At 62.7% G+C, this 56,352-nt stretch carries 56 protein-coding genes, 1 tRNA gene and 2 pseudogenes (2 of these 59 running past the window's edge); 39 read left to right on the top strand and 20 right to left on the bottom strand.

Annotation, left to right across the window (positions count from 1 at the left end; genetic code table 11):
- The 3 genes in view from E4P09_RS17365 to E4P09_RS17375 are tightly spaced (at most 45 nt apart) and all read left to right on the top strand, a layout consistent with a single transcriptional unit that may run on beyond the window.
- Positions 1–383 carry the 3' end of an ABC transporter permease gene (locus E4P09_RS17365; protein ID WP_239025272.1) on the top strand. The gene continues 697 nt to the left of window position 1, outside the view, so 383 of the gene's 1,080 nt are visible here — the last part of the coding sequence; its start codon lies beyond the left edge, outside the window; it ends in the stop codon at positions 381–383.
- A 33-nt stretch (positions 384–416) separates the two neighbouring features.
- Positions 417–2,051, top strand: a complete 1,635-nt coding sequence (locus E4P09_RS17370) for an ABC transporter ATP-binding protein (RefSeq protein WP_137390895.1) — start codon at positions 417–419, stop codon at positions 2,049–2,051.
- Between the two features lie 45 nt (positions 2,052–2,096).
- Positions 2,097–3,041, top strand: coding sequence for a 2-hydroxyacid dehydrogenase (locus E4P09_RS17375; RefSeq protein ID WP_137390896.1), 945 nt, complete (start codon positions 2,097–2,099; stop codon positions 3,039–3,041).
- 5 nt (positions 3,042–3,046) lie between these two features.
- On the opposite strand, the gene E4P09_RS17380 is transcribed toward E4P09_RS17375, so the two are convergent.
- Both E4P09_RS17380 and E4P09_RS17385 read right to left on the bottom strand, forming a co-directional pair.
- Positions 3,047–4,231, bottom strand: coding sequence for an MFS transporter (locus E4P09_RS17380; protein WP_137390897.1), 1,185 nt, complete (start codon positions 4,229–4,231; stop codon positions 3,047–3,049).
- The gene (locus E4P09_RS17385) at positions 4,228–4,773 is read right to left on the bottom strand and encodes a GNAT family N-acetyltransferase (RefSeq protein ID WP_137390898.1); all 546 of its coding nucleotides are present in this window, start codon (positions 4,771–4,773) and stop codon (positions 4,228–4,230) included. Before E4P09_RS17385 ends, E4P09_RS17380 begins: the two co-directional genes overlap by 4 nt.
- A gap of 652 nt (positions 4,774–5,425) precedes the next feature.
- On the opposite strand from E4P09_RS17385, the gene E4P09_RS17390 reads away from it, so the two are divergent.
- Positions 5,426–5,824, top strand: coding sequence for a hypothetical protein (locus E4P09_RS17390; RefSeq protein ID WP_137390899.1), 399 nt, complete (start codon positions 5,426–5,428; stop codon positions 5,822–5,824).
- 136 nt (positions 5,825–5,960) lie between these two features.
- On the opposite strand, the gene E4P09_RS17395 is transcribed toward E4P09_RS17390, so the two are convergent.
- From E4P09_RS17395 to E4P09_RS17405, 3 genes are all read right to left on the bottom strand, one after another.
- Positions 5,961–7,229, bottom strand: a complete 1,269-nt coding sequence (locus tag E4P09_RS17395; RefSeq protein ID WP_137390900.1) for a lytic murein transglycosylase — start codon at positions 7,227–7,229, stop codon at positions 5,961–5,963.
- A gap of 95 nt (positions 7,230–7,324) precedes the next feature.
- Complete coding sequence (locus E4P09_RS17400; protein WP_137390901.1) at positions 7,325–8,755, bottom strand: NAD-dependent succinate-semialdehyde dehydrogenase; 1,431 nt, start codon at positions 8,753–8,755, stop codon at positions 7,325–7,327.
- A 39-nt stretch (positions 8,756–8,794) separates the two neighbouring features.
- Complete coding sequence (locus E4P09_RS17405) at positions 8,795–10,045, bottom strand: CaiB/BaiF CoA transferase family protein (protein ID WP_239025253.1); 1,251 nt, start codon at positions 10,043–10,045, stop codon at positions 8,795–8,797.
- Positions 10,046–10,164: 119 nt separating this feature from the next.
- Between E4P09_RS17405 and E4P09_RS17410 the strand changes: the two genes are divergently transcribed.
- From E4P09_RS17410 to E4P09_RS17475, 14 genes are all read left to right on the top strand, one after another.
- A complete protein-coding gene (locus E4P09_RS17410) occupies positions 10,165–10,983 on the top strand; it encodes an IclR family transcriptional regulator (RefSeq protein ID WP_137390902.1) in 819 nt (272 codons plus the stop codon).
- 83 nt (positions 10,984–11,066) lie between these two features.
- Complete coding sequence (locus tag E4P09_RS17415; protein ID WP_137390903.1) at positions 11,067–11,999, top strand: DnaJ C-terminal domain-containing protein; 933 nt, start codon at positions 11,067–11,069, stop codon at positions 11,997–11,999.
- Positions 12,000–12,335, top strand: coding sequence for a chaperone modulator CbpM (locus tag E4P09_RS17420; RefSeq protein ID WP_137390904.1), 336 nt, complete (start codon positions 12,000–12,002; stop codon positions 12,333–12,335). It begins immediately after the preceding gene.
- Positions 12,336–12,375: 40 nt separating this feature from the next.
- Positions 12,376–13,020: an MBL fold metallo-hydrolase gene (locus E4P09_RS17425; protein ID WP_137390905.1), complete on the top strand. Its 645-nt coding sequence runs from the start codon at positions 12,376–12,378 to the stop codon at positions 13,018–13,020.
- Positions 13,021–13,028: 8 nt separating this feature from the next.
- Positions 13,029–13,793, top strand: coding sequence for a precorrin-6A synthase (deacetylating) (gene cobF, locus E4P09_RS17430; protein ID WP_137390906.1), 765 nt, complete (start codon positions 13,029–13,031; stop codon positions 13,791–13,793).
- 175 nt (positions 13,794–13,968) lie between these two features.
- Positions 13,969–14,328 (top strand): LapA family protein, encoded by a 360-nt coding sequence (locus E4P09_RS17435; protein WP_239025254.1) that lies wholly within the window; start codon positions 13,969–13,971, stop codon positions 14,326–14,328.
- Positions 14,329–14,341: 13 nt separating this feature from the next.
- The gene (locus tag E4P09_RS17440; RefSeq protein WP_137390908.1) at positions 14,342–15,160 is read left to right on the top strand and encodes a hypothetical protein; all 819 of its coding nucleotides are present in this window, start codon (positions 14,342–14,344) and stop codon (positions 15,158–15,160) included.
- A gap of 110 nt (positions 15,161–15,270) precedes the next feature.
- The gene (gene pyrF, locus E4P09_RS17445; RefSeq protein WP_137390909.1) at positions 15,271–16,014 is read left to right on the top strand and encodes an orotidine-5'-phosphate decarboxylase; all 744 of its coding nucleotides are present in this window, start codon (positions 15,271–15,273) and stop codon (positions 16,012–16,014) included.
- Positions 16,011–16,658, top strand: coding sequence for a phosphoribosylanthranilate isomerase (locus E4P09_RS17450; protein ID WP_137390910.1), 648 nt, complete (start codon positions 16,011–16,013; stop codon positions 16,656–16,658). The genes pyrF and E4P09_RS17450 overlap by 4 nt, the downstream gene beginning before the upstream one ends.
- Positions 16,659–16,708: 50 nt before the next feature.
- Complete coding sequence (gene trpB, locus E4P09_RS17455; protein WP_137390911.1) at positions 16,709–17,932, top strand: tryptophan synthase subunit beta; 1,224 nt, start codon at positions 16,709–16,711, stop codon at positions 17,930–17,932.
- Between the two features lie 4 nt (positions 17,933–17,936).
- On the top strand, positions 17,937–18,785 hold the full coding sequence (gene trpA, locus E4P09_RS17460; RefSeq protein ID WP_137390912.1) for a tryptophan synthase subunit alpha: 849 nt from the start codon (positions 17,937–17,939) through the stop codon (positions 18,783–18,785).
- An 88-nt stretch (positions 18,786–18,873) separates the two neighbouring features.
- A complete protein-coding gene (accD, locus tag E4P09_RS17465; RefSeq protein WP_137390913.1) occupies positions 18,874–19,824 on the top strand; it encodes an acetyl-CoA carboxylase, carboxyltransferase subunit beta in 951 nt (316 codons plus the stop codon).
- 30 nt (positions 19,825–19,854) lie between these two features.
- Positions 19,855–21,186: a bifunctional folylpolyglutamate synthase/dihydrofolate synthase gene (locus E4P09_RS17470; RefSeq protein ID WP_137390914.1), complete on the top strand. Its 1,332-nt coding sequence runs from the start codon at positions 19,855–19,857 to the stop codon at positions 21,184–21,186.
- Positions 21,187–21,434: 248 nt separating this feature from the next.
- Complete coding sequence (locus E4P09_RS17475; RefSeq protein WP_137390915.1) at positions 21,435–21,722, top strand: hypothetical protein; 288 nt, start codon at positions 21,435–21,437, stop codon at positions 21,720–21,722.
- Positions 21,723–21,830: 108 nt separating this feature from the next.
- On the opposite strand, the gene E4P09_RS17480 is transcribed toward E4P09_RS17475, so the two are convergent.
- Complete coding sequence (locus E4P09_RS17480; protein WP_137390916.1) at positions 21,831–24,761, bottom strand: SEL1-like repeat protein; 2,931 nt, start codon at positions 24,759–24,761, stop codon at positions 21,831–21,833.
- A gap of 224 nt (positions 24,762–24,985) precedes the next feature.
- On the opposite strand from E4P09_RS17480, the gene E4P09_RS17485 reads away from it, so the two are divergent.
- The 6 genes and pseudogenes from E4P09_RS17485 (at position 24,986) to E4P09_RS17510 (ending at position 28,451) form a co-directional block, all read left to right on the top strand.
- A complete protein-coding gene (locus E4P09_RS17485; protein ID WP_137390917.1) occupies positions 24,986–25,417 on the top strand; it encodes a MerR family transcriptional regulator in 432 nt (143 codons plus the stop codon).
- A gap of 108 nt (positions 25,418–25,525) precedes the next feature.
- Positions 25,526–25,715, top strand: a pseudogene (locus E4P09_RS17490) (acyl-CoA dehydrogenase family protein); the annotation flags it as partial.
- Between the two features lie 8 nt (positions 25,716–25,723).
- Complete coding sequence (locus tag E4P09_RS17495) at positions 25,724–26,167, top strand: hypothetical protein (RefSeq protein ID WP_137390918.1); 444 nt, start codon at positions 25,724–25,726, stop codon at positions 26,165–26,167.
- Positions 26,164–26,607, top strand: a complete 444-nt coding sequence (locus E4P09_RS17500; RefSeq protein WP_137390919.1) for a secondary thiamine-phosphate synthase enzyme YjbQ — start codon at positions 26,164–26,166, stop codon at positions 26,605–26,607. The genes E4P09_RS17495 and E4P09_RS17500 overlap by 4 nt, the downstream gene beginning before the upstream one ends.
- Before the next feature lie 26 nt (positions 26,608–26,633).
- Complete coding sequence (locus tag E4P09_RS17505) at positions 26,634–27,296, top strand: response regulator transcription factor (RefSeq protein ID WP_137390920.1); 663 nt, start codon at positions 26,634–26,636, stop codon at positions 27,294–27,296.
- Positions 27,297–27,440: 144 nt separating this feature from the next.
- Positions 27,441–28,451: a DMT family transporter gene (locus E4P09_RS17510; protein WP_137390921.1), complete on the top strand. Its 1,011-nt coding sequence runs from the start codon at positions 27,441–27,443 to the stop codon at positions 28,449–28,451.
- A gap of 26 nt (positions 28,452–28,477) precedes the next feature.
- On the opposite strand, the gene E4P09_RS17515 is transcribed toward E4P09_RS17510, so the two are convergent.
- The 3 genes and pseudogenes from E4P09_RS17515 to E4P09_RS17525 all read right to left on the bottom strand — a co-directional run bounded on the left by E4P09_RS17515 (position 28,478) and on the right by E4P09_RS17525 (position 30,979).
- Complete coding sequence (locus E4P09_RS17515) at positions 28,478–29,260, bottom strand: MetQ/NlpA family ABC transporter substrate-binding protein (protein WP_137390922.1); 783 nt, start codon at positions 29,258–29,260, stop codon at positions 28,478–28,480.
- Between the two features lie 20 nt (positions 29,261–29,280).
- Positions 29,281–29,949, bottom strand: coding sequence for a methionine ABC transporter permease (locus E4P09_RS17520; RefSeq protein WP_137390923.1), 669 nt, complete (start codon positions 29,947–29,949; stop codon positions 29,281–29,283).
- Positions 29,939–30,979 (bottom strand): annotated as a pseudogene (locus tag E4P09_RS17525) (methionine ABC transporter ATP-binding protein). Before E4P09_RS17525 ends, E4P09_RS17520 begins: the two are co-directional and overlap by 11 nt.
- Positions 30,980–31,560: 581 nt before the next feature.
- On the opposite strand from E4P09_RS17525, the gene hisD reads away from it, so the two are divergent.
- The 6 genes from hisD (at position 31,561) to E4P09_RS17555 (ending at position 35,008) form a co-directional block, all read left to right on the top strand.
- Positions 31,561–32,862, top strand: a complete 1,302-nt coding sequence (gene hisD / locus E4P09_RS17530) for a histidinol dehydrogenase (RefSeq protein WP_137390924.1) — start codon at positions 31,561–31,563, stop codon at positions 32,860–32,862.
- A 16-nt stretch (positions 32,863–32,878) separates the two neighbouring features.
- The gene (locus E4P09_RS17535) at positions 32,879–33,385 is read left to right on the top strand and encodes a UPF0262 family protein (protein ID WP_205042167.1); all 507 of its coding nucleotides are present in this window, start codon (positions 32,879–32,881) and stop codon (positions 33,383–33,385) included.
- Between the two features lie 11 nt (positions 33,386–33,396).
- Positions 33,397–33,843, top strand: coding sequence for an arsenate reductase ArsC (locus E4P09_RS17540; protein ID WP_137390926.1), 447 nt, complete (start codon positions 33,397–33,399; stop codon positions 33,841–33,843).
- Between the two features lie 97 nt (positions 33,844–33,940).
- Positions 33,941–34,576 (top strand): Maf family nucleotide pyrophosphatase, encoded by a 636-nt coding sequence (locus E4P09_RS17545; protein ID WP_137390927.1) that lies wholly within the window; start codon positions 33,941–33,943, stop codon positions 34,574–34,576.
- Between the two features lie 6 nt (positions 34,577–34,582).
- Entirely contained in the window at positions 34,583–34,801 is a 219-nt protein-coding gene (gene yacG / locus E4P09_RS17550) for a DNA gyrase inhibitor YacG (protein WP_137390928.1), read from the top strand.
- 131 nt (positions 34,802–34,932) lie between these two features.
- Positions 34,933–35,008, top strand: a tRNA-Phe gene (locus E4P09_RS17555).
- Positions 35,009–35,136: 128 nt separating this feature from the next.
- On the opposite strand, the gene E4P09_RS17560 is transcribed toward E4P09_RS17555, so the two are convergent.
- Complete coding sequence (locus tag E4P09_RS17560; RefSeq protein WP_137390929.1) at positions 35,137–36,426, bottom strand: DNA cytosine methyltransferase; 1,290 nt, start codon at positions 36,424–36,426, stop codon at positions 35,137–35,139.
- A 33-nt stretch (positions 36,427–36,459) separates the two neighbouring features.
- Between E4P09_RS17560 and E4P09_RS17565 the strand changes: the two genes are divergently transcribed.
- Positions 36,460–37,743 (top strand): Eco57I restriction-modification methylase domain-containing protein, encoded by a 1,284-nt coding sequence (locus tag E4P09_RS17565; protein ID WP_137390930.1) that lies wholly within the window; start codon positions 36,460–36,462, stop codon positions 37,741–37,743.
- Positions 37,744–38,441: 698 nt separating this feature from the next.
- Here E4P09_RS17565 and E4P09_RS17570 read toward each other — a convergent pair.
- Positions 38,442–39,692 carry a hypothetical protein gene (locus tag E4P09_RS17570; protein WP_137390931.1) on the bottom strand — a complete coding sequence of 417 codons (1,251 nt, stop codon included), beginning with the start codon at positions 39,690–39,692 and terminating at the stop codon, positions 38,442–38,444.
- 3 nt (positions 39,693–39,695) lie between these two features.
- Complete coding sequence (locus E4P09_RS17575; protein ID WP_137390932.1) at positions 39,696–41,912, bottom strand: ATP-binding protein; 2,217 nt, start codon at positions 41,910–41,912, stop codon at positions 39,696–39,698.
- A gap of 57 nt (positions 41,913–41,969) precedes the next feature.
- Between E4P09_RS17575 and E4P09_RS17580 the strand changes: the two genes are divergently transcribed.
- Positions 41,970–42,416 (top strand): very short patch repair endonuclease, encoded by a 447-nt coding sequence (locus tag E4P09_RS17580; protein WP_137391214.1) that lies wholly within the window; start codon positions 41,970–41,972, stop codon positions 42,414–42,416.
- Positions 42,417–42,421: 5 nt separating this feature from the next.
- On the opposite strand, the gene E4P09_RS17585 is transcribed toward E4P09_RS17580, so the two are convergent.
- Complete coding sequence (locus E4P09_RS17585; protein WP_137390933.1) at positions 42,422–43,363, bottom strand: HNH endonuclease; 942 nt, start codon at positions 43,361–43,363, stop codon at positions 42,422–42,424.
- A 252-nt stretch (positions 43,364–43,615) separates the two neighbouring features.
- On the opposite strand from E4P09_RS17585, the gene E4P09_RS17590 reads away from it, so the two are divergent.
- Positions 43,616–43,846 (top strand): hypothetical protein, encoded by a 231-nt coding sequence (locus E4P09_RS17590; protein WP_137390934.1) that lies wholly within the window; start codon positions 43,616–43,618, stop codon positions 43,844–43,846.
- Between the two features lie 16 nt (positions 43,847–43,862).
- The gene (locus E4P09_RS17595) at positions 43,863–45,698 is read left to right on the top strand and encodes an ATP-binding protein (protein ID WP_137390935.1); all 1,836 of its coding nucleotides are present in this window, start codon (positions 43,863–43,865) and stop codon (positions 45,696–45,698) included.
- Between the two features lie 74 nt (positions 45,699–45,772).
- On the opposite strand, the gene E4P09_RS17600 is transcribed toward E4P09_RS17595, so the two are convergent.
- Together E4P09_RS17600 and E4P09_RS17605 are read right to left on the bottom strand one after the other, a co-directional pair.
- Positions 45,773–45,991, bottom strand: coding sequence for a hypothetical protein (locus tag E4P09_RS17600; protein ID WP_137390936.1), 219 nt, complete (start codon positions 45,989–45,991; stop codon positions 45,773–45,775).
- Positions 45,992–46,068: 77 nt separating this feature from the next.
- A complete protein-coding gene (locus E4P09_RS17605) occupies positions 46,069–46,458 on the bottom strand; it encodes a helix-turn-helix domain-containing protein (RefSeq protein WP_239025255.1) in 390 nt (129 codons plus the stop codon).
- A 26-nt stretch (positions 46,459–46,484) separates the two neighbouring features.
- Here E4P09_RS17605 and E4P09_RS17610 point away from each other — a divergent pair, with 26 nt between their 5' ends.
- Positions 46,485–46,784 (top strand): hypothetical protein, encoded by a 300-nt coding sequence (locus E4P09_RS17610; RefSeq protein WP_137390938.1) that lies wholly within the window; start codon positions 46,485–46,487, stop codon positions 46,782–46,784.
- Positions 46,785–47,210: 426 nt separating this feature from the next.
- Here E4P09_RS17610 and E4P09_RS17615 read toward each other — a convergent pair whose 3' ends face one another.
- On the bottom strand, positions 47,211–47,777 hold the full coding sequence (locus E4P09_RS17615; protein ID WP_137390939.1) for a hypothetical protein: 567 nt from the start codon (positions 47,775–47,777) through the stop codon (positions 47,211–47,213).
- Positions 47,778–48,054: 277 nt separating this feature from the next.
- Between E4P09_RS17615 and E4P09_RS17620 the strand changes: the two genes are divergently transcribed.
- Both E4P09_RS17620 and E4P09_RS17625 read left to right on the top strand, forming a co-directional pair.
- Positions 48,055–48,306 (top strand): helix-turn-helix domain-containing protein, encoded by a 252-nt coding sequence (locus E4P09_RS17620; protein ID WP_137390940.1) that lies wholly within the window; start codon positions 48,055–48,057, stop codon positions 48,304–48,306.
- On the top strand, positions 48,306–49,613 hold the full coding sequence (locus tag E4P09_RS17625) for a type II toxin-antitoxin system HipA family toxin (RefSeq protein ID WP_137390941.1): 1,308 nt from the start codon (positions 48,306–48,308) through the stop codon (positions 49,611–49,613). The genes E4P09_RS17620 and E4P09_RS17625 overlap by 1 nt, the downstream gene beginning before the upstream one ends.
- A gap of 151 nt (positions 49,614–49,764) precedes the next feature.
- On the opposite strand, the gene E4P09_RS17630 is transcribed toward E4P09_RS17625, so the two are convergent.
- The 3 genes from E4P09_RS17630 to E4P09_RS17640 form a co-directional block, all read right to left on the bottom strand.
- Positions 49,765–51,576 carry an AAA family ATPase gene (locus tag E4P09_RS17630; RefSeq protein WP_137390942.1) on the bottom strand — a complete coding sequence of 604 codons (1,812 nt, stop codon included), beginning with the start codon at positions 51,574–51,576 and terminating at the stop codon, positions 49,765–49,767.
- A 51-nt stretch (positions 51,577–51,627) separates the two neighbouring features.
- Complete coding sequence (locus E4P09_RS17635; RefSeq protein ID WP_205042169.1) at positions 51,628–51,840, bottom strand: helix-turn-helix transcriptional regulator; 213 nt, start codon at positions 51,838–51,840, stop codon at positions 51,628–51,630.
- A gap of 164 nt (positions 51,841–52,004) precedes the next feature.
- Positions 52,005–52,736: a hypothetical protein gene (locus tag E4P09_RS17640; protein WP_137390943.1), complete on the bottom strand. Its 732-nt coding sequence runs from the start codon at positions 52,734–52,736 to the stop codon at positions 52,005–52,007.
- A gap of 203 nt (positions 52,737–52,939) precedes the next feature.
- Here E4P09_RS17640 and E4P09_RS17645 point away from each other — a divergent pair, with 203 nt between their 5' ends.
- Complete coding sequence (locus tag E4P09_RS17645) at positions 52,940–53,215, top strand: addiction module antidote protein (protein WP_137390944.1); 276 nt, start codon at positions 52,940–52,942, stop codon at positions 53,213–53,215.
- A gap of 15 nt (positions 53,216–53,230) precedes the next feature.
- Here E4P09_RS17645 and E4P09_RS17650 read toward each other — a convergent pair whose 3' ends face one another.
- Positions 53,231–54,472 (bottom strand): tyrosine-type recombinase/integrase, encoded by a 1,242-nt coding sequence (locus tag E4P09_RS17650; RefSeq protein WP_137390945.1) that lies wholly within the window; start codon positions 54,470–54,472, stop codon positions 53,231–53,233.
- Between the two features lie 1,704 nt (positions 54,473–56,176).
- Here E4P09_RS17650 and E4P09_RS17655 point away from each other — a divergent pair.
- Positions 56,177–56,352, top strand: the beginning of a protein-coding gene (locus tag E4P09_RS17655) for an ABC transporter ATP-binding protein (protein WP_137390946.1). It continues 619 nt past the right edge of the window; the window shows 176 of its 795 coding nt (coding positions 1–176); its start codon is at positions 56,177–56,179; the stop codon falls past the right edge of the window.

The raw sequence follows: 56,352 nt of genomic DNA on the forward strand, positions 1-56,352 counted from the left end.
TGGCCCTGGTCGGGGTGGTGCGGGCCGAATTCCTGCGCGGCCGCAATCTGGAATTCGTCATGGCGGCGCGGGCCATGGGCCATTCGAACCTCTTCATCATGTTCCGCCACGTGCTGCCGAACGCCATGGTGGCCACGCTCACCTTCATGCCCTTCATCCTCAACGGCTCGATCACCACGCTCACCTCCCTCGACTTCCTGGGCCTCGGGTTGCCGCCGGGCTCGCCGTCGCTCGGCGAGCTGCTCGCCCAGGGCAAGAACAACCTGCAGGCGCCATGGCTCGGCATCTCGGGCTTCATGGTCATTGCCATCATGCTGAGCCTGCTGGTGTTCGTAGGCGAGGCGGTTCGCGATGCCTTCGATCCACGCAAGACCTTCCGGTGACGTGCATGGCCCGCTCCAAGGTGAACCCGCGCGATGACTGAACCCACCCCGTTGCTTTCGGTCGAGGAGCTGTCGGTCGCCTTCACCCAGGGCGGCGCGGCCACCCTCGCGGTCGACCGCATATCCTTCGATGTGCAGCCGGGCGAGACGGTGGCCCTGGTGGGGGAGTCGGGCTCGGGCAAGAGCGTCACGGCCCTCTCCATCCTCCGCCTGCTGCCCTATCCGGCCGCCAGTCACCCGACCGGCCACATCCTCTTCGAAGGCCATGACATGCTCCGGGCAGACGACCGTGAGCTGCGCCGGATCCGCGGCAACGAGATCGGCATCGTGTTCCAGGAGCCGATGACCTCGCTCAACCCTCTGCACACGATTGAAGACCAGGTGGGCGAGGTCCTGAAGCTCCATCAGGGCATGACCGATGCGCAGGCGCGCGAAAGGGTGATCGAGCTGCTCACCCGGGTCGGCATCCCCGAACCCGAGACGCGGCTCGGCAGCTACCCTCATCAGCTTTCCGGCGGGCAGCGGCAGCGGGTCATGATCGCCATGGCGCTCGCCAACAAGCCTGCGCTCCTCATCGCGGACGAGCCGACCACCGCGCTCGACGTCACCATCCAGGCGCAGATCCTCAAGCTGCTGCGCGACCTGCAGCAGGAGCTCGGCATGGCCATGCTGCTGATCACCCACGATCTGGGCATCGTGCGGCGAATGGCGCAGCGGGTGTGCGTGATGACCAAGGGGCGCATCGTGGAAGCCGGCGATGTTGAGCAGGTGTTCACCCGTCCGCAGCACCCCTACACCCAGCGCCTGCTCGCGGCCGAACCCAAGGGGCAGGCGCCCGCGGCAGACCCGGCCGCACCGGTCGTCATGGAGGCGGACGACCTCAAGATCTGGTTTCCGATCAAGCGGGGGCTTCTCAAGCGGACCGTGGGCTACATCAAGGCGGTGGACGGCGTCTCGCTCCGGGTCCACGAAGGCCAGACGCTCGGTGTCGTTGGTGAATCCGGTTCGGGCAAGACCTCGCTCGGGCTGGCCCTCCTGCGGCTGATCTCGTCCGAAGGGCGCATCGCCTATCTCGGCCGGGGCATAGACAAGCTCCCGGCCGGCGAGCTGCGCAGCATCCGCAAGGAGATCCAGGTCGTCTTCCAGGACCCGTACGGCTCGCTCAGTCCGCGCATGTCCATCGCGGAGATCGTGGCGGAGGGACTGCTGGTGCAGAACAGGGGCCTCACGCGCCAGGAGCAGCGGGTGAGGGTGGCGAAGGCGCTGGAGGAGGTCGGGCTCGAGCCCGCGGCGATGGACCGCTACCCCCATGAGTTCTCGGGCGGGCAGCGGCAGCGCATCGCCATCGCCCGCGCCATGGTGCTGCAGCCGCGCTTCGTCGTGCTGGACGAGCCGACCAGCGCGCTCGACATGTCGGTGCAGGCCCAGATCGTCGACCTCCTGCGCGAGCTCCAGCAGCGCCATGGGCTCGCCTATATGTTCATCAGCCATGATCTCAAGGTGGTGCGCGCGCTTGCACACGAGGTCATGGTCATGAAAGATGGACACGTGGTCGAGACAGGCACCACGGCGGAGATTTTCGAAGATCCGAAAACAGACTATACGAAAGCGCTCATAGCGGCGGCCTTCGCCCTTGAGGCGACCAATCCGGCCGCCGTGGCGACTTAGGCCAAAAGCACGGGCGCATGTGGCGGGGAGAGATCAGGACGGGCCATGGCACTTCTCTACGTGACGAGCGGGTGGGATACGGAGGCATGGGCGGCGGGCATGGCCAAGCTGGCGCCGGGGCGCGACGTTCGGGCTTGGCCAAATTGCGGCAACCCCGATGACATCGAATACGCCTTCGTTTGGAAGCCACCCCACGGCGTGCTGAAGCAGTTCCGCAACCTGAAGGCGATCTTCTGCCTCGGCGCCGGCGTGGACCACATCCTGCTGGATCCGGATCTGCCCGACGTGCCCGTCGGCCGGGTCGTCGACCCCGATCTCACCATGCGCATGACGGAATACGTGGTGTTTCACGTGCTCCTGCATCACCGCCAGCACCTGGCTCTGGCCGAGGCCCAAAAGAACCGGGTATGGCTTGCATCCCTCGAGCAGCCCGCGGCCTGCGATGTCCGCGTGGGCGTCATGGGCCTCGGCGCCTTGGGCGGCGATGCGGCCGCCAAGCTGCGGCAGATCGGCTTCCAGGTCGCCGGCTGGAGCCGCATGCCGAAGCACCTCGACGGCATTGAAACCTTCAGCGGGCAGGATGGCTTCAAACCCTTCCTCAACCGCACCGACATCCTCGTCTGTCTCCTGCCCCATACAGCCGACACCACCGGGCTGCTGAACATGGACATCTTCAAGGCCCTGGCCCATGACGGGCGCCTGCCCGGGCCGTCTATGATCAATGCGGGTCGCGGCAAGATCCAGATCGAGGCCGATATCCTTGCGGCCCTAGACAGCGGCGTCCTCCACAGCGTGAGCCTTGACGTGTTCGAGCATGAGCCGCTCGACCCCGACAGCCCGTTGTGGTCGCACCCACGGGTGGTGATCACGCCTCATAACTCCGCCGATTCCGATGCGACGGCGCTGACCGGCACCCTGCTCGCCCAGCTCGAGCGCTTCGAACGCGACGGGGTCATGGAGAACCAGGTAGATCCGCGCCGCGGTTATTGATCGCGCTATGGCACGGCGATACGCCGGGCAAAGCGGCCATAGAGCAGGGCGGCCGCAGCGAACACGACGCCGCCCAGCACCGCCGAGAGGACCAGCGCGCTTTCCGGCCCGGCGGTCTCTAGCAGGCTGGCATAGGCGATCGGTGCCAGGGCCGAGGCGATGAACCCCGGCGCGGTGAGCTGCCCGACGATCGAGCCATAGGCGTGAGGGTCGAACAGCACCAGCGGCTGGGTGCCGCGAACGATGGTGATGAGGCCGTTGCTTGCCCCATAGGTGAAGGCGAACACCGCGCCGGCCACCACCGACCCGGTCGCCCCGAGGCCGACCAGGAACGACGCCGGCAGGATCACCGTCGCCAGCACGCCGAGCACCAGCGGGTGCAGCCGCATGCCGAAGGTCAGCTCGCACAATCGTGCCGAGGATTGGCCGATGCCGCGAAAGCTGGAGAGCCAGACCGCGGCGCCGGCGCTCATGCCCAATGCTGACATGATGCCGATCATATGGGCCGACATGCCGGAATTGAGGAAGGCCGACACGGTGACCATCACCACATAGAGCAGGCCGGCCCAGCGCTTGTCTCCCGGCGTCTGGGCCAGCGGCTGGGGGTGGGATGTGCCGCCCCGGCCACCGGCGCTGTGCCGCTCGTCGGGGATCGACCAGTGCAAGGGTAGCGTCAGCAGGGCGATCGCCGCATAGCCGATGAGCGCGCCGCGCCAGCCGAACAGGGAAGCAAGCCCGTAGCCGATCGGCCAGAAGGCGGTGGACGCAAGACCGCCCAGCAGCGTGACCTGCGATATGGGGCGACGTGCCAGATGGCCGCCGATCCGTGCCAGCGACGCGAAGGCTGCTTCGTAGAGCGTCATGCGCATGGCGACGCCCAAGCAGGCCCAGGACAGCGCATAGAGCAGTATGCCGTGGCTGAGGCTCAGGCCAAGGCAGCCCAGCGCGATCAGCACCGAGCCCGCGGACATGACCCGCCGGCCGCCGTGCCGGTCGATGAGGCGGCCGATCGGTGCCGAGGTCAGCCCCATCACCACCAGCGCGCCCGAAAAGCCGCCATAGACGACCGTCATCGGCCAGCCGAGATCGCGCGCCATGTCGACCCCGAACACGCCGATCAGGTAGTAGGACACACCCCAGCAGATGAACTGCGATAGGCTGAGCGCCAGCACCAGGCCTCGGCTGATCATGCGGGGGGCGTGGCGTTGCCGGGCCCGAGCTGTCTCTGCATGAGCACCGTGTCGAGCCAGAGGCCGTGCTTCCACCCGACCGACCGCAGGGTCCCCACGTGATGGAACCCCGCGCTCTCGTGCAGCCGGATCGAGGCATGGTTGGCCGAATCGCCGATAACGGCCACCATCTGCCGGAAGCTCCGCGCGGCCGCCTGGTCGATCAGGGTTGAAAGCAGCAGCTTGCCGATGCCCCGGCCCTGGAAGCCCTCGCCCACATAGACCGAGTTCTCGACCGTTGCGTGATAGGCCGGACGCGGCCGGTACGGGCTCGCATAGGCATAGCCGGCCAGCGCCCCCTGCCACAGGGCGACGATATAGGGATAGCCGCCGGCCACCAGCCGCTCGCGCCGTGCCTCCATCTCAGCCGCATCCGGCGGCTCGAGCTCGAAGCTGGCGCGCCCGAACAGGACGGCTTGCCGATAGATCGCGGTGATCGCGGGAATGTCTTCTGCTTGGCAATCCCGTAGCTGGATCGCCCCCGGCGGGCTTGAACTCTGCACAGGACGTTCTCAACGCATGCTGGCCCTTGTCTGCCCGCCATTTTGCGGCCTGCGCGCGGGTTAGGGAAGCCTATTGTCGCGCAGCCTGAACGTTTTGCACCGGCTCCGGCGTTCGCCTTGCCAGGGCCGCCGCGGCCGCCCGGATGAAACTTCCTTCAATAAAAAATTTCGAGCACGGAAGATCTGTGCCAGAAATACACATAAAAGTCAGCCTAAGGACGACACGTTTGATCAAGGTTTATCAACGGAAGGGGGTATTCCAAAGATGCAACGGGGTGATCGATTGCAGACAATGGACAGCGGGTCGATCCGTGCGCATCATATACGCTGCGGCAACAAGCTGAGGCGCCCCCCTCTACGTCACCTCCACGTAGCGCCTCCGGTTGGCGCCGCAGTGGCCGAAGCACGCCGCGCCATCAGCGCTGGAAGGTCACCTGGAAACCCCGTCTCCTCCCCGACGGGGTTTCCTATTTTCTGGATCGGTTGCGCGTCAAAACGCGATTTGCATCCGCCGCGAGCTTGCGATAGAGCCTGTGGCGATTGGCATGGCCCAGCGCAAGGCGAGCGGCAGAAGCGCTCCCGATACGTGCTCGCTTTGCAACCGGCATGCGGGGGGCTGCGTTAGTGCGCATTCAGATCCAGGGGAAAGCAGATGTCTCTTTCATTCGTTCGCACGCTGATGCTGGCTGCCGGCATGGCCTTTGTGGCAGTGCCCTTTGGCAGCCCGTCGCCTGCCGCCGCGCAGACGATCTATGACTCGAACGTGGCCGCGAAGATCGATGGGCTCAGCAGCAGCCAGCGGGCGCAGGTCCGCCAGATCACCCGGCAGAGCCGCAAGCAGATGCTGGCCATCTTTCGGCAATATGGAATCGATCCGAACGACAAGCCCAATTTCGACAAGCTGATGCAGGCCTCCGGCCCGCTGCAGGCGGTGGCGCGCCAGGAGCGCCAGGCCATGGCCAAGGTTCTCGACCCCGACCAGCTCAGGCAATATGACCGGATCGTCGCCGAGACCCGCACCCGGGTCCGCATGCAGACCCAGAGGCAGTAGGCTCAACATCCCCGCACTTTCCCTCCCGCAGCGGCGGGGAGGGATGTTTGCAATGTCCAAACATTCTCGTCATTGCCGCGCTTGACGCGGCAATCCAGGGGCCGCAGAGATGGTCCACGGTAGAGGCTGATCCCGCTCACCGCCTCAACACCAAATCGCGGTCGGGGAAGCAGGTCGCCTCGAGCCCCTGCCGCGTTTGCCATTTCCCGACGGCAATGCGGCTCTTGAAGCCGATCAGCCCGTCGACCCCGCCCACATCGTAGCCGGCCTGCACCAGCCTTTGCTGCAGGCCCTGCACATGCTGCCGGGTGAAGCCCGAAACGTCCGCCCAGCGGCCGGCGATCGGCCCGGCCCCGCCATAGCGGTCGGCCAGGTGCCCGATGAAGAGGGCGTAGAGATCGGACTCGTTATAGGCCTTCAGCACGTAGAAGTTCCTGGACACGATGAAGGCAGGCCCGAGCCGTCCGGCGGGCATCAGCAGGAAGGCCGTATCCGCGAAAGCCGGCAGCGGTCGGCCGTCCACTCGGCGCACGCCCATCGCCGCCCATTCCGCCAGTGGGCGTCCCTGCTCAGGGCCTTCCAGCGTGCAGGAGACATTCGCCGGCACCCGGGCCTCCACACCCCAGCCGCTGCCCCGCACCCAGCCGTGCTGCTGCAGGTAATGCGCGATGGAAGCCAGCGTATCCGGCACAGACGTCCAGATGTTGCGATGGCCGTCCCCATCGAAATCGACGGCAAAGCGCAGGAACTTGGTGGGTTGGAACTGCGGCTGGCCCAAGGCGCCGGCCCAGGAGCTCTTCATCTCGGCATGCCCGATATGCTCCTCTTCCAGGATCTTGAGCGCCGCGATCAGCTCGGGATAGAAGGCCGACTTGCGGCGGCCCATAAAGGCTTCGGTGGCCAGGGCGCGGATGGCATCGTGTGGGATTTTGACCCTGCCATAACCCGACTCCCGCCCCCAGATCGCCACGATGATCTCGCGCGGCACGCCATATTGGCGCTCGATGCGGTCGAGCGTCTTGGACCACGTGGTCAGCAGGCGCCGGCCATCGCCCACCAGCGATGCGATTTGCTTTTCCGAAAAATAGCGGCCGGGGCTCGAGAATTCCGGCTGCCGCTGTGGCGAGGGCCTCTCCGGCGCAACCCCGGGCGGCGCCAGGTCGGGCAGGCTCCAGTCGAGGGTGATGCCGGCGAACGCCTTCTCGAAGGTGCGGCGCGACACCCCGGCCTTGCCAGCATCCGGCCACACGGTCTGCTCGATCCACTGGCGGAACGCGCCTTCGATCCGCGCCCGCTGCGCAGCGGGCGCGGCCGCGGCTCCCGCGTCGATCGCGAAAAGCGAGGCCGCAAAGGAAGCGAGCAGGGCCAATGCCTGCAAAACGCGGGTGTGTCGAGAATGGAGCATGCCGCCTCTTTAGCCTTTCGCGCGCCACATTGCACGTCACCAAACGGTGCGGCAGCCCGACTCTAGCCCCACCGTTCCGTGCGCGCTGTCGATGCTCACCCGCGCCGGGTGACGAAGCGAGTTTCGAGATAGGCATCCAGGGCATCGGCTCCGCCCTCCGTGCCATGGCCAGAGTCGCGGATCCCGCCGAACGGCACCTCCGGCAGCGCCAGCCCGAGGTGGTTGATGGTGATCATGCCGGTCTCGATGCCTTCCGACAGCCGTGTGATGGTCTCGGCCGACTTGGCGAAGCCATAGGCCGCGAGCCCGTAATTCAGCCGGTTGGCCTCGCGCAGCGCATCGTCGATGCCCTTCACCGGCAGCATCAGCGCCAGCGGGCCGAACGGCTCTTCGTTCATCGCCCGCGCATCTGTCGGCACGTCGGCCAGCACCGTCGGCTGGAAGAAATAGCCGGCATTGCCGATGCGCTTGCCGCCGGTCTTGAGCGCGGCCCCGCGGCCAACCGCGTCATGCACCAGCTCCTCCATGGCCTGCACGCGGCGGCTGTTGGCCAGCGGCCCCATCTGAACGCCATCCTCCAGCCCGTCGCCCACCTTGATCTCCGAGGCCAGCTTGGTGAAGCGGCCGACGAAATCCTCGTAGACCGGCTCCTCGATCAGGAAGCGGGTCGGTGACACGCAGACCTGGCCGGCATTGCGGAACTTGGAAGCGGTCATCAGCTGCGCAGCCTGCTCCACGTCGGCATCCGCCGCCACGATCACCGGTGCATGCCCGCCGAGCTCCATGGTCACGCGCTTCATATGCAGCCCGGCCAGGGCGGCAAGCTGCTTTCCCACTGCCGTCGAGCCGGTGAACGAGATCTTGCGGATGACCGGGTGCGGGATCAGGTATTCGGAGATTTCCGAAGGCGTGCCGTAGACCAGGTTGAGCACCCCGTCGGGCAAGCCGGCATCAACGAAGGCGCGCACCAGCTCGGCCGGCGAGCCGGGCGTCTCTTCCGGCCCCTTGACGATGATCGAGCAGCCGGTGGCCAGCGCCGCCGAGATCTTGCGGACCGCCTGGTTGATCGGGAAGTTCCACGGTGTGAAGGCCGCGACGGGGCCCACCGGCTTCTTGTAGACCAGCTGGTCCACACCCGGCGCCCGCGATGGCACGATACGCCCATAGGTGCGCCGCGCCTCTTCCGCGAACCAGTCGATGATATCCGCGGCGGCCAGCGCCTCCAGGCGCGACTGGGCCAGCGGCTTGCCCTGCTCCAGGGTCATGGTGCGGGCAATGCCCTCGCTGCGCTCGCGCAGCAGGTCGGCCGCCTTGCGCATCAGGCGTGAGCGGTCGAAAGCCGAGACGTTGCGCCAGACCTCGAACCCGCGTGCGGCGGCCTCGAGCGCTCGGTCAAGGTCGGCGATGCTCGCATGCGCCACGGTGCCGATTTGGCTCTCACTGGCGGGGTTGATGACCGGATCGGCCTTGCCGTCGGCGCTCGGAGTCCATTTGCCGTCGATATGAAGCAGAACGTCGGAATACATATTGGCCTTTCTCGCCCGCCCGCTGCGGGGCCGAAGTGCTCACGCGGGTTCTTGTGCGGCCGTATATAGGCCGATCGCCCCGGTCTCGCGAAGATGCTGGATTGTCGCTTCGTCGTAGCCGAGCACCTCGCGCAATACGCGGGCGGTATCCTGCCCCAGCATCGGCGGCGGCAGCGGCGCCGCCTCCCGCTGGGCAGCGAGCCCGTGGGCCGGGCGCACCAGCCGCACCGGACCAAGCTGCGGGTGCTCCAGCGTCTGCACCACCTCGCGCTCGCGCGCATTGGCGCTGGCGAATGCCTCCGGCACCGTCTGCACCATGCCGGCCGGAACGCTGGCCGCTGCGCAGGCCTCCATCCAGTGAGCGCGGGTGCGCGTCCTCAGGATCTCGCGAATCGTCGGAAGCAGCGCATCGCGGTGGGTCGCCCGTCCGCTCGCCGTGACGAAACGCGGGTCAGCCGCGAGGTCGGGCCGGCCGATCACCTCCCGGCAGAAGGCGGCAAATTGCCGGTCGTTGCCCACCGCCAGCGCAAAATTGCCGTCCGACGTCTCGAAAATCTCATACGGAACCACGCTCGGATGGGCATTGCCGTAGCGGCGCGGCACCACCCCGGCGTTGAGATAGGCCGCCCCCACATTGATCAGCAGGTTGAGGGCGCATTCGAACATGGCCACGTCGAGATGCTGGCCGCGCCCGGTCCGCTCGCGCTCGAACAGCGCCGCCATCACCGATTGGGCGGCCACCATGCCGGCAACCGTATCGGTCACCGCCACGCCCATGCGCAAGGGGTCGCCATCCTGCTGGCCGGTGATCGACATGAGGCCGCTCTCCGCCTGCACGATGAAATCGTAGCCCGGGCGCTGCGCATCCGGTCCGGTCTGTCCGTAGCCCGAGATCGAGCAATAGACCAGGCGCGGGTTGATGGCGGAAAGCTGCGACCAGCCCACGCCGAGGCGCTCGGCGGTGCCGGTACGGAAGTTTTCCACCACAACGTCCGCCTTCGCTGCCAGCGCCCGCACGATCGCGAGGCCCCCATCGGATTTGAGGTCCACCGCGATGCTCTGCTTGCCGCGGTTGGCGCAGAGGTAATAGGTGGAGGTGCCCTTGTAGCTCGGCACCGACCAGGCGCGCGTATCGTCGCCCCCGTCGATGTTCTCGATCTTCCACACCTCGGCACCGAGATCGGCCAGGGTCAGCGTGCACCACGGGCCCGACAGCACCCGCGACAGGTCGAGCACCTTGATGCCCGCCAGCGGCAGGGCGCGTTTCGCCTCCTCGTCCTGCTCGGCCACGGGGGTTCCTTCCTTTCCTCGACCGTTGGACCGTGCCAGCAGCCCCCATGCGCGTCAATATGTGGAATTAAATTCCGACTCTCCTGATATGATGTGGCATTGCCGCTTGGGAGCACGAATTGCGTAAGCGCAGCCTCACCTCGACCACGACGGGCCGGCCGGCGAGGCCCTCTGAGAACCAGGTCTCCACCGCGCTTGCCCGCGGGCTGGATGTGCTGCGCGCCTTCCGGGCCGGCGACGGCGCCCTGGGCAATCAGGACATCGTCCTGCGCACCGGGCTTCCGAAAGCCACCGTCTCGCGCATCACATTGACGCTGAGCTCTCTCGGCTATCTCGCCTATGACGAGGAGCTCGGCCGCTACAGTCTTGGTCCGGCCACGGTATCGCTGGGCTATACCGCGCTCAAAGGCAGCGCCGTCGTGCATATGGCGCGGCCATTGATGCAGCGGCTGGCCGACCGCACCGGTGCGGCGGTCGCCCTCGGCACCCGCGACGAGCTCGAAATGCTCTATCTCGCCAATTGTCGCTCCGACAGCCTGGTGACCCTCAGGCTCAATCCGGGATCGCGCATCCCGGTCTGGCAAACCGCCATGGGCCAAGCCTATCTCATGGGCCTCGATGAGGCTGAGTGCGAAGCCGTGCTTTCGCGGCTGGCCGCCGCCAGGCCTGGCGAGGAGGGCGCCATGCGTCGGGCCATGGAAGCTTGCGCAGCGTTTTACCGCGCCAATGGCTTCTGTGTCTCGGAAGGGCTGTGGCACAGTTATGTGAACGCCGCCGGGGTGCCGTTCCGTCCGGCCGACGGTTCCCCGGTGGTGGCCATCACCTGCGGCGGCGTCAGCGAGCTGCTCTCGGGCCGGGCGCTGCGCGAAGAGATCGGGCCGGCGCTGGTGCGCCTCGCCGCCGAGCTCGAAGCGCGGCTTTTGGGCGATGTGCCGTAAGAGGCGACCGGTCGGCTTGCGAAGCGGCCGCAAAGCCTGCATTGATGCTGACGGGATGAGCAACCGCAACTGAAGGAAGACCGATGACCGCTGCGGATCCCTACAAGATCCTCGGGGTAGCCCGCGATGCCTCGGACAAGGACATTCAGAAAGCCTATCGGGCGCTGGCCAAGAAGCACCACCCCGACCTCAATCCGGGCGATGCGGAGGCAGAAAAGCGGTTCAAGGAAATCTCCGTCGCCTATGATCTGCTGAGCGACCCGGAGAAGCGGGCGCGCTATGATCGCGGCGAGATCGATGCCAGCGGCAACGAGCAGGCGCAGCATTACCAGCGCCGGTATTATCGCGACTATGCGGGGGGACCGGACAACGCCTATGCCAGCAGTGGCGCCTATGCCGATTTCACCGACATGGACGACATTCTCTCCGCGTTTTTCTCTCAGCGCGGTGCGGCCGGTGCAGGCGCCCGGACGATGAACATGCGGGGACGTGACGTGCAATATCGGCTTGAGGTGGAGTTCCTGGAGGCGGTGCTCGGCGGCAAGAAGCGCTTGGCCATGCCCGATGGCTCGACCATAGACGTCACCATTCCCCCCGGCACCCGCGACGGGCAGGTGCTGCGGCTCGCCGGCAAGGGGCAGCCGGGCATAGGCCAGGGCAAGGCGGGCGATGCCCTGGTCGAGATCTCCGTGCGGCCGCACCCCGTGTTCACCCGTGATGGCGATGATATTCGCATGGAGCTGCCGGTCACCCTCAAGGAGGCGGTGCTGGGTGGCAAGGTGCGGGCACCGACCCCGTCCGGAGCGGTGGACCTCACGCTGCCCAAATGGTCGAATACCGGCAAGGTCATGCGTTTGAAGGGCAAGGGCGTGCCCGGACGGAACGGGGCGGCCGGCGATCTCTATATAACGCTCAAGGTGGTGCTGCCCGATGCGCCGGATCCGGAGCTCGAAGCGTTCATGAACACGTGGGCCGGCAGCTCGGCTCAGGACCCGCGGCGAGGGATGGAGGTCTAGATGCTCACCATCACCGAGTTCAAGATGCGTGTCAGAGTGGAGAACCAGCAGCTGCACCGCTGGGTCGAGGCGGGCTGGATCATTCCCGTCGAGCAGGATGGCCAGCCCCGCTACTCCGAGCTCGACGTGGCCCGCGCCGCCCTGATCCGCGACCTGCAGCACGAGCTTGGGGTGAATGCCGAGGGCATCGACGTGATCCTCGGCCTGCTCGACCAGCTGCACGGGCTCCGTGCCACGGTCAGCGACCTCATGGAAGCCTTGTGTGCCCAGCCGCCCTCGGTTCGCGAGAAGCTCGTTGCCGATGCCCTGCGCCTCAAGGACAGCCGCCGCAGATAGAACGGATTTCGCCGATCACCCCCTAAGCAGGCTCCAATTCATGTCAGAACCCACCCTTCGCGCCGCCATCGTGCCGGTCACCTTGTTCCAACAGAACTGCACCCTCTTGTGGTGCGCGCAAACCAATCGCGGCGCGGTGATTGATCCGGGAGGCGATCTCGACCGGGTGCGGCAGGCGATTGCCCAGACTGGTATGGCTGTCGAGAAGATCGTGCTGACCCACGGCCATATCGACCACGCCGGCGGGGCTGCCGAGTTGAAGGAGGCCCTGGGCGTCGACATCGAGGGTCCGCACGAGGCGGATCTGTTTCTGCTGCAGGCCCTGGAGCAGACCGGGCGCGGCTATGGCATGATGGACGCCCGCAATGTGGTGCCCGACCGCTGGCTCAAGGACGGCGATGTCCTGCAGATCGGAAATCAGAGCTTCGATGTTCTTCATTGCCCCGGCCATTCGCCGGGCAGCGTCGTTTTCGTCAATGCTGAAAATCGGCTGGCCATTGTGGGCGATGTGCTGTTTGCCGGCTCCATCGGCCGCACCGACCTGCCGGGCGGCAACCATGACACTCTGCTCCGGTCCATCCGCGATCAGCTCATGCCGTTGCCCGACGACTATGCCTTCATCTGCGGGCACGGGCCCACAAGCACCATCGGCCGGGAACGGGCGACGAACCCATTCCTCGTCTGAGGCGGCGCGTGCGCAAGGTCTATGTCATCGGCATCGGCGCGGGCGATCCCGAGCACGTGACGGTTCAGGCGATCGAGGCCTTGAACAGGGTCGATGTGTTCTTCGCCATGGACAAGGGGCCGGCCAAGGCGGACCTGCTGCGGCTGCGCACCGAGATCTGCCGGCGCTTTATCCGCGGCCGGCAGTACCGCACGGTTGAGGTGGCCGACCCGGTGCGCGACAAGGCAGCGGCGGATTACCATGCGGGTGTGCGGGCGTGGCACGGGCAGCGCGCGGTGATCTACGAGGCGCTGATTCGCGACGAGCTGGACGAGGACGGGTGCGGCGCCTTTCTCAGCTGGGGCGAGCCGTCGCTCTATGACAGCACGCTGCGCATCCTCGATCAGGTGGCGGCGCGCGGCAACGTCGCCTTCACCTACGAGATGATCCCGGGCATCAGCAGCCTGCAGGTGCTGGTGGCGCGGCACCGGATTCCCATGAACCGCATCGGCGAGAGCATCCGCATCACCACCGGCAGGCAGCTGGCGGAGGGCCAGGTTCGCCCGATCGACAACGTGTTCGTGATGCTGGATGGGGAATGTGCCTTCAAACGCTGTGTGGGCGATGATCTTCTGATCTATTGGGGCGCCTATCTCGGCACCGACAAGGAGCTTCTCATCGCCGGCCCGCTCGATGCGGTGGCCGGTCGCATCGAACAGGTGAGGGCCGAGGCGCGTGCCCGCCACGGCTGGATCATGGATGCCTATCTGCTGCGCCGCCCGGGCAAGATGTGAGCATGATCCACCCGCGCTGGGGCATTCGCACGGGCGCCTCCGGTAGAGCGCATGGGGCGGATGATGCTGTCTGTCCGCCTCCGTTCTGATATGCTACCGAGCTGATTTGCCGGTGGCGCGGATGGCCGGCCCTCCTGGTCGCCCGCTGTCACATACGCCGCAATGGAGTGCTGGCTTGAAGCGCATCCTCTCATGGATCTTGGGCATCCCCGTCGCTCTCTTCGTCATTGTCGTGGCCGTCGCCAACCGGCGGCCGGTGGTGTTCTCCCTCGACCCCTTCGAGATGGAACGGCCGTGGTTTTCCGTTGAGATGCCCCTCTACGCCCTTCTTGTCGCCACCATCATCCTGGGTATGCTGATCGGCGGCACATCCGCCTGGATCAGCCAGGGGAAGTGGCGCCGGGAAGCGCGCCTGCGCCGCCAGGAGGTGCGCAGGCTGGAATCGGAGCGGGATCTCAGCCGTGCTCAGACACAGCAGCAGACGCCGCCTGTGCCGCGCACCACGCAGGTGCCCGCACCGCTCCACCCTGTATGACCCTGTGAGCGCCATGCGCAAGGCACTGGCTGGAGCCCTGGTGCTGATCGGGATTGCAGCAAGCACCGCGCCGGCCCAAGCGGCCGTGCGCGCCGTGGTGGGTGTCACGCCGGAAGGCGAGACCTGCTTTTTGGGCGGCGCCCAGGCCGGAAGCTTCCTGTCGGCCGAGCAGGTCGCACGGCAGGCTTCGTTCAACCAGCCCTATGTGCTCGCCAATCTCACGGGCCTGCTGCAGCAGGTAACCGCCATCGGCATGCCGGCGCTCACCGAGACGGGCGATTGCGAGGCAAGCTACATGGTCGAGCTCGCGCTGGCGGAGGGCCAGCCCGGCGCCTTCGCCGTCGCCCTGTCGGGGAGCGAGAGCGAAGCCAAAGCCTTGCTGCCGGCGAGCATCAGCCTGGAGAAGCCGGACGGCCGCGCCCGCCGCGTGCTCGGCGATCACCTCGAGGCGGCCGGCCTTGCAAAGCCCGAGCTCAAGTTCAAGCAAGTCATCTCCGTCGATCTGGACGGCGACAAGCGCGACGAGCTGATCGTCAATGCGGCCCACCTGGGCGAAGAGGGTGCCGGCCCCGGCGATTATTCCGTGCTGCTCGTCGTGAAGGGCGACGAGGTCATCCCGATCCATTCTGACGTCGTGCCGCCGGAGGACCAGCAATCCGAAATTCTGCCGGCGCTCTTGGACAACGAGGTCGTGGCCGTGGTCGACCTGGACGGCGATGGCATCTTCGAGATCGTGAATTACAGCGCGTTCGACTTTGGTGACGGCTGGGAGCTGGTTAGCCTCAAGCAAGGCAAGGCCAAGCATCTGCTCTGGTGCGGGTGCGGCGGCTAGATCACCGGGCGTGGCGGCCCCTGGCGGTTCATCTCAGGCCAGATTTTGTGCCTTTTCGGGCTGGCCTCTGCTATAAGCCCGCTCCAGGCAAATAAGACGTCGCGAGCGCCATGAGCCCTTATCCGAACCCGATCTGCGTCGCCTTGGATACACCTGATCTCGACCGGGCCGTCGGCTTGGCCCGCGCGCTCGCGGGCGCTGTGGGCTTCGTCAAGCTGGGCCTCGAATTCTTCTATGCCCACGGCGCGGCTGGTTATCAGCGCGTCGCCGAATGTGGCATTCCGGTGTTTCTCGATCTCAAGCTGCACGACATTCCCAACACGGTGGCCGGTGGTCTCCGATCGCTGATGCGCCTGCCCATCCTCCCCGCGATCGTCAATGTCCATGCCTTGGGCGGGGCGGCCATGCTGACCGCCGCCCGCGAGGCGGTCCACGCGGTGCCGTCCCCCGATCGCCCCAAGCTCGTCGCCGTCACCGTTCTCACCAGTCTCGATGCCATCGACCTTGCAACGCTCGGCTTCGACATGAGCGAGGGGGCCGACGCGGCCCATCATGCCCTGCAGCTTGCCGCCATCGCCGCCGGTTGCGGTCTTGACGGCGTGGTGTGCGGCCCGGCGGAGGTGGCCGCCATGCGCGCGGGCTTCGGCAGGCACTTCATGACGGTCGTGCCCGGCATCCGGCCGGGCGATGCCGCCACCGGCGATCAGAAGCGGATTGCCACACCGGGTGACGCGATCAAGGCCGGCGCCCATATTCTGGTAGTCGGCCGGCCGATCACCGCCGCTTCCGATCCGTTGGCGGCGGTGCGGACGATCAAGGCCGAAGTCGATTTGGCGCATGAGGCAGCCGTTTGAGCGTAAGGGTCAAGATCTGCGGCATCAGCGAGCCCGCCACTTTGCAGGCCGCCCTGGAAGCGGGTGCCGACATGGTCGGCTTCGTCTTCTATGCGCGCAGTCCCCGCAACGTGACGATCGCGCAGGCCGCCAGCCTCGCGGCGCTCGTCGGCAGGCGCGCGCGCAAGGTGGTGCTCACGGTCGATGCGGATGACGCCGCAATCGCAGCGATCGGCGCGGCGGTCTCCCCCGACTTCATCCAGGCGCACGGAGCCGAAAGCCCGGAACGTGTGGCCGAGATCGCCGAGCGCTTCGGCGTGCCGGTGATCAAGGCGGTGCGCGTGAGCGGCGCCGATGCTGCGGCGGAAGCGCGGAGCTATCGTGGTGCCGCTGAGATGGTCCTGTTCGATGCGGCGCCGCCGCGGACAGCGGCCGCGCTGCCCGGCGGCAACGGCATTGCCTTCGACTGGTCGCTCCTCGCGGCCGCCAAGCCGGAGGGGCCGTTCGTGCTCTCCGGCGGCCTCGATGCGGACAATGTGGGCGAGGCGATCCGCTTGACCGGCGCGCCCATCGTGGATGTCTCCTCCGGCGTCGAAACCGCGCCCGGCCGCAAGGATGCGGCCCTGATCAGGAATTTCATTGAGGCAGCGAAGGCTGCGGGCTAAGAAACCTGCGTGATCCCATCATATCGGCACGAAGTCAGCGCGATTTTCGAATGAACAAGACCGCCCCCATCGCCAACACGTTCCGCTCCGGGCCCGACGAGCGCGGTCACTTCGGCAACCATGGCGGCCGTTTCGTCGCGGAAACCTTGATGCCGCTGATCCTGTCGCTGGAGCAGGCCTACAACGCGGCCAAGGTCGACCCGGCCTTCCATGCGGAGCTTGACGGGCTGCACAAGACCTATTCGGGGCGCCCGAGCCCGCTCTATTTCGCCGAGCGGATGACGGAGCATCTCGGCGGCGCCAAGATCTACTTCAAGCGCGAGGAGCTCAATCACACCGGCTCCCACAAGATCAACAATTGCCTGGGCCAGGTGCTGCTTGCCCGCCGCATGGGCAAGACGCGGATCATCGCGGAGACGGGCGCTGGCCAGCATGGCGTCGCGGTCGCGACCGTCTGCGCCCGCTTCGGCCTGCCCTGCGTCATCTATATGGGCGAGACCGACGTCGCCCGTCAGAAGCCCAACGTGTTCCGCATGAAGCTGCTCGGCGCCGAGGTCCGCCCGGTAACCTCCGGCTCGCGCACCCTCAAGGATGCCATGAACGAAGCCCTGCGCGACTGGGTCTCGAATGTGGAAGACACCTTCTACATCATCGGCACCGCCGCGGGGCCGCATCCCTACCCGGCCATGGTGCGCGATTTCCAGGCCATCATCGGCGAGGAGGCGCGGGCGCAGATCCTGGAGGCGGAAGGGCGGCTGCCTGATGCGTTGGTGGCGGCGGTCGGTGGCGGCTCCAATGCCATCGGCCTGTTCTATCCCTTCCTCGACGAGCGCGACGTCGCCATCTATGGCGTGGAGGCCGCCGGCCGCGGTCTGGGCACCGATGAGCATGCGGCCTCCATCAGCGGCGGCCGGCCGGGCGTGCTCCACGGCAACCGCACCTATCTGCTGCAGGACGAGGACGGGCAGATCAAGGAGGCCCACTCCATCTCGGCCGGGCTCGACTATCCCGGCATCGGGCCGGAGCATTCCTGGCTCAATGATGTCGGCCGGGTCAAGTATGTCCCCATTACGGACCGGGAGGCCCTCGCCGCGTTCCAGAGCGTCACCCGGCTCGAGGGCATTATTCCCGCCCTCGAGAGCGCGCACGCCCTGGCCTATGTGGAGAAGCTCGCGCCCACCATGGGCAGTGACCGGATCATCATCGCCAATTTCAGCGGCCGCGGCGACAAGGACGTATTCGCCGTGGCCGACCATCTCGGCGTGGAGATGTGAGCCGATGACCGCCCATCACCGCACGCGCATCGACGATCGCTTTGCCGCGCTGGCCGCGGAGGGCCGCGCGGCCCTGGTGACCTTCATCACCGCTGGCGACCCTGATCATGGCACCTCGCTCGCCATTCTGAAGGGACTTCCGGCCGCCGGGGCTGATGTGATCGAGCTGGGCATGCCTTTCACCGATCCCATGGCCGATGGGCCGGCGATCCAAGCCTCGTCCCTGCGTGCCTTGGCCGCCGGCCAGACGCTCAAAAAGACGCTGGACCTTGTCCGGGAATTCCGCGTCAGCGACAATGCGACGCCGCTGGTGCTGATGGGATATTACAACCCCATCTATAGCTATGGCGTGGAGCGGTTCCTGACCGATGCCCGCACCGCCGGCGTCGACGGGCTGATCGTGGTGGATCTGCCGCCGGAGGAGGATGGCGAGCTCTGCCTTCCCGCGCTGCAGGCCGGCCTCAATTTCATCAGGCTGGCCACGCCGACGACAGACGAGAAGCGGCTTCCGGCGGTTCTGAACAACACCAGCGGTTTTGTCTACTACGTCTCGATCACCGGCATCACCGGCACCCGTGCCGCGGAGGCGGCCTCCATACGGCAGGCGCTCGAGCGCATCCGCGCACACACGCGGCTTCCCATCGCGGTCGGGTTCGGCGTCAAGACGGCCGCACAGGCCGCGGCCATCGCCGCCCATGCCGACGCGGTGGTGGTCGGCTCGGCCCTGGTCGAGGCCATCCGTGCAAGTCTTGACGGCAGTGTGGCCAGCGCGCGTACAGTGGGCGAGGTGCACGGGCTGGTCAGGTCGTTGGCGCAAGGGGTACGCGGCGCCCGCGCCGCGGCGGCGGAATAGCAAGCGGCAAACCACGTTCCTGCATTTTCCCTTGCACCGAAGGGAACACGGAGCCATTTGCTTACCGGCGCCTGGAGAGGACAATTTCGTGAACTGGATCAAGAATTTCGTCCGGCCGAAGATCAGCAACATCCTGTCCCGCCGGGAGGTGCCGGAGAACCTCTGGGTGAAATGCCCCGAGACCGGCCAGATGGTGTTTTACCGCGACCTGGAGGCGAACCAGTTCGTCATTCCCGGCAGCGATTACCACATGCGCATGCCGCCGGCGACGCGCCTGAAGAGTGTGTTCGATGATGGAGAATACCAGCAGATCGACAGCCCGAAGGTTGCCTCCGATCCGCTGAGGTTCCGCGACCAGCGCAAATATGTGGACCGGCTCAAGGAGGCGCGCCAGAAGACCGGGCGCGACGATGCGGTATTGGCAGGCGCCGGCAAGCTGGACGGCGTCGAGGTGGTGGCCGCCGTGCAGGATTTCGAGTTCATGGGCGGCTCGCTCGGCATGGCCGCCGGCGAGAGCATCATCGCGGCCATGCAGGCGGCTGTTGCGCGCAAGGCCCCCTTCCTCCTGTTCGTTGCGTCAGGCGGCGCGCGCATGCAGGAGGGCATCCTCTCGCTCATGCAGATGCCGCGCACCACGGTGGCGGTGGAAATGCTGCGCGACGCCGGCCTGCCTTACATCGTGGTGCTCACCAACCCGACCACCGGCGGCGTCACCGCGTCCTACGCCATGCTGGGCGACATCCATATCGCCGAGCCGGGAGCGCTGATCGGCTTTGCCGGGCCGCGCGTCATCGAGCAGACCATCCGGGAAAAGCTGCCCGAGGGCTTCCAGCGCTCGGAATATCTGCTGGAGCATGGCATGGTCGACATGGTCGTGCACCGGCACGAGCTGCGCGCCACGCTCAGCCGGCTCGTGCGCATGTTGATGAAGGTGCCCGAGCCGCTGCTGGTGCCTGCGCCGGACGATGCAAAATCCGTCGCTCTCATCGATGCGCCTGTCCACGCGCAAGGCGAAACTGCCACGGAATCCACCCACTGATTCGGGCTCTGCCCGCCAGGAGATCGGCCAATGTCGCTCAGCGACGCCATCCTGACACGACTGACCGCGCTTCACCCGAAGATCATCGACCTGTCGCTGGATCGGATGTGGCGCATCCTCGCCGCGCTCGATCACCCGGAGCGCCGGCTGCCGCCGGTCATCCATGTGGCCGGCACCAACGGCAAGGGCTCCGTGGTGGCGTTCCTGCGCGCCATGCTGGAAGCGGCTGGCAAGAGCGTGCACGTCTACACCTCGCCGCATCTCGTCCACTTTCACGAGCGCATAAGGCTGGGTGCCCCGGGCGGCGGCGAGTTCATCAGCGATGCCGCGCTCTCGGCTCTGCTGGAGGAATGCGAACAGCGCAACGGCGGGGAGCCGATCACCTTTTTCGAGATCACCACCGCCGCGGCCTTCCTCGCCTTCTCGCGCAACCCTGCTGACTATCTCATCCTGGAGGTCGGCCTCGGCGGCCGGCTGGATGCCACCAACGTGGTCGATCCGCTGGCCAGCGTGATCACCATGGTGGATTATGACCACCAGCAATTCCTGGGCGACACGCTCACCGAGATCGCCACCGAGAAGGCCGGCATCATCAAGCGGGGCCGTCCCTGCATTCTCGGCGTGCAGGGCGAGGAGGCGCTGGCCGCCATCGAGCACGTCGCCAGCCGGCTCGGCGCCCCGCTCATCGTGGCCGGCCAGGAATGGCAGGCCTTCGAGCAGCATGGCCGGCTGGTCTATGAGGACATGCAGGGGCTGCTCGACCTGCCGCTGCCGCGCCTCAATGGCCGCTTTCAGATCGACAATGCCGGTCTTGCCATCGCCACCCTGCGCGCGCTCGACATGCCGGGGGTCGGCGAGGCCGAGATCGCCAGGGGCCTGCAGAGCGCCTACTGGCCCGCCCGTCTCGAGCGCCTCGATGCCGGGCCCCTCAATGCGCTGCTGCCGGCCGGTGCGGAGCTGTGGCTCGACGGCGGCCACAACGAATCGGCAGGCCGGGTGCTCGCGGCGAGCATGGCGGAGATCGAGGAGCGCGTCTCGCGTCCCCTGCTGATCATCTGGGGCATGCTGAACACCAAGGATCCCGGCGCGTTCATACGGTCCTTCGCCGGCCTCGCGCGGCGGGTGATCACCCTCACCATCCCCGGCGAGCCGAACGCGGTGGACGCGACCGTGCTGGCCACCATCGCCGCGGAGCACGGCATAGAAAGCGAGATTGCGGCCTCGCTGCCTGATGCCCTGCGCAGGGCGGGCTTGCCGGTCAGCGAGGTCGCCCCGCGCGTGCTGATCTGCGGCTCGCTCTATCTCGCCGGCCATGTGCTCGCCGCCCACGAGAGCAGCCTGCAATCCGGCGGCCCGGCCTGAGCAGAATTGTCGGCTGCCCGAATCAGCAAAGCAGCAAGCTGATCGACCGTGCAAGAACTCTGCACAGAGATCAAATCGAGGCCAAATCGCGCCTGTCGCGCTGGATTGCCTTGGAATCCGCCCGCGCGCCACGGTTGCCGGTCGGCAACACAGCTCCCCAAACCTTAACATTTTTTGTGATCCGTCGCTAAACGTCTCTACTTTCGCCCGGAATTGGCTAGAATTGGTTAACGGACGAGGGTGGACGCATGTTGGAAACGGATGATCACTACCGTCGCCTTCAAGCGCTTGCAGAGGGCTCCGGGTTCTCGGTTCGAAAGCGGGTTGTTCCCGCACTGATCGAAAAGGGCCGCATCTTCTACATCGTGGACACGCGGAACGAGCTTGATTCCTTCGGCGATTTCGCGACGCTGGATGAGGCGGAAGCGTTCCTGAATTTCCTGATTCGCATTCGGCGCGAGCGTGAGTGCCCCCCGCCGATGCCGGCGCCGACCGGCGCGTCTCTGGGGCGGGAAAAGTCGCTCGCGGCGGCCTGAGTTTTTGATTCGAGCATTTTCGAGCGAAGTGGACACTGGTTCGCGGAAGCGCTCTAAAATGCGGACGGGGCTGTGGCGCCCGGCAGGCGCCACGGCGGGGCTGCGCGTTCAGTTGGTGATCGCGAGATCGGCGCGGCGGCCCGGCGTGCGCTGGGGCTGCCAGCCTTCATCGAAGGCCACGGTGTTGGCGTCCTGCCGCGGCAGCCGGGGACGCCAGCGAGCCACCGCGGCCTCGGCCTCTTCGATCTGCTGGAGGGTCAGTTGGCGTTTGAGGGCGTTGGCTCTCTGGGCCGCTTCGGCATCGCCGGATCGGCCGCAGAGGGTCAGCCAGAAATAGGCATCGCGGAGATTGCGCACCACGCCCAGGCCCTGCTCCAGCAGGACGCCGTAATTGTACTGGCTGTCGCGGATGCCATATTCGGCCGCAGCGCCGAACCAGTATGCGGCCTTGGCGTAGTCCGGCGCGCCCTGATCGTCGCCGGCATAGGCCACGGCCAGGTTGTGCATGGCTTTGATATTGCCCTTCTCCGCCGCCCGCTTGTACCAGACCCGCGCGGTCGCAAGGTCGCGCGGCACGCCTGTGCCCCGCTCGAACATCATCCCCAGCCGGTATTGGGCGGGCGCCAGGCCCTGCGCGGCCGCCTTCTGGAACCAGCGCAGGGCGAGGATCGGCTCGCTTTGCCCTTCGCCCTCGAGCAGCTCCGTGGCCACCAGGAACTGGGCGGCGGGACTGCCGGAGAGGGCCGCCCGCCGCAGGGCCGGCGAGCCGATGCGCTCGGGCAGGCCGTCCCGCGTGGCTGCGGTGCCGCGCGTCATGGTCACCACGGTGCCCCGCCCATCTTCACGGTCCGGAGACGCGCTGGCTGAAGAAGCGGCGGTGCTCAGCCCGGCCGGAACCGCAGCGATGGTGGGAACGGTGAGGAGCGAGGAGCTCTTGCCGATCGAGCCGGTGGTCGGAGGGTCGGCGGGCCTGCCTTCATCCGGCTTCGCGAAAGGCGCCGTCAGCTTGCCTAGCCAGTCCGAGGCCTGGGTTGCGCTCCATAGCGACTGACCCAGCCCTTCGATCCGGTCGAGCAGGGGCGCCTGCGCCCCGCCTGCCGGCGACGGCGTGCCGGCAAGCCGGGAAGAGCCGATGTCGTCCTTCGTGGCGACCGGCGCTTCCGTCTGCCGTCCGCTGATGCTGTAGGCGGATACGGCGAGGAGCAGCAGCACGGCGCCGGCCAGGATCAGGGGCTTGCGGCGGGCGGCTGCCTCCTCCGTAGCCGACCCCTCGGAAGCATCCTCGCCGCCACGGCGGCCGAGGCCCCGCAGCCGGCTCAGCGGGTTGAAGCGCCGCGTGGCCGGCTCTGGCGCCGCTGCGGAAGCCTGGGCGGCGCGACGGGCGGCGGCGATGAAGTCGTCCCGGCGGGTAATCGTCTCGATGGGCCGATCGGACGGGGAGGGGGGAGACACCTCTCCGCCCTCTTCGCGCTCCGGCGCCTGCTCTTCCGATGGCGCTGGAGCATCCGGCGGAGCGCCGGCAGTCTCGCCTTCGGACGGCGGCTCTCCTTCAGCCAAGCGCGCCGCGGGCGGGGCTTCCTCTGGCATTGCCTCGCCCTCGCTGGGCTTTTCCTCGGCAACGTCATCGCCACTGACCGGTACGCGGATGTCGCGCAGAACCTCGGGGATATCGGCCGCGCGGCCCTCGTCGCCATGAGCCGTTGGCGCCGAAGGCCCCGGCTGTTCGCCCGAACCGCCGTCCTGCAGCCGTTGTTCCACGGCCGCGAGGCGGTCCACGATCTTCTGCAGGGTTTCGTGGACAACCAGCAGCGTCTGCTGCGTCTGCTGGTCCGATTCGGCCAGGCTGCGCTTCACGGCCGCAAGCCCGCTCTGCAGCGCCTGCAGCTCGGCCGAGGGGCCGGCCCTGAGCTCAAGGCTGCGGCCGACCGCTTCTTCCGCCGTGCGTGTGGCGAGCGCGCGCGTCTCGACCTTGCTCTGCTCCATGGCCTTGAACAGGTCGGCCACGCTGCGCTCCACCGCGTCGATGTCGTCGAAACGCCGCTCGATGGTGGCCAGCTTGTCGGTCAGCGCCACGATGTGGCTCTGCAGCTCGATGAGCACCGCGCTGCTGGGCTGGTTCTCGATGGCGGTCCGCACACGGCCGTCCAGCTCGTCCACCCGATTGGCGAGCTCGGCGACCTGCGCGTCCATCGCCGAAGAGCCCCGCTCGCTTTCCACCGAATAGAGCCGCTGCGACAGGATTTCGATCTGCCGATAAAGGTCCTCGTAATCCCCAGGCCCGCCACCCTCCGCCCGGGCTTCCCCGATGAGCCGCGACATCCGCCGCTCGCTCTCGCGAATCTCTTCGCGCAGCCCGCCCATTGTGGCCTCTGCCGAGCGCTTCGCCGCCGCTTCGATGTTCTGCTCCGCCGCCTCGATCCGCGCGGTCACCGCATCGACGCGCCGTTCGAGCGCCCCGAGCTCCTGCCCGCCGGCGCGGCCGGGCACGGGCTGCGCGGCCGCGGCTTGCGCGCTCAGGCCGGCCAGGCGCTCGTGAAGCGCAAGGAGTGCGTCGCGGCTGCGCTGCTCGTTGCTGGCGATATGGTCGAGGATCCGGCGCAGTGCGGTTTCGATGGCCGCGGAGAGATCGGCCGAGGAGCTGGTCTGGTTCTGGCTCACCTGCCGTGCGATGCCGGAGAGGCGGTCATTGATGGCCGCGAACGCCTCCACGGTGCGCCGCTCGTGGCGGTCGACCCTGGCGAGCAGCGCCTCTACGGGCTCCTGTGCCGCCCGGTGCTCGAACAGTCGCCCGGCCGCGGTCTGCTGCTGCGCGCGCGTCAGGTCGGCGAGCTTCTGCTCCAGATCTTCGATCCGCTGCTGGATGACGGGCGCGGCTGGTCCTGCGCCTTGGGTGGCGCTTGCTGGCTTCCCCGAGCTCTCGTGGATGACCGCGGTCAGCCACTGCCCGAGCGTCACGCCGCTTTTCCGCGCCGCCTCCTTCGCTGCCAGCCGGGCGTCAGGATCGATGCCTTTGATGCTCCATGGGGCGCCGGCTGTCATTCGCGATCACTCACCATAACGGACGGCCCCTGTCGGGACCCAGGACCCAGTGCGACGGCTTGCGGCCGGTGTCGAGGGAATCACTCGGATAAAAGTTAACCAGGACGGTAAATTATAAGTTAACGGCCCTTTATCCTTGCGGGCTTCCGGCTCTACGGCACGATAGCTACTGGTTGACGTGGACGTCACCTGTTACATAGGGAGAAAATGTCTGGAGAAGGCGCATGGTTCAAAAAGACGTCGCTCAGCCGGATCGTGCGAAGATCTACAGCATCTCCGATCTCTGCGAAGAGTTTGATGTCACCCCGCGGACGCTTCGCTTCTACGAGCAGAAGGGACTGCTGTCGCCCACCCGCAGGGGGTGGACCCGGCTGTTCAGCTACCGCGACCGGGCCCGGCTCCGCCTCATACTGCGCGGCAAGCGGGTGGGGCTGTCGCTGGAGGAGATCAAGGAGATCCTCGACCTCTATCACCTGCGCAACGGCCATGTCCGCCAGCTGCGCGCCGCCTCGCAAACGCTGCGGGCGCGCCTGGACGATCTCAAGCTGCAGAGGCGGGAGCTGGACGAGACCATTGCCGATCTCGAGCGCACCTGCACCATCGTTGACGGCATGCTGAGGGAGAAGGAAAAGCTTGCATCCGCAATGGCCGATTGAGCCGGAAATCGAGGGTGTGGCAACGGAATGGGGTGGCTTCAACCTTCAATCCGCCTCGGCCCGAATGGATGAACCAGGAGGTCGACATGGCCGGGGTTTCGGCGCGCCGCCGCGCGGGCAAAGTATTGTCTGACTGACCTTGCAGCGCAAGATCATCGATAACTGCCTTCAATTGCACGGCGGTTACGGTTATATGAACGAATATCCGCTCACACGCATGTTTCGCGATGCACGCGTTGAGAGGATCTGTGGCGGTACCGGCGAGATCATGAAGACGCTGATCTCGCGAAGCCTGTGAGGCGAGGCATGACCAGTGATTTGCGGCACGTCCTGAGCAAGGCCCGGTGCCGTGCAGCGTGCATGGTGCTGGTGGTTCTCCTCGCCGTGCCGGCGCAGGCGGAGAATACCCGCTATACCATTGAGGAAACCAGCGATGGCGGCTTTGTGCGCGTCGATCAGCAGACCGGCGGAATGCTGAAATGCGCTGGCGAGCGCGATGCGATCTCCTGCGTGCCCATCAACGATGACAGCCAGAAGCTGCGGGAAGAGAACGCCGAGCTGCGCGCCGAGAACAGCGCGTTGAAGCAGCGGGTGGCGGAACTCGAACAGGCGGCCAAGGCGCCCGAGGCCACCGTCAAGGGTTCCACGGAAAAGCAGCTTGACCAGATCGCCGGCTTCTTTGAAGACATGGTGCGGCGCTTGTTCAGGTTTGCGCAGTCGCTTCAAGAAAAGCCGGGCGAGGAGATTTGAATTCGCGCATCATACAATTTACGGGTATTCTCGAGGTCGCCACTCAAGGCCAAGGCTTCGTGGACATCACGGGCCGGGTGGCCGCCTGGGTGAGGGAAAGGCAAGCGCAGGAGGGTCTGCTCACGCTGTTCATTCGCCACACGTCGGCATCCCTCGTCATCCAGGAGAATGCGGACCCTGACGTGCGGGTGGATTTGGTTGCCGCATTTGACCGGCTGGCGCCTCGCAACGCCGGCTATCTCCACCGGGTGGAAGGGCCAGACGACATGCCAGCGCATATCAAAGCAACCTTGGCCGGCGCCAACGTGGCGGTGCCCGTGAACGATGGTCGGCCCATGCTTGGCACCTGGCAAGGCATCTATGTGTTCGAGCATCGCGACCGGCCGCACCGCCGCGAAGTGGCGCTTCACTACATCGGAACCGCGAGAGCTGAAGCATGAGGAATGGTGCGGGGAAGGACGCGGCGATGGCCGGATATCATTTCATCATCGCCGATGATCATCCCTTGTTCCGCGATGCATTGCGACATGCTCTCACCGCTGCCTATGACGGGGTGCAGGTCAAGGAAGCGGGTTCGCTCGACGAGGTCACCGCGTTGCTGGAGGCCGACGATGCCGTCGACCTCCTGCTGCTCGATTTGAAGATGCCCGGCGTGCAGGGCCTTGCCGGCCTCGCCTATCTGCGGGCGCAATTTCCCGATGTCCCCACCGTGGTGGTCTCCGCCACCGAGGATCTTCCGGTGATCAGGCGGGCGGTCGCCCTCGGCGCATCGGGCTTCATCCCGAAGTCGACCCCGGTGAGTGCGATCCGCGAGGCGGTGAGGGAAGTGCTGGCCGGGGGTGTGTGGCTGCCGCCGGACATCGATGCGGCGGGCGCCGCCGACGACGAGACCGATGCCGTCGCCCGTCGGCTCGCGACGCTCACGCCGCAACAGGTTCGCGTGCTGATGATGCTGAGGGAGGGCTTGCTGAACAAGCAGATCGCCTATGCCCTGGGCGTTTCGGAGGCGACCGTCAAGGCGCATGTTTCCGCCGTGCTGCAGAAGCTCGGCGTCGAGAGCCGGACCCAGGCGGTGATCGCGGTCGGCCGCATCGATGAAGAACGCGGACAGTCCGACCCGGTGAATTGATCCGGGCAGTCAATATCGACAAAGATGACCCAAAGATGAACGGACGTCTTCGCGGCGTGCATGGCTCGCCTGCGAAATGCGCGCTTTAAAAATGTCCGGATCCCGAGCACAAGCATAGCTTGAGGCGTCTTCTCGGAGAGTCCAATGGCTTCCGTTCCCGCAGCCGCGCCCGCGTCTGCGTTCCACCTGTTCAAGTTTGCCGGAATTCAGGGGAGGTTCAGCCGATTGGTCGCGTGCGACGGCGCGACCAAGGGGGTCCTGCTCATCGTGCTGGCCACCGTGTTCTTCTCGGTTTCGGACATCGCCGCCAAATATCTCACCGAAACCATTGGCGCCATCCAGATCGCCTGGATGCGCTATGTGGTCTTCTGTCTCCTGGTGGTCCCGTGGGCGCTGTATCGCGGCGGTTGGGGGATGTTCCACACCAGGCATCCCGGCCGGCAGGTGCTGCGTGGGCTATACATGGTGCTCTCCACCATACTGTTCGTCACCGGTCTCGCCTACCTGGACGTCGCCGACGCCACGGCCATCAACTTCGTCTCGCCTATCTTCATCACCGCACTCGCCATTCCGCTGCTCGGCGAGAAGGTCGGCATCAGGCGGTGGACGGCCGCGGCCATCGGATTGGCCGGTGTGCTCATCATCGTTCAGCCGGGATCGAGCGCCTTCCAGCTTGCGGCGCTGTTTCCGATTGCCGCCGCTGCGGTCTGGGCGCTCGCGGCCATCATCACCCGCGTCATGAATGACACGGAAAGCCCCCAGACGACCCTGGTCTATTCGGCCGTCGTCGGCCTCGCGGTGCTCAGTTTGCTCGTCCCGTTCGAATGGCGGATGCCCGGAATGGCGGAGATCGCCATCGGCAGCCTCATCGGCTTGTCGTCGACTCTGGCGCACTGGCTGTTCGTGCTGGCCTACCGCCATGCCAATGCCTCCGTGCTGGCGCCCTTCTCCTACATCCAGATCATCTGGGCGAGCGGTATCGGTTTCCTGGTGTTCAGCACGTTGCCCGGCTTGTGGACCTATGTGGGCGGCGCGATCATCGCGGCGAGCGGCCTTTATACAGCGCACCGTGAACGGCTGGTTGCACGTGAGGCCGCTCGCAATGAGCAAGCGGCTGCTACGGCCGAGGTGAAGCCGGCTGCCGGTTCAAACTGAGTACCACCGCAGCCGCACCGCTGATCTCACCAACTCGGCAGAACCGCGCCGCCGAAGCGCTCGTTCACGAAGGCCTTGATCTCCGGCGTCTTGTAGGCGGCGATCAGGTCCTTCACCCATTGCGCATCCTTGTCCTTGCTGCGCACCGCAATGACGTTGACGTAAGGACCTTTCGGATCTTCGCGCAGAATGGCGCTGGTGGGCGCGATGCCCGCATCGACCGCGTAGTTGGTGTTGATCGCTGCCGCATCCACATCCGCCAGCGCCCGCGGCGTCTGCGCCGCTTCTAGCTCGATGATCTTCAGGCCCTTGGGATTGTCCACGATGTCGAGCGGCGTCGGCTTGAAGCCAACATCATCCTTCAGTTTGATAATGCCCTTGTCGCGCAGCAGCAGCAGGGCGCGCCCGCCATTGGTCGGGTCGTTCTGGATCGCGATGGTGGCGCCGTCCGGCACCTCGTCCCAGCTCTTGTATTTCGAGGAATAGATACCCATCGGAAAATTGATGGTGGTCGCCACCGACACGATGTCGAATTTGCGGTCCGCCACCTGGTTGTCGAGATAGGGCTGGTGCTGGAAGGAATTGGCGTCGAGCTCGCCTGCGTCGAGCGCGGCGTTGGGAATGACGTAGTCCGAGAACTCCACGATCTCGATGTCGAGCCCTTTCGCTTTGGCGGCGGGCTTGACCTTCTCCAGCACCTCCGCATGGGGCCCGGGGCTCACGCCCACCTTGATGGTCTTGGCCTCGGCGTGCCCGGCAAAGGCCGCAACGCCGATCGCGAGCGCGGCAAGATAGGTTTTCAGCGACATGGGACAGCTCCTGTTCAAGTTCAGACGGTAACCCGGGCGCGCTTGTTGGCGCGGCGGGCGAGATATTCGCCGAGGCTCTGCAGCCCCTGCACCAGCACCACGAGGATGAGCACCACGGCCGCCATCACCTCCGGCATGAAGCGCTGATAGCCGTAGCGGATGCCGAGGTCGCCGAGCCCGCCGCCGCCCACCGCGCCGACCATGGCGGAATTGGCGACCAGGCTGACGACCGACAGAGTGAGCCCGAGGATGATGCCGGGCATCGCCTCGGCCAGCAGCACCTTTCGCACGATCTGGAACGGCGTCGCCCCCATGGCCAAGGCGGCCTCGACCAGCCCCTGGTCCACCTCGCGCACCGCCGTTTCCACGATGCGCGCGATGAACGGGGTGGCGGCCACGCACAGGGGCACGATGGCCGCGCTGGTGCCGATGGAGGTGCCGACCACCAGGCGAGTGAAGGGGATGATCGCCACCACCAGGATGATGAACGGCGTCGAACGCACCACATTCACCACCACGCCCAGCGCCTTGTTCAGGGCGGGCGCCGCAAACAGCTCGCCGCGCCCGCTGGTCGCCAGAAACACACCCAGCGGAATGCCGAGCAGGGTGCCGATCGCGGCGGATATCGCCACCATCTGCACGGTCTCGCCCAACGCGCGCAGAAGGATGTTCACGAGCTCAGGAGACATAGCCGAGATGCTCCATCCCAAGGTTGAACTGTTCGAGAAAGGCTCGCGCGCGGGCCACCGTATCTCCCGCATCCGCGAGGGCGACCACCAGGCTGCCGAACGGGCGGCCGCCGATCGCGTCCACCTCGCCCTGCAGAATGGTCACGTCCGTATCCAGCTGCCGGGCGAGCCGGGTCACGATCGGGTCCGTCGCATGGGGGCCGGCAAAGGTGATGCGCAGCAGCACCCGCCGCCCCGGGCCGGGCGCCGCGTGCAGGCGTTCCGCCACGAAGGCCGGCAGCGCGCGGCCGCTGCTCGCGCCGAGAAAGGCCCGCGTCACCTCGTGCTGCGGCCGGGTGAACAGGTCGAACACATCGCCTTGCTCCACCACGCGGCCGCGATCGAGCACCGTCACCGCCTGCGCGATGTGCTTGACCACGTCCATCTAGTGGGTGATCAGCACGATGGTGAGCCCCAGCTCCGCATTGATCCGGGCGAGCAACGCCAGGATCGAGCGCGTCGTCTCCGGGTCGAGCGCCGAGGTGGCCTCATCCGAGAGCAGCAGCTTGGGTTGCGTGGCCAATGCGCGGGCAATGCCCACCCGCTGCTTCTGCCCGCCGGACAGCTCCGCCGGATAGCGGTCCCGTTTGTCCGCAAGCCCCACCAGCTCCAGCAGCGGCTCGACCCTGGCCCTGATGGTGTGAGGCCTCAGCCCTTGCAGCTCCAGGGGCAGCGCCACGTTGTCGAAAGCGGTGCGCGACGAAAGCAGGTTGAAATGCTGGAACACCATGCCGATCGACCGCCGCGCCTGGCGCAGGGCATGCCCCGCAAGCTGCGAGATGTCCAAGCCATCCACCAGCACCTGACCGCTGGTCGGCCGCTCCAGCCCGTTCAGCAGGCGCACCAGGGTGCTCTTGCCGGCGCCGCTGCGGCCGATGATCCCTGCGATCCTGCCGCGGGGAATGGTAAGGCTCACATCCTCGAGCGCCGTCACCGCGGCAGCCGCCCCGCGCGGCTGAAAGCTCTTCGAGACCTTGACCAGCTCGACCATCGGCCGGTCGGCGGTCGCGGCGCGCTGGATGGGCGCCACCTGCTCGTGAGACGAGCCTTCCCGTGCCCCATGATCTTCCGGTACGGCCCCGTAGGGCAGGACACCGGCCTCTAGCCCGGCGAAATGGTTTGTGAAAGTGGCCATCTAGAATTATCCGCCCGGGCCCCTGAGTGCCCCGGTTCCGATCTGCTCAAATTCCAGGATTGATTGGTCGCCCATCCGAACGCGTCGACGGGCGTGGAGCCACGAAGCGAAGGGCTCACCGACGCATTCGGGCATTCTTGTGAAAGGGGCTCACGGGCTCTCCTTGGGCGCTTTAGCAAGGGGTGACGCGGCGCAAGCTGCTGCTCAAATCCCGCGGTGCGGGCGCTCCACCTCGCACGAGCAGAACATGGCCCATCACGTTCTTCGTGTCAATCGGTGTGTTCTGAATAAAGAACGAGACTTTCGGATGAGACGGACGTGAAACGGTTGAGCGAGAAGTGGTGCATTGCGAATGCCGGTCGGCCTCGCTATAGCGGAACCTTTGAGGTCCCATCGGTGGCGCTTCCAGCCATTTCAATTCGGACCCCTGGATCGCCATGGCCATTACGCTTTACCAGACCGCCCCGGATTTCGAAGCCCGCTTCAACGCCCTGCTCTCGACCAAGCGCGAGGTGGCGGAAGATCTCAATCAAGCTGTGGCGCGGATCATCGCCGATGTCCGTGACAGGGGTGATGCGGCGCTGGTCGACTATACCCGCCGCTTCGACCGTCACCCCGTCACGGCGGCCACGCTGGCCTTCACCCAAGGCGAGATCGATGCCGCCGCCGCGGAGGTTGCACCTGATGTCTTAGCCGCCCTGGAGTTCGCCCATCGGCGCATCGAGGCCTATCACCGCCGCCAGCTGCCGCAAGACGAGCGCTTCACTGACGCCGTCGGCGTGGAGATGGGCCATCGCTGGACGCCCATCGAGGCGGTCGGCCTCTATGTGCCCGGCGGTACGGCCGCCTATCCCTCGTCGGTGCTGATGAATGCGGTGCCGGCCAAGGTCGCGGGTGTGGAGCGGCTGGTCATGGTGGTGCCGACGCCGGACGGCAAGATCATGCCCGCCGTTCTGGCCGCGGCGAAGATTGCCGGAATAACCGAGGTCTACCGTATCGGCGGGGCGCAAGCGGTGGCAGCGCTCGCCTATGGCACAGAGACCATCCGTGCCGTGGCCAAGATCGTCGGGCCCGGCAATGCCTACGTCGCGGCGGCCAAGCGGCAGGTGTTCGGCACCGTCGGCATCGACATGATTGCCGGCCCCTCCGAGGTGCTGGTACTCGCCGATGCCGGCAATGATCCCGCCTGGCTCGCCGCTGACCTTCTGGCGCAAGCGGAGCATGACGTCTCCGCCCAGGCCATTCTCGTCACCGACGACGAGGCTTTGGCCAAGGCGGTGGATGCGGAGGTGCATCGGCAGGCCGCGCTGCTGCCGCGCGCCGAGATCGCCCAGACCAGCTGGCGCGACTTCGGCGCCATCATCATCGTGCCCGACCTGGAGGGGGCTCTGCCGCTGGTGGATCGGCTGGCGCCCGAGCATCTGGAGATCGCGGCCGAGCACGCAGAGGCCTTGGCGGCCAAGGTGCGCAATGCCGGCGCCATATTCATTGGGCGCCATACGCCCGAGGCGGTCGGTGATTACATCGGCGGCCCGAATCACGTGCTGCCCACCGCCCGCAGCGCCCGCTTCTCTTCCGGCCTCAACGTGCTGGATTTCATGAAGCGCACCTCCATCCTCAAATGCAGCGCGGATGCGCTGCGCGCGATCGGCGGACACGCGATCACCCTCGGCCGGGCCGAGAGCCTGGAGGCCCATGCGCGCTCGGTGGCGATCCGCCTCAACAGCGCGACGGAGTGAACGGACGGCTCTGGCGATGGCGACATCTGGCACATCGGATCGAAGCGAGCCGCCACCCATCCACCGGCTGATCGAGGTTCACCTGGACGAGGCCAGCCTCTCCACCTATTCCCGCGACGTTGAGCACGAGCGCCAGGTGGCGATCTATGATCTCCTGCAGCAGAACGTGTTCGAGGTGGTGGGAATGGATCGCGGGCCCTACCGCCTCACCCTGTCAGTTGCCGAGAACCGGCTGCTGTTCGACATTGCCGACCACCAGCACCAGCAATGCGCGGTGTTCGGGCTGTCCCTCTCGCCCTTCCGGCGGCTGGTGAAGGATTATTTCCTCATCTGCGAGAGCTATTACCAGGCGATCAAGACGGCGACGCCCAGCCAGATCGAGGCCATCGATATGGGGCGGCGCGGCCTTCACAATGAAGGCAGCGAGTTGCTTCGCGCCCGGCTCAAGGGCAAGGTGGAGGTGGATTTCGATACGGCGCGGCGATTGTTCACCCTGCTGTGCGTTCTGCACTGGCGTGGCTGAAGGGGGCATCCATGGCGGGCGAGCTTCCCCAGGCGGTGCTTTTCGCCTGCGGCCACAACGCGGTGCGCTCGCCCATGGCTGCCGGCCTCATGCGGCACTACTACGGTCACCGGGTCTATGTGATGTCTTGCGGCGTTCACGTCGGAACGCTCGATCCCTTTGCCATTGCCGTCATGGCCGAGCTGGGGATAGACATTTCCGAGCACCATCCCATGAGCTTCGACGACCTGCAGGATACGATGATGGATGTGGTGGTATCGCTCACGCCGGAAGCGCACCACCAGGCGCTGGAGCTGACCCGCCTTTTGCCCGTGCAGGTGGAATATTGGCCGACCCTCGACCCCACCTTGGTTAGCGGCGGCCGCGAGCAACGGCTCGAGGCTTACCGCTCGGTGCGCGACAGCCTGCTGGCGCGGATCCGCGGGCGTTTCCCGGCACCGTCTGCTCCGGTCGTATAGTGGTGATCGTCATTGCATTGGGGTCCCGCAAGGTTGTAGTCACGACCGGAGCGGCACGCCGCTATCATCTCTGTCCATCGACTTGCCGGGGCCTTTCATGTCGGAAGATGCAGTCAAGCTCGTGCTGGCCAGCGCCTCGCCGCGCCGCATCGCGCTGTTGGAGCAGGCCGGGCTCGTGCCTGATCTGATTTATCCCGTGGATGTGGACGAGGAGCCGCGCCGGCGCGAGGCGCCGCGCCTGCTCGCGACGCGGCTGGCGCGCGACAAGGCGAATGCGGCGGCAGCGGCCCCGGCGGTGAAGGCCTTGGGCCGCAACACGTTCATTCTGGCGGCCGATACGGCGGTCGCCGTCGGCCGGCGCAATATCGGCAAGACCGATGACGAGGAAATCGCGGTCGATGCCCTGAAGCTGCTGTCGGGCCGGATGCATCGGGTCTATACGGGGATCTGCCTGATCACGCCGAAAGGCCGGCACTTGTCCAGGGTGGTGGAGACGCGGGTGCGCTTCAAGCGTCTTACGCGCGAGGACATCGCCACCTATATCAAATCCGACGAGTGGCGCGGCAAGGCCGGCTGCTATGCCATTCAGGGCCGGGCGGAGGCTTTCGTGCGGGCCATCGGCGGAACATATTCGAACGTGGTGGGATTGCCGCTGTACGAGACGGTCTCGCTGCTGCAGGGCACGGGCTATCCCGTTTACTATCGCTGGGCGCAGCAGCCTGAAACCATATAGTGGGCGATGAGTACCGAGAAGAAGACGGAGGCGGCGGAGCCTGTGCGGCTCAGGCCGCGGCGGCCCTGCCCGATTTGCGGCAAGCCGTCGGCGCAGAAATATCACCCCTTCTGCTCGGCCCGCTGCGCCGATGTGGATCTGCACCGCTGGCTGGGCGGCCATTACCGCATCCCGGGCTCGCCGGACACCGATGCGGTGGCCAATGATGACGAGCCGGAGAGCTGAGCGGGATGGGCCGGCCCCGCGAGCGGGAGCATCGCTAGCGACTGGACAGGCGCCGATCGATCTCCTATAACCCCACCCGCCGGCGCGGTGCGCACCGTTCCCAAGCGGATGCACCGGGCCCGCGCCGTGATGCCCAGGTAGCTCAGTTGGTAGAGCAGCGGACTGAAAATCCGCGTGTCGGTGGTTCGATTCCGCCCCTGGGCACCATTTTTCTTTAATGAAATCAATTATTTGGATGCTGGATGCGATTGCGCTGGGGCGGGCGAAATCGCGCTGGGTGTCATTTTGGGTGTCAGCGGCGTGCGCTGGAACGCGGTACCTTGTGCCTACGCAATTTAGCTCAAGATTTCCAACGGCGAACAACTGACTTGTTGATAAGCGCCCTCCAGCGCCCCAAGAAATCCCTCCGGGAACGAGAGACCGCCTTCCCGCGCACGAGACAAGAAGCCGCGTAAGGCTCTAGCTGATAGCTGTGACCAAGCTGGTGTTCGGTAGGCGGAGATAGTTGAACTATCAATTTTAATTGGCTTATCGCTGGCCGGTACCCCAAACCTTCCGTCCTTGTTGCCAAAGCCTGCGTCCGGCCAACTCCGAAACTCCGAAATGGGTGTCAATTTGAACTTGAGGGCCGGCCGCGGTGTTTTGAGGTTGGCGGCGACCCACTCTGCAACGGGCACCGAGACCGCATTCCCTATCAAGCGCCATCTCGGGTTGCGGTTCCCATTGGCTGCCTGCGTCCATTGGCGAGGAAAGCCCTGTAAAGCTTCGCAAGTGACAATATCGGGCTTTAGAACATGCCCGTCTGGAAACAGCACTGCGGGGGGGGAAGGGATACCGATCCCAGACCCTCCCTTTATGGGCGGAATTCCGTTTGCGGTTAGCCCGACACCCGACCGCCCTTCAGTCCAATAGAATCCAATTGGATTTGAGAGATCAGGAGATTCTTGTGCCTGCTTCGGCTTGTCTTCAGCGAAGAGGACCTCTCTTGGGTCTAGCACCTTGCTCGCGACAAGGTACACACGTCGGCGCCGTTGAGGCACTCCAAACCCTCGTGTGTCTAGAACTCTATATGCCCAGGCGTAGCCGAGATCTTCGAATTGGGTAAGGAGCCAATCCATTGCCTTGCCGCGATCGAGATGGAGCATGAAATAGACGTTCTCCACCACGACAGTAGGAGCATGCGCTTCTTTGATGAGGCGGAAGAGGTTCGAGACGACACCAGATTTTTTTCCCACTATCCCACTCTTGTCGCCAGCCATGCTCAGGTTCTGGCATGGGAAACCTGCAGTTACTATTTTCACCTCTGACGGCAATGCATTGAGCAATTCGACGTCACCAAAAAGCTCCACCTCGGGGAAGTGGCTTTTGAGTACCGATTGTGCCGCAGGATCAGATTCCGCAAGAAGCACCGTTTCGAAGCCGGCCCTTGAGAAGGCTAGCTCGATACCACCGATTCCCGCGAAAAGCCCGGCAACTTTCATTGACAAGTCCGAATCATATGCGGTTTCGGTCTTATAGGAGATGTGATAGCCAGTCCCAACGTTTCTTGTGTTCATTGCATCCAGGTGAGTATGTTCGAACCGACGTCGCCCCACCCATTCCATGACGACGTTGTAGCGCTCCATGAGCGCTGTGGGGTCTACACACAGCAAAAGCTTGTGGACGAACTGCTGGATGCCATCGGTTGGAGCGCAAAGGAAGATCTTTCTGGAAGCCGATTTTTAGAACCGGCAGCGGGAGACGGAGCATTTGTCGTCCGAGCAGCAGCGCGTCTTCTCGAATCTCTGGAGGCACGGGGCAATGTCCCTGAAGTAGGCGAGATCGAGGACTCCATCCTCGCCTACGAGATTCTTGAGACCGAGGCCGAGAAGGCGCGACTGCGAATTGGAGCCTACCTGGCCGATCGTGGCTTCTCGCCAGGGGACGCCCAATATTTGGCAGCCCGGTGGCTGCGCACGGCGGATTTCCTACTTGAGGACCACGACGAGCACACGTTTACTCATGTGGCTGGAAATCCCCCATATGCGCGTTGGTCATCCATCCCGGCAAGATTGAGAGGACAGTACGAGAGCGCCCTACCAAGACGAATGGCTCGTGGCGATCTCTTTTTGCCCTTTCTCGACCTGTCTCTAGGTTGTCTTCGCCCGGGTGGTCGGCTTGGAATGGTGTGTTCGGATAGATGGCGCTTTATGGCCTTTGCCGAAGAATTTCGAGAATACTGGTTGCAGGAGATCGACATCGAAATAGATGAGCCGATCGATGCTGCAGACGCATACATGCGCGAGGTGGACGCATATCCAACATTTCTGGTCCTTAGGCGACGGCCTGCCAAAAGAGAAACAGAACGGAAGCCACAGGCTAGAGAACTTACGCTGGGCGAGGCTGGGTTCAAGGTCAAGGTAGGTCCCGCGTTAGGATGCACGCCTGCCTTTGTCGTAAATGCCGACACGATAAAAATCGAGGCAGAGATTCTCGCGCCGTGGTTGGACGGAACGGAGGTCAAGGAGGGCGCGATAGACTACCGGGGTCGGCAGGTCATTGTCCCATATGGGGATGACGGAAAGCTGCGTGATTTATCGCAGTATCCTCTTGCTTGGCGTCACATGAAACAGCACCGCGCCGCACTAGAGCGTCGGGCCATCACCAGAAACGGTGCGAAGTGGTACCGTCCGATCGACAAGGTATGTTTGGCCGACTGGCAGAAACCGAAGCTACTGGTACCGGAGATTGCCAAGGTTCCGCGGATAGCCTTCGATGCAAGTGGAGCTATCCCCTCGCACGGCGTGTATGCTATCTTTGGTGCTCCCGATGATTTGGAACGCTTGTATAGACAGCTAGCAAATGGCGGCTTGGCTGCCGCCTTAGAAGGCATCGCGCCAAAAGTAAAAGGCGGTTACACAAGATGCTACAAGAGGTTTTTGGAGAAGATCAGCATTCTCTAGGTGGCCCATTGGTCGAGTCTCTTTATAATCTCCCGAACGGACGACAATTTCGATGTACTTGAGTACACGTTCGATAAAACTTTTGGCGCAAATTTTCCAAGATAATTTTTGTTATAGCCATGAATTGACGCCAAAGCCGATGCAAAGAACCCCATTGGGGACTCCGCCGGAAGGGGAAAAGCTGGATAGCTGTCCGGTATCCACTCTGGAAGGCTTGTACGGACGACCCCCGCTTGATTCCCTACCGACCTGACACGTTTCGAGATTTGAATATGTGGATAGGCATGTGCGGAATCACCGGAATCAGCGGGCTCCAATCGAAAAGCCATTGTGTGCCCCCATCGATTCTCTTCGCTTGTATGGTCAATCCATAGGACTACGCAAAAGGCGCAGTGGAAACCCCCTTGAGGTGGGGTTGAAAATCGCGGAACAAAAAAAGCGCGCTGAAACCCCTTCGCCCCCGATTCCGGAACTGGAAGAAAGGGAAAATATAATTGTATATTCCCACTCTTCAATTCATGGAAGAGTCTTTCTATCTGACGTTCATTTCTCTCTATTTTTCCTTCAATCGATTTCTCAATACGCCTGCGATAATCTTCAGGCACTTTATTGAAGGCTTTAGCACCAAAAATTGCATAGTCCCTTAGGAGATCAGCGAAATCATGCAAGCCTGGGCTGCTCCAATCGACAGACATGACCTAAAGTGCAAACCTGCTGTGCGGTGAGTAGTGAAAACCATCGACTAGAGCAACGTATCTACGATTCCATTCGCCTTCAAACTCTGCAGCGAACTCTTTGGGAGAGCCTCCCTCTGATTTCCTGGGGCGGAAACTCGAAAGATCTTCGCAAAATACGAAATCACCCCACTCACCCCCATCTTCATAAAGAAGGCTCTGAAGGCCATCGTCGGCTTCAAGGATCGACCACCAAAAGAGTGGTTTTGGTGCCCAGCATTCATCTGAAAAAACCGCTGCAGCGATGTGCTTGTCATACAGAGCCTGGTCAAATCCGAACGGAGGGGTCCTGCTGCGAGCAGAGGCATTCCACGCATCTATATCTGTCGCTTTATTTGCCAGCAGAAAAGGCATTCGGGCCAGCAGATGAGGAGCATCGACGAGCGCACTTTGCGGTCCGATTACATCACGTTTCAGCCAAACATCGATCTCGGCGGCGACAATCCGAGCAATCACCTCATCCAGCTTGTGGGCCAGGAGTTTATCTCTGTCTTCTTTCACCGGAATTGAGCGATTTGAGAACTCGAAAAACTCTCGAAAAGTCACCGAACTCGGGGGTTTGTCGTGTGAGTCTCCACCTTGTCCTGCGCTGGGCGAAAGGGCGCCTTCTGCATGCCTCGAAAGCAGACGAACTGATGCCTCGCTAAACCCCAGCGCGGGAAGAATAGGGTTGTCGAGGTTCCGCTGCACGAAATTGATTTGATTTCGCCTTTGATCCGGCGCGGTCGCTAGCGTGGGCCAATACCATGGTTGGAACGATCCCGGCTCACCAAAGTCCCCAAACCAGAGCCACCTACTTGAGAGATGTTCGGTCTTCGCAGCAAAGTCTGACCGCGTGCTGTAATCGCCGATCAAGAATCGCAAGTCGAAATCTACATAAGGGTTCTTGTTGAGAGAGATGATGTAGGGGGAATTCGAAAAGGCTCGCAGATATCCCGCAATTGCCTCGGCCGTCAGCCTAGTTCCGGAAATAGCTAATGCCGAAAGATTGTTGTCGAGGAGTATGAGATCGAAGCCATCGAAATCGGATTCGAGCGGACCGGAGTCTGTTCCATTCAGAAGATTTTTTACTTTGTCGAAGAAGCTCACGACGTCTTTGGTGAGTTTATCCGTGTCCCATGCAACGATTTCATGATCCGGCCCAAGCGTTTGGAACAGGGACTGCCGCGCTTCTTCGCGTTGCTGATCTCTGTCATCGCAAAGAAGGATTTTCATGCTTCAAGCCCTCCACGTCAATTCTAAAGTGGTTGAGTATCCCTCTATCGGCTCAACGAAATGGATGTCGGCTTGGCGCTGGCGGGCGATCATTCTACAAATAGTCAGTCCCAGTCCCTGTCCTCCGATCGCAATTGACACTTGATCTGGATCAAGTTCGAGCAATCGTTCGAACGGCTCGAACAACCTGTCGGACTCGGCAATTTCGATCCCCAGCCCCTTACCGTTGTCGCTGATTCGTAGATACTCCGTCGACCGTCCGCGTTGCCCGCCGTCGAAACGGATGCTGGGTTTGGGGGTCTGGAGCATCGCGTTCCAGGAGTTGGTTAGCGAGTTCTGGATTAGTGCGTTCCATTCTGCCGCAGAACCCACAGGAAACCGGAGGTCATCGGGGATTCCATTCGTCTCGAATGTAACGCCCGGCATAATGGTCCTTACGGCATTGACCGTTTGCTCGACAATCGGTTTCACTCTGAGCCTATGGCGTGCTGATTTGTCTTCATCCGACAGCAGTGGAATAAAGAGACCTTGAAGGTTTTGTAGACGCTCATGAGCCTCAGAAAGACTACTGATCACACCATCAAGCTCGGAAAGCTGTCGTGTACGCGCGATGGTACGCAGCTGATCAATTGCACTCTTAAGCAATCGCCTTTCTCGTGACAATTCATGACTCAACGCCAAAGCGGCCATTCCAGCTGATGCGAGGGGAGCCAATAAAGCCGCCCTACGATCCTGCTCTTCCTCTTCGGCCCGCGAGGTCTTCAACGCATCGGAAACCTCCTTGCGTACTTCGTTGAAGACACCTTGCGGGATCGATTCCCTATTTTCTTCCAGGACCTCCAACGCACGGGCTTGTTTAACCGTAGCTCGTTCTACTGTCCGAACCTGTTCAACACGGCGTGCTTCCCGGAGTCGGTAACGATTTGCATAAAAGTCGATGGCAAAGCGAACGAGATCACGCAACTGATCATGTGCCTGGTTATCGTGAAGACGATCACGGCCTGGCTGCAATTGTAGAAAATTACCGGGAGTCTCACCTGCCTTCTCGGCCACGGCACGCTCATGGCTCGTATTAATGTCGACCGCTCCGAAGAGCCGGCGTGGATCCGGCAAATCTAACATGTACCGCTGGCCGATCCGGAGACTTTGCGGCAGCAACTGTGAGATCGATAAGCGAGCAGTCTGGTCGGCTGCGATATTAAGCCAGTCATGTTCCATGCCGTAGTATGGCAGTCTAAACCCGGCATCATAGATCGCTACGTTTCCGAATTTCTCCAAGTACTCTCTCAACTGGGAAACGAGAACACCGCCCGCCTGACGGCCTTCAAGCTTGAAGACGAGTATCTCAAAGCTTACGCGGTCCAATAGCGGTTCAACGGAGCCTCTGATTGGAAGTGAAACGGATTGCTCAAATTGCTCGGCTGGCATTCCAGCCGGATATCCGTCCTTGAACTCGACGACCACGGATGCAGGACGATTTAGGCGCCCCTCTCTCAACGTGCCTCGGATGCGGGCCCTCCAATTGCTCCGCAATGCGTTTATGTGAGCATCGAATCTCTGCTGCGCATCTTCGATTTCGGGGGCAATCACCGAAACATCGAAATCTTCGGCTGTTCTGGTTGTAGGACTTCTGTGTCGTCTCCTGAAGGGCGAACGCAGCGACCACAGTTGCTCACCCAAGTCTTGGATGCGGTCCGCATTCCAGATGTCCTTTAACCCCTTGAGAGTGATTGTCGTGCCCGACTTGGAGTCATAGGGGAAGACGGAGCCATGCGGCTCAAGAGCCCACGCAACCTCAACTGAAGCGAGATCCTTGCCTCGAACTATGCTACTCCAATCGATGAGCGCATGCAGCGTTTCTTGGGGAGAGCTCTTGGAAACTGTCCGCAGTTCCATTTCCCGAGCGAGGAACTGGACTGCCAGGCGCCCAACGCCCTTCGACCCGGTCAGGGGCCGATGGAGTTCTCGAGATAATCGGTCTTCGAGTTTGTGAGTAGTCCCGATGCGAAGCCAAAACTGGCGAAATTCATCGAACGACATTCCATGGCCGTCGTCGGCAATCTCGATACTGTCTTCGCCAAATGTTACGATGCAAGTGAATGCATCTGCGTCGTATGAATTCTTGATGAGTTCCGCGAGGGCGATGTGTGGTTGCCCTATCAAGCGCTCGCCCAACTCCTGTAAAAGGGCGGCGTCAACTGTAAAGTTGAGCTTCTGCAACGCAGACTTCCGTTCTAATTCCGATGTGACTAACCAGTCGAACCATATTGACCAATGATGAACAAATCGCGAGCCCCCGGCGCCGTCGATCCAAAGAGGTCTGCGCTAATGGCGCGGGTCCGACAGAAAGACACCACTCCAGAAATGATCGTTCGGCGCGTAGCCCACGGACTTGGTTATCGGTTTCGTCTGCACCGTACAAGCCTACCTGGGAGTCCTGATCTAGTGTTTCCATCTCGAAGGGTCGCGGTTTTCGTTCATGGATGTTTCTGGCATCGGCATGAAGGATGTCCAAAATCAACCGTCCCCAAGACACGCCAAGAATACTGGCTATCGAAATTCAAGGATAATGTTACGCGTGATGAGAGAGCCGTAGCCGAGTTGGAACTGCGAGGATGGTTGGTAATAGTGATCTGGGAATGCGAGACAACCAGTCCGGAAAAGGTCGCCGGACGGTTGAAGGCTTTCCTTGAAGGAATTGTACCAAGCCGATCCGAGGTCTGATTCCATTATCCTTTGAAAACGCGCTCGCGGTGATATTTGAGAAACTGCGGGTGTGGGCGATCTTCGGCCCGTGAAGGTAGTCGTAGCTGCCTCTCCGGGTCCAACAGCCGTATCACTGTGTCCGGCACCGACCGGCCGGCGGTGAGCACTGTGTAATTGTCATCGATCGAGATCAAGCCGCGATCAAACATCCAGTGAACGGTGCCCGAGAGCGCGATGCCGTTGCGCACGCTGTCCGGCCCTTGGTCTGCCACGGGGCGAATATGCACCGCTTGAACCTCTGATCGCCCACCGCCGTTGATGATCTTCAGGCCGGTGACCGCGCAGGTATCTTGATAGGCCGTCTTAATCGCAACGGCGAACGCCCGATCGCGAAACGGCCGTTGCGAGATGGTCATTACCATGTCGCGAACTTGGATCTCGGGCTCGAATGGGACCTGGGCTGCTTCGCCGAAACCGGCAATCGTCAGCGGCTCCTCGGCGGCATCCGGTGAAGGGCGCGGACGCTCTTCGCGACCGAGCACATGCGCGAAACCGGCTTGGAGGATGAGATCGTACTCATGGTCCGGAAGGTTGCGCACGGCACGCCCGAACGCGCCCTTGTTGGTCGACCCATCCTCTTTCTTCAGGGCGGCCTCGTAGTAGAAATCGACCTCCTTGAAAGGCACGGGTCGGTCGAATTCGAGATAGTCGGCCACCAGCGCGTAGAAGTGGTCGGGCCGGCTCGGATCGGGGATGATGTTGGTAATGCGCGCCGTAGCGAAATATGCCTGCCGGCCTCCTATACTGGTCAAGTCGCTGCTTCGGCGTCGGGGCTCGTAATAGAGAATCCAATCACCGACTGCCGCTTCAACCTGGCGCAGATAGGTACGGGGGAAGTGATACCGCTCTTCTGGTAGGTCATCATACGTGGAATCGATCTTGGTGATCAGAACCGCTTTCGTCATGTGCCGACAATGCCCCTTTCCATCAACCTGCTTTTCCTTATGCCGCGAAACAGCGCGCCTGAACATACCGCTGCTTGAGGGCGCCCCGATGCATCAGGCCCTATCCGCCGGCGCTTCACTGAATACCAGAAGCGGCCCTGCAACTTGGCACCTGCAGCGACATATGTGATAAATATTCTGCAGATATCTTGACCATATGATATGGAAACAGCATACATTGCAGGACAACACTAAATTTTCGGCAGGGAGCGAATGGCCGATACCGATAAGAAGCACGCGAAATTCCGCGAGCTTGCAGAGAAGCGGACGAATAAGGCGCTTGAGGCAATTCGCTTGATCGGCAACCTCTCCAACCGGCAGACTTACAGTTACGAAGATGCCGAGGTTCGAAAGATCGTAAAGGCGCTCCGGGATGCCGTAGCCGAAGTTGAGACGCGGTTTGGCAGGTCGTCAAGCCGTGGAGGCGGCGAATTCAAGCTGTGAGGCGGGGTGAAATGTAATGCATATCAAGCAAATTACGCCGATCACTATTCGGGACATCGACTTCACGGTCGCACGCCAGATCGAGCAGTGCCCCAAAACGATGATGCTTCGCGAACTGGTTATGAATGCCATTGAGGCCGCTGCGAAGGCGCCAGAGGGGCGGCGCATTATCGAGCTGAAGGGCAAATCGGTCCCCGAATGCGGCGATGCTCGTAAGCTTACCATCTGGAACACCGGCCCGGGCATGAGCAGTGCCGAGCTTGACCATATCTGCGATCTCGCCGCTTCGCTTGGCAAAGACATGGCGCTCGAAGGAAATTTTGGCATGGGCGCGAAGGTGGCTTCACTGCCCTCCAATACGCTGGGAATGCGTTATCGTTCTTGCCATGATGGCATTGTGAGCCAAGTCATATTCGGGAAACGCGAAGGTATTTACGGAAAGGTGTGGGTTCCGGTCGAAGACTCCTTTGAGGAAGTAGTCGACGTAACGGAGATGGTTCGCGAGGAAGCGGAATATCAACTCGATGAGGACTGGACCGAGGTTGTTCTTTTCGGCAACGATCCCGATCAGGACACCGTGGCCGATCCTTATGATAGCGATCCGAAGCAAGATCGTCAGTGGATTACCACCTATCTATACCATCGCTTTTATAAACTGCCCGAGGGGGCTGAGATCTACCTGCATGAAGGGACCCATCCTCGCGACGGGCGGCGACAGTTCAAACCGATCCCGGAGCGGTCAGACGCCTTTGGCCGTGTCGAGACGGTTGATGTCGGGGAGGGCGTCAAGGTCCACTACTACTATGATCCACCGTATCAAGATGGTGGGCACAACAAGTCGATTTCCGGGTCGCTTACCTCCTCTGTCAGCACTGCGGCGGTCGTATTTCGGGGTGAGATGTACGACGTCCGGAAAGGTAGAAAATGGGCTGCTGACGCACCTGCGTTTGGCATTCCGTTTGGCGCTCGACACATCTCCATCCATGTGGAGATACCGGACAGGTTTCCTGTCCGTCACGAGCCATATCGGCGTTTCGTGCAGCTTGCGGCCGGCGATCAACGGCAGGTAATGGTCGACGACTTCGCGGAGATCGTTTTCCGGCACCGGCCCGAGTGGTTGATTGAGATCATAAATTTGCTTGCGCCTAAGGCTTCCGCGTCCACCGATGATCTCCGCAAGGAGTTGCAGGAGCTGCTGAACCAGCTTCGGGTGAAGGTACAGAGTCCCCGCCTCACGATGGATGGTATCGAGTCCGTTGAAGAAGGCGGCGCGCGTGGTGCGACTATCGGCCACGTAAACGGTTCGGGTGGCGGTGAACGCGGTTCGGTTCGTCCCACCGATCTCATCTTCAACCCTTCCGGAGCAAAGCGGGCCAACATCTCCAAGAACCTCGAAGTGGCACCGGAGATAATCCCGCTCCGCGACGAGAATGAGGTTGCTGACAAGGGCATCGCCGGCAAGGCCGCACGCTATGTTCGCGAGACGAACCAGTTGTTCGTCAACCTTACGTATTCCGCAGTGGAGGCGGCGCAGGAGCATTTGGAATTGCGCTATGCAACATATGAAGATCCGGAGATGGTGCGAGAACTCGCACGTCAGTGGTCGGAGCGTCTCATCATGGGGCGCGTGGGCTACGCGGTCATCTATGCGCAGGCCAAGCAGTTGATCCGAGAATGGACCCCCGATGATGTGAAGAAGGCGTTGGAACCCGAAAGCCTAAGCTTGGCGGCCGATGGATGGAGAGATGCCGTAGGTAACGTCTATCGCAGCATGAGTAAGCGATTTGGTGCTGCTAAAGGAGCCACTGACGCCGACATGGAGTTGGAGGCGACCAGTTCGGAGCTGATCTGATCTCCGAGGTCATCAAGCAAGAAGCGCGCCTGAACATCGCCAGACGCGCCTTGTATTCCGGATAGCGGCTACGTTTAGCTCTTCGCGGCGAACAGCGCCCGCGCCTCCTTCTCGCCCGCCGATCCCTTCATCCACTGCCACGGCGTACGCGGCTTGTGCATCTTCGCGAGTTCCGGGTTCTTCTTAGCGTCGCGTGCGGCAGCACGCAGGCGCTCGCGGGCTTCGCGCGGATCGACCTTCAGCTCGGCGCAGAGCTGCTTCAGTGTCACGAGTTCCGGAGTCTTGTCGGTCATTGATCGTCTCCCTTTCAGGTTGCAGACGATCTTTCTATTAAGATGACCGATGCGGGCGTGTCAGGGAAAATCCCAGGTCATTTTCGGCGAATTGCGATGACGGCTTCGGCTTGGGCTACAGCGGCTTGAAGGTCATCGTCGGTCATCACGGCTGCAGCAGCGTTGAGGCGCTCGACCAGGACAGCCCGCTTGCTCTTGTCCCGCTCTTCGGCATCGAGGCTAAGCAACAGGTTTGGCGTCGAGTTCAGGACTTCGGCAATCTTTAAGAGCATGGCCAAGTCGGGCTCGTTCCGCCCGCTCACATAATGCGCGTAGCGGCGTTCGCTTAGTCCCACACGGCGGGCCACTTCGGCATTGGACAGGCCAAGCTCTTGGGCGCGCCGCCTCAAATTGGCGGCGAATATCTCCATGCGGAACAAAATGTTCCTGACAGCCTGACCGCGTCTATGTAGGATATGTTCCATCATCACTGAACATTCCCTGGGGTCTCGCAATGCAGGTAATTCTTGATTTCTTCCGATCCCATCCCGCCATTCCGGTCTTTACCGTGCTCATCGGCGGTGTTGCCATCTGGCATGTGTGGGACTTTCGCCTTCGGCCCCTGTTCATCCCGAAGGCCGAGATCAACGCCGTTGTGGACGAACTGATCGCGAAGTACGGCCCGCGTGCCGAGGAAATGGCCTATGCCGAGGAGGATCGAGCATGGCGCTACTCCGACACCTACGAGCAGGGGAGGTGGCGGCGTGTTCGGCGTGAGCTGTGGCGACGGTATCGTGCCAGAGAATGGGAATAGCATCTGCATTCAACCGAACCGGCAGATGGACATCGGCGCACATGGCCGCGTTGGAATGAGAACCGGACCAGCCACGGTTGGCAATGGCGAGCCTCTCGTAGGTGTGACGCGATTTCGACCCGTTCGAGCGCGACAACCTCAAACCCCTCGCCAGCGGGCGCCCATGGCCGAGTATGAGCCGGCAACCAGAACAAGCAGAACGCCAAAAGCGCGTGCGCGCACGTTGCATGAGCCAGGAGCGCGATTGCGTACCGGTGCCGAGGTCATATGCCGGTAGCGGCAAACATGCGCCTCACGGGGCGATTTTGAGGGATTTCGACACCCGACCGTCACCCACGGAGCAACGCGCTCGTGCCGCCCGGATCGGAGGCGTTGATTTCGTTGCCGTTTCACGCATGCCAGCTACGCTGACACGTTGATCAATCATCAGCGTGTCGGTGACAAGCGGTCCAATGCCTCACGGATTTCCTGCTGTCTCACCTCCTTGAAGGCCCTTGCAGTGGGCAAGTAGATGGTCCTGACGTCCGCCGGCTGAGTCAGCGTGATCACCCTGCTATGTACGCTGAACGTGATGGCATGCAGAAGTTTCGAAACAGGCCGGATGTCGCGCTCGTACACACGCTCTTCCATTTCAAATTTGTTGTGCGCGCCTTCTTCAATGGAGTCCTGATGCAGCTCCAGCCGGTAATTGTATCGAAGAGCCTCTCGTTCGAAGACAAAGACGGTCGCTAAACCGTCGTCGTCGGTTTTCGGCAAGCCGGCAAAATGTGCGGCCCATTCCGGTGAACGAGTAAATGAAATCGATGGGTCACCGCTCGATGGAACCAGCAAGGTGTCCGTTCGGACGATGAGGCTTCCGAGGGAGGTTCCGTGAAAGAGGACGCTCTTTCCTCGTGCGACCTGCCGGAGATGCGCGGCAAGCTTTCTTTCCCCGCCGTCAAAGAGAAAGGGCTTGTTGTGCGGGCTTTCAATCTCTTCCTGCTCCCCTGACATCCTGCTCTCCTGATCTTGGCGGGGCAGACCAGAGTAGCGACAGGCGAAGCCGGTGTCCGGGTATCATTCCAAACGGGCTGAGCAGGTTTGAAGCGGCCAGAGAGGTGCCTTCCTTTTTCTACCAATTGCGTAAAGTGGCATTGGCGACTTCATACCCTTTTACGTATAATCTGCTTTTATACGCTCAACCGTATTGAGACGCCATATACGCTACAGCGGATATTGACAAATTATACGCTTTCGCGCATACAATGGCGAAACTGTCTGAGGTTTCGTCATGGACCAGATTGCCCGCACCCCCAAGCAGATCGGTGACACTATCCGCCGCCACCGCCGCAAGCTCGGCCTGAACCAGGCTACCTTGGGCGAGCGCACGAAGCTGCGCCAGGCGACGATCTCGGCGGTCGAGGCGGGCGCGCCGGGTACCCAGCTCAGCACCTTGTGCGACATCCTGGCGGCGCTCGACCTGGAGTTCGTCATCCGCCCGCGCTCGAAGGCGACGCCCGATGAGATCGAGGATATCTTTTGATGGCCCGACCGCGCCGGCATGTGCCGCTCAATGTCTTCCTCAACAGCCGCCTGGTCGGCCGCTTGAACCGGCAATCGACCGGTGCCATCGATTTTCAGTATGACCCCTCATGGCTGGTATGGGAGCACGCGCTGCCCGTCTCGCTGTCCCTGCCGCTTCGCGAGGAACGCTATATCGGCGCGCCCGTTATCGCCGTATTCGACAACCTGTTGCCGGACAGCGAGGCCATACGCCGACGTGTGGCGGAGCGCGTGCATGCCGAAGGAGTGGATGCTTACAGCCTGCTCAGCGCCATTGGCCACGACTGCGTCGGGGCGCTCCAGTTCCTGCCCGATGGCGAGGAGCCGGGCGCGGCCGGTGCTGTGAACGGTAAGCCGGTGGATGAGGACGAGATTGTCCATATCCTCGGCAACCTCGCATCAGCCCCGCTCGGCCTTGGCGAGGACGAGGACTTCCGCATTTCAATTGCCGGGGCACAGGAAAAGACGGCGTTGCTGCTCCGGAACGGACGCTGGCACAAGCCGACCGGCACGACGGCGACGACACATATCCTGAAGCCTCAGATCGGACGGCTGCCGAACGGGATCGACCTCTCATACAGCGTCGAGAATGAATATCTGTGCCTGAAGCTCATGGCGGCTTTGGGCATTCCGAGCGCCGGAGTCGACATCGCGGAGTTCGGCGGCAAGCGGGTGCTGGTCGTCGAGCGTTTCGATCGGCGGTGGACGCGCGACGGACGTCTTCTGCGCCTGCCGCAAGAGGACTGCTGCCAAGCGCTTTCGGTGCCGCCCACGCTCAAATATGAGGCTGAGGGCGGGCCGGGCATTGCCGCCATACTGAACCTGCTGACGGGCAGCGACACACCGGATGACGACCGGGCCATGTTCCTCAGGGCGCTGGTGACATTTTGGCTTCTCGGCGCGACGGACGGCCACGCCAAGAACTTCAGCGTTTTTCTATATCCCGGCCAGCATTTCCACCTCGCGCCCCTCTATGACGTGATTTCCGCCCAGCCCAGCGCGGACGCAGGACAGCTCAAGCGCAATCAGATGAAGCTCGCAATGGCCGTTGGCGATAGCCGGCATTATGTGGTCGAGACAGTCATGCCACGCCATTTTCTCCAGACGGCGGCCAAGGCCGGCATCGGCGCCTCGGTCGTCGAGCGTGTATTCGAGGACATCCGGACACGCGCGCCAGCCGCAATCAAGGAGGTCAAGCAAACGCTCCCAGCCGGTTTCCCCGAGGAGATTGCCGCGTCGATCTTCGGCGGCTTTGAGCAGCGGCTAGGGCGGCTGGCCACGCGATGAGGATCGACAACGGTTAATTCAGGTCGGCCCCGGATGGGCCTTTTTTTAACGGCGACTGCCGGGAATTTGGTCCCCTAGCTTCCGGGCCTTGATCCGGGCGTGAATGCGATCGATCGATATAACAATTCGCGTACATACATTTTTATATCGATTATTCCTCCGACTCCGAGCTCCCGCGTATCCACTTGGCCTGCTTGCCCTTACCGATCTGCACGATCTGGCCGGACTTGGCGAGGTCGGCACGCACCATATTTAGCGTTGCCTCAGACGCGATCGAGCGCGCTTCTGCGGCGAGCTGCACCGCCTTCCATTTAGTCGGCTCGTCAGAGAGGTACTCCAGGACGAATTCTTCGGCCGCCTGCCGCTCGCTGCTCGGACGGCCAACCGCATTCTTCTGCACCCGGCAGACATCGTAGTGATCAGCATCGCTGAAGGCGAACGGGCGAAGCACCGGTACGTCGTCACGACCACCGCCGATCTTTTCGAAGACGATCGTCTTGCCCTTCTCGCTCTGGTTCGCTTTCCCGTGGGCAAGAGCGACCCGTCCAGGATCGTCAGGGTCGGGTCCGAAGAACAGTGCTGACCGGATACTGGCGGCAAAGCCGATGGAGCCGACGATGCGATAAAGCGGGTTCTCGGTGCTCTGCTTGTTGAGGTGGGCGAGCCCGACAATCGCAGAGCCCGTCGCTTCGGCCATCTCGGTCAAAAGGGCCATGAATTCCCCGACCTCGTTTTGCCGATGCATGTCACGCCCACCGCCCATATAGGCGGACAGCGTGTCGACCATGACGAGATCGGGGCGCCATTCCTCCATATGCTCGGAGAGCAATTCCAGCCGGTCGTTGGTGAGGGCGCGGAACTTGTACATCTGATGGAGATTGTCGAGATCGACACCGGCCTTTACCAGCCGGTTCAGCACGACGCGCTGCCAGTTGTCCTCGGCGGCAAGCACCAGGACGCGATTGCCGGTAGGGCGCTCCTTGGAAAGCGGCCATGGTTGTCCGCTTGTCACGGTTGCCAGAAGCAGAGCCGTCAAAAGTGACTTGCCCGCGCCTGGATCGCCGGCGATCAGCGTCATGCCGTAGCGCGGGATATAGGGATACCAGAGCCATTCCATCGGAAGTGGCTCACGTTGCACCGGCGGTCCAAACAACTCCTGGCGGGTCTCGCCATAGCGCGTGCTGCTGCCGATCAGGCTGCGAAGTTCGCGTTCCGACAACGGCTTCTCACAGGCGGTTGCGTTCGCCACCTTCAGCATGTCGAAGATGACCTTCTCGTCATCGATCCGTCTTCGAATCGCGCAGGCCGTTCGGAACAAGACATCATTTCTCTCGCCAACCTTGAGGGCGTGGCGTGGGCCTCCGCGCTTTCCCGTCCTGCCGGCGGCTTCTGTCTTTGAGGCGCGCAGATCCACGAGCCCCTCCGGTACAGGCACGGCTTCCTTAACCCGTGAAGGCACCCATCGATAGCGATCGCCGCTTTCGTGGAGGCTCGGCGGAAGCATGACGTAGCGGTTCGAGCCGGTGAGCACGTCGACCTGATCGCCCTTAAACGCTCCATCGTCCAGGGCTCCGAGATAATGCCGGTGCCTCCCCCGCTTGGTCCTTACTTCAATGGTCTTAGGGAGTCTGAGGGCATCGACAGCAGCTTTTCCCTTTGGGCCGTCGACATCAACCACCGTGCGACCTTCAAGTGTCGTGGCGATGTTCGCGTTCGGGTATTGTCGAAAACCCCTTCGGATCAGGGCTAGGTCGGTCGTGGCGCTGTTGGCGCCGTTCGGAAAGAACTCGGCGATCGGGTGTTTGCCTGCGTGAGGGCAATCGCGATTGCCGCAGGTGCACCGGCCATTGGCATCGATGCCGTGGGTCAGGAGGAGTTGGAAGCCCGCTTTCAGATAGGCGCGGGCGGCGACCGACGGCTTTTCAGAACGCATGCCATCGGTCACGCGAAATGCAGTTCGCATGATCTTTCTCCGAGAATGTAAGGGAATGGGAGGGGCTAACGCGCCCCTCGATCAGAAGTCGGCGTAGACGTGCCGGCTGCGCTCTTCGGCGCGGGCTTCGAGCCAGGCGTCAACCTCGGCCTTGATCCAGGCGACTCTCGTTCCAGCCATCCGGATACGGCGTGGGAACCTCCCGGCAGCCTCCCAGCGGAGCAAGCTGACATTGCTGACGCGGATGCCCAACTCCACGAGGTCGTCGCGGCTCAGCACAATTCGCTCGGCCATAGATTGTCGTTTCGGTTTTTCTCGCATCTCGGTTTCCTTCATTTTCGTGTTGAGATGAAGTGACGTGATGAAGCAGGCGCTTCAACGCGTACGAAGATGCGTCAGATCGTAAAAATATCATAGAAATCAAAATGATAGTATGGGAACAAACCATGCCAGAATTATCAAGGCCCGCGGAGCTTTCTCAATTCGCCAATGAGGCTGCTGGAAGGCAATTTGTCCTTCGGCAGAATCTCGCGCACGCAGATTTCCATGACTGACAGATACGTCCCATACATCTTGCCGGACTTCGTTTTCGTGGTCTTGATATGCGTGCCGCGACTGATCGTAAGCCTCGGGAAATGCCGCTTGAGGACCATCGACAAGGCATTGCCGAGATCGGTCAGAAACTCCGTCGTCATGTTGGTGTTGGCGATCCTGTCGGTCAGCAGCAAGCGTAGCTCCTCGGCGCGATTGCGCAGCTTTTCGAGCTCGGAGCGGAGCGCTGCGCGATCAGGAGCGGGCATGCGCATGTCCTCAGGCCACTCGGAGAGCAAAGGCGCGTTGTCGTCGGATAAGGCATCGAGAAGTTGTTCCGCAGGCTTGATGACGTTGCGCTCAAGGTGCTGCACACGTCGCGTCAGCTTTACGTCCCTTGGACCTTCGGACAGGCGCAGGGGGGTGGTGTAGAGAGCAGTCAGGTAGCGGTAGGCGACCTCGCGCAGGTCAGCTTGCAGCGCTTCTCGTGCGTTGAAGTCGGGTTCGCGCGCAGCCTTTGCGATTTCATCGATGGTATGGTCCGCGAAAAGGTCATGACGAGGATCACGCCCCTTGGGAAATTCGACCTCGTCCCGGTACCACACGGGTTCACCGTAGCGTAGGTAGTACGGCTCCTTGTCTGCTGATTTTTGCTGCATCGCCGACCCATTGCTCCAATGTCACGAGTCTTTCGTATAGATACGCGCGGCAATTGTAGACAGTGGCAGCGTCGGAAACGATAGCGTCTTGCCCTTCAGGCGCTTTCTAGCCAGGCGTGACTAATCGGCCATCGAATCCTTTGATGGCCTGTGATTTATAAATACAATATGTGACGCAATGCAGATCACCCTGGAATGGCGCAGTGCTTCACGACTATGATCCAGCCGACGCGCTGAAATCCACCGAGGCCGTTGAAGTGTTTCTCAACGACGCCTTCGATACGATGGACGCGCCTCATATCGCCAAGGCGCTAGGTGTCGTCGCACGCGCTAAGGGCATGACCAAGATCGCCCGAGAAACCGGCTTGGCACGCGAGCAGTTGTATAGGTCACTTAGCGAAGAAGGTAATCCAACGCTGGAAACCACCTTGGCGGTGCTGAAGGCGATCGGCTTCAGGATCGCGAGCAGGCGTAAATGAGGTTGCGAAAACTGATCAGCTCGTCCCCGTAGGCAACGACACCACCATCCCCTTGTTGGTCAAGGACGCTGAATTCGCGGATGCGTCGCGGCTTGAAGCCTCTTTCGAAATCAGTTCCGCAATCCGCCCGGCCCACTGCTCCAGCGCTTCCCGCTTCTCTTCAAGATAGGCGTGTCGGTTGTAGACGGCGGCAACGCCGGAAACGATACCCGTCTTGTGGTTCAATATAGCCTCGATGACATGCGGCGGCACGCGCATCATCGCCATGTTCGTGGCGACGGTGCGTCGGATATCGTGAAAGCGCCAGTCGGATGCGCCAACTTCCGCGTCGAGCCGGGCCTTGTGGCGGCCGAAGCCCGAGATCGGCGTCTTACCGGAGGTGGTGAACACGAGGTCGGAATTCAGAAAGCGCGGCACCGCCTGGAGAATTTGCACGGCGTGAGGCGCAAGGGGCACGGTGTGCTGCGTGCCGTTCTTCGTGCGCTGCGCCGGGATCGTCCACATGGCGCGCTCGAAGTCGATCTCAGACCAGCGCATACCGGCGACCTCGCCGCGACGCTGCCCGGTGAGGATGAGCATGTGGGTGAACTTGTCGAAAGGAAAGCCTTCGGCCTCGGCCGCCTTCCAGCATACGACCAGCTCGCGGTCGTTGAGAACGCGGTCACGCGCCACCTCCTTGGTGGGCAGTTTCAGGGCCGCGGTCGGATTGACCTCGATCGTGCCCCGGTCGAGACACCAGGCGAACAGCTTCTTGATCGCCGCCAGTGCCCGGTTGGCGCGATAGGGCGTGCCGTTGGCGAGGATGGTGTCTATGACGCGCACCACCTCGGCGCGCTTGATCTGGTCGATGGGGCGCGAATAGAGGCTGCTGAACTTGAGAAGGATGCGCTCACTCCCCTTCCAGTCCTTGTTGCGCGGCTTGGCGTAGAACTCGATGAATTGCGGCACCAGTTCACCAAGAGTCGATGCACCGCTCTCGTCCTCCGTCTCGGCCTTCTCGACATAGCGCCCGAGCTGTGCGGCGCGCATGATACTCCGCGCCTTCTCGCGTGCTTCGCCGAGGGTCAAGATCGGATAGTCCCCGATTTTTATGCGACGGCGGCGCTTGTTGATCCGGGCGCACAGATGCCAGGTTTTGCGGCCTTTCGAAGAAACGCGGACGATGAAGCCGGGCAGCAGTTCGTCCCACACTTCGTAGCGCTTGCCCTTGGCGGGCGGCAGGGCCTCAATCGTCTTGGGTGTCAGCTTCTTTCGCATGAAGCGTTCATCGCATCATCGCTGTCGGTCTGTCAGGGTATGATTTGGAGCGGGATGAAGCGGGTTACGTTGGTCGGATTTTGGTTGGCCCTGGTCAATCGCCCTTCGTGCGCCCCCAGGCGCTACGGGGGCTGATCGTCCTGGGTACCAATTTCTGGCGCATGATGCACCTATCGCATCATTCCTGTCGCTCCATCCGGGTATGATCTTTAGAGGTTTTACTTCGGATGAGGCAGTATTATATGTATTTACACGACACTGGATGCGCTTGTTGCGGTTCTGAAAATGGACGCGCTTCGGAATGGTGACGCACTGGGTGTCAATTGGGGTCCATATGCGCTCTTGCTTGAATGGGTGTCACTGAAATAATTTGAAAAGACATGAAAGCTCCGATTGAAACATTTCAATTATCTAATTTATCGATCTGAAGCGGAATGGCGACCTATGAATTACTTCCTGGCCTAACTGAAAATCCGCGTGTCGGTGGTTCGATTCCGCCCCTGGGCACCAAATTTTTTGCCGGAAAATCAGTCTCTTAGGCCAGAAAGCTTGCCCATGGCTGGCAGTTTTCATGTTGCATCGTGTCGCGCTTGATCCCAAGGATTTCCGGGATTCCTGAGGGGCACGGCGACTCCATGCAACATGGATGCGACAACGAAACTCTTCTGTGGCCGTCAGGCACGTCCACCCTCACGGCGATCATGGCACGTGCTCGCAGGCCTCAGAGCCATGCCGCGATTTGCGCGGTGGCCGAGGCGGCGGCGCATTGACTGATCGGCGCGATGGCTGCCGCATAGCGGAGCAGACGTGCGAAGCCCGCGGGGGCCTCAGGTCGTATCGTCGCGCCGCGCGTTCAGAATGATCGCCACATCGATGCCTCCTGAAGGAAAGCGCCAGCGACCGGTGCGATCAATCCGAAGGCAGCGGCGATCATGCAATGCCGGACAGCGCCAGCGCGGCAACGATCATCCCGCGCTTTCGGGGATCGGCGGTTTTAGATTCTGCAGGTCTTGGTGGCAGTCCAGGTGGAGGTCATCTCGCCGTTAGGACCGTGCACTAATACCACCTGCCGAAGCGGTGGGTCTGGGATGATCATGGGTCTCCTGGCACCGGCCAAGCAACTCTCTCGTTCGCTACTTACCGCGGTGTTAAGTATTGCAACAGCGAGCGACGCTCGCTTCGCCGATCCACTTGCATATCTCTTCCGCTTGTCGAACGCTGGGAGATAGTGCTCCGGTCAGCTAAGCGTTCGAGCCAAATGACCGCCTCAGGCTGGCGACTACTCAGCAGAACGAAAGCCCCCCTCATAGAATGTGTTGCGTGGCATGCGAGCGAACCCAGAAGCGTTCCTCGGCGAAACGGAATCTGATAGGCGCTATAAATAAAGTTTACTACCATTGACCACTAGACCTGGGCACTATACCGAAGATAATAAGTGGTCGGAAGACGTCATTTCGCCAGTCAAAGCGGGCTTTGGCTATGATGTATTGTGAGTCAATGTACAAGACAAAAGTTCAAAATTAAATAATTGTTGCGTAATACATTTTCATTTTTTTCCATGGAGCAAATTTGGCGCAGCTGAAGGGGAGCTTTTGTTTGTCATCCTGTGGAGCAGAACGAACACGGGCGGATTAGCTCCCGGACCTCAGAGTTGTGGCGCAGCGGCATTCTTCGATTGGGGGGAGGCTTGTGGATCTAGCTAGGATGCGGGGCAGCGACACACCTGTCCTAGGAGAGCAGGCGGGAAAATCGATCGAGATAATTGACGTTTCGAAAAACTATGGGACCTTCACTGCTCTTGAAAATATCAATTTCGCGATTGCGAGCGGCGAATTCGTATCGATCGTCGGGCCCTCTGGATGCGGAAAATCGACACTGCT

This window comes from Rhodoligotrophos defluvii (assembly GCF_005281615.1).
GTDB classification, from domain to species: domain Bacteria; phylum Pseudomonadota; class Alphaproteobacteria; order Rhizobiales; family Im1; genus Rhodoligotrophos; species Rhodoligotrophos defluvii.

Bases quoted from the DNA above. Each gene is read 5' to 3' on its own strand.
- E4P09_RS17400 (WP_137390901.1), bottom strand. From the start codon at position 8,755: ATGTATTCCGACGTTCTGCTTCATATCGACGGCAAATGGACTCCGAGC.
- E4P09_RS17600 (WP_137390936.1), bottom strand. From the start codon at position 45,991: ATGACCGACAAGACTCCGGAACTCGTGACACTGAAGCAGCTCTGCGCC.
- E4P09_RS17480 (WP_137390916.1), bottom strand. From the start codon at position 24,761: ATGACAGCCGGCGCCCCATGGAGCATCAAAGGCATCGATCCTGACGCC.
- E4P09_RS17515 (WP_137390922.1), bottom strand. From the start codon at position 29,260: ATGTCGCTGAAAACCTATCTTGCCGCGCTCGCGATCGGCGTTGCGGCC.
- E4P09_RS17520 (WP_137390923.1), bottom strand. From the start codon at position 29,949: ATGTCTCCTGAGCTCGTGAACATCCTTCTGCGCGCGTTGGGCGAGACC.
- E4P09_RS17615 (WP_137390939.1), bottom strand. From the start codon at position 47,777: ATGTCAGGGGAGCAGGAAGAGATTGAAAGCCCGCACAACAAGCCCTTT.
- E4P09_RS17420 (WP_137390904.1), top strand. From the start codon at position 12,000: ATGCTCACCATCACCGAGTTCAAGATGCGTGTCAGAGTGGAGAACCAG.
- E4P09_RS17380 (WP_137390897.1), bottom strand. From the start codon at position 4,231: ATGATCAGCCGAGGCCTGGTGCTGGCGCTCAGCCTATCGCAGTTCATC.
- E4P09_RS17415 (WP_137390903.1), top strand. From the start codon at position 11,067: ATGACCGCTGCGGATCCCTACAAGATCCTCGGGGTAGCCCGCGATGCC.
- E4P09_RS17545 (WP_137390927.1), top strand. From the start codon at position 33,941: ATGTCGGAAGATGCAGTCAAGCTCGTGCTGGCCAGCGCCTCGCCGCGC.
- hisD (WP_137390924.1), top strand. From the start codon at position 31,561: ATGGCCATTACGCTTTACCAGACCGCCCCGGATTTCGAAGCCCGCTTC.
- pyrF (WP_137390909.1), top strand. From the start codon at position 15,271: ATGAGCCCTTATCCGAACCCGATCTGCGTCGCCTTGGATACACCTGAT.
- E4P09_RS17610 (WP_137390938.1), top strand. From the start codon at position 46,485: ATGCAGGTAATTCTTGATTTCTTCCGATCCCATCCCGCCATTCCGGTC.
- E4P09_RS17650 (WP_137390945.1), bottom strand. From the start codon at position 54,472: ATGCGAAAGAAGCTGACACCCAAGACGATTGAGGCCCTGCCGCCCGCC.
- E4P09_RS17485 (WP_137390917.1), top strand. From the start codon at position 24,986: ATGGTTCAAAAAGACGTCGCTCAGCCGGATCGTGCGAAGATCTACAGC.
- E4P09_RS17535 (WP_205042167.1), top strand. From the start codon at position 32,879: ATGGCGACATCTGGCACATCGGATCGAAGCGAGCCGCCACCCATCCAC.
- trpA (WP_137390912.1), top strand. From the start codon at position 17,937: ATGACCGCCCATCACCGCACGCGCATCGACGATCGCTTTGCCGCGCTG.
- E4P09_RS17570 (WP_137390931.1), bottom strand. From the start codon at position 39,692: ATGAAAATCCTTCTTTGCGATGACAGAGATCAGCAACGCGAAGAAGCG.
- E4P09_RS17640 (WP_137390943.1), bottom strand. From the start codon at position 52,736: ATGCAGCAAAAATCAGCAGACAAGGAGCCGTACTACCTACGCTACGGT.
- E4P09_RS17635 (WP_205042169.1), bottom strand. From the start codon at position 51,840: ATGGCCGAGCGAATTGTGCTGAGCCGCGACGACCTCGTGGAGTTGGGC.
- E4P09_RS17470 (WP_137390914.1), top strand. From the start codon at position 19,855: ATGTCGCTCAGCGACGCCATCCTGACACGACTGACCGCGCTTCACCCG.
- E4P09_RS17425 (WP_137390905.1), top strand. From the start codon at position 12,376: ATGTCAGAACCCACCCTTCGCGCCGCCATCGTGCCGGTCACCTTGTTC.
- E4P09_RS17560 (WP_137390929.1), bottom strand. From the start codon at position 36,426: ATGGAGCGCTACAACGTCGTCATGGAATGGGTGGGGCGACGTCGGTTC.
- E4P09_RS17475 (WP_137390915.1), top strand. From the start codon at position 21,435: ATGTTGGAAACGGATGATCACTACCGTCGCCTTCAAGCGCTTGCAGAG.
- E4P09_RS17395 (WP_137390900.1), bottom strand. From the start codon at position 7,229: ATGCTCCATTCTCGACACACCCGCGTTTTGCAGGCATTGGCCCTGCTC.
- E4P09_RS17370 (WP_137390895.1), top strand. From the start codon at position 417: ATGACTGAACCCACCCCGTTGCTTTCGGTCGAGGAGCTGTCGGTCGCC.
- E4P09_RS17585 (WP_137390933.1), bottom strand. From the start codon at position 43,363: ATGACGAAAGCGGTTCTGATCACCAAGATCGATTCCACGTATGATGAC.
- yacG (WP_137390928.1), top strand. From the start codon at position 34,583: ATGAGTACCGAGAAGAAGACGGAGGCGGCGGAGCCTGTGCGGCTCAGG.
- trpB (WP_137390911.1), top strand. From the start codon at position 16,709: ATGAACAAGACCGCCCCCATCGCCAACACGTTCCGCTCCGGGCCCGAC.
- E4P09_RS17540 (WP_137390926.1), top strand. From the start codon at position 33,397: ATGGCGGGCGAGCTTCCCCAGGCGGTGCTTTTCGCCTGCGGCCACAAC.
- E4P09_RS17630 (WP_137390942.1), bottom strand. From the start codon at position 51,576: ATGCGAACTGCATTTCGCGTGACCGATGGCATGCGTTCTGAAAAGCCG.
- E4P09_RS17510 (WP_137390921.1), top strand. From the start codon at position 27,441: ATGGCTTCCGTTCCCGCAGCCGCGCCCGCGTCTGCGTTCCACCTGTTC.
- E4P09_RS17590 (WP_137390934.1), top strand. From the start codon at position 43,616: ATGGCCGATACCGATAAGAAGCACGCGAAATTCCGCGAGCTTGCAGAG.
- E4P09_RS17440 (WP_137390908.1), top strand. From the start codon at position 14,342: ATGCGCAAGGCACTGGCTGGAGCCCTGGTGCTGATCGGGATTGCAGCA.
- E4P09_RS17375 (WP_137390896.1), top strand. From the start codon at position 2,097: ATGGCACTTCTCTACGTGACGAGCGGGTGGGATACGGAGGCATGGGCG.
- E4P09_RS17580 (WP_137391214.1), top strand. From the start codon at position 41,970: ATGAACAAATCGCGAGCCCCCGGCGCCGTCGATCCAAAGAGGTCTGCG.
- E4P09_RS17625 (WP_137390941.1), top strand. From the start codon at position 48,306: ATGGCCCGACCGCGCCGGCATGTGCCGCTCAATGTCTTCCTCAACAGC.
- E4P09_RS17620 (WP_137390940.1), top strand. From the start codon at position 48,055: ATGGACCAGATTGCCCGCACCCCCAAGCAGATCGGTGACACTATCCGC.
- E4P09_RS17595 (WP_137390935.1), top strand. From the start codon at position 43,863: ATGCATATCAAGCAAATTACGCCGATCACTATTCGGGACATCGACTTC.
- E4P09_RS17495 (WP_137390918.1), top strand. From the start codon at position 25,724: ATGACCAGTGATTTGCGGCACGTCCTGAGCAAGGCCCGGTGCCGTGCA.
- E4P09_RS17505 (WP_137390920.1), top strand. From the start codon at position 26,634: ATGGCCGGATATCATTTCATCATCGCCGATGATCATCCCTTGTTCCGC.
- E4P09_RS17390 (WP_137390899.1), top strand. From the start codon at position 5,426: ATGTCTCTTTCATTCGTTCGCACGCTGATGCTGGCTGCCGGCATGGCC.
- E4P09_RS17605 (WP_239025255.1), bottom strand. From the start codon at position 46,458: ATGATGGAACATATCCTACATAGACGCGGTCAGGCTGTCAGGAACATT.